The organism is Pseudomonas sp. TNT2022 ID642, from assembly GCF_028656995.1.
Taxonomy (GTDB): domain Bacteria; phylum Pseudomonadota; class Gammaproteobacteria; order Pseudomonadales; family Pseudomonadaceae; genus Aquipseudomonas.
In genome coordinates this window covers 1-52,549 of record NZ_JAMDGW010000044.1, presented here as the reverse complement: position 1 = coordinate 52,549, position 52,549 = coordinate 1, and the positions used below count along the sequence as shown (strand labels likewise).

Below are 52,549 nucleotides of genomic sequence, written 5' to 3'. Positions count from 1 at the left end.
GTAAGGGCGGAACCCTAAGCAGCCCTAACCGCAGCAACGGATATGTACACGATCCACACAAAAAACACGGCCTGCCCGATAACCGCCCAATAAAAATGCCCCGATCTCTCAACCGGGGCATTCAGCACAACATTACAAAACCATCAAACCATCAATGCGAAACCGCCCCACTAGCCCCCAACCCCGTCTGCGAACGCACAAACTGCGGGAAGAACAGCGCCCGCTCTTTATCCGCAGCCGCCGACTTATCAGTAATCGAGAAGAACCAGATCCCGACAAAAGCAATGATCATCGAGAACAACGCCGGATACTCGTAAGGGAAGATCGCCTTCTCATGATGCAGAATCTGCACCCAGATGGTCGGGCCAAGGATCATCAAGCCAACCGCACTCACCAGACCCAGCCAGCCGCCAATCATCGCCCCACGAGTGGTCAGCTTCTTCCAGTACATCGAAAGCAGCAGCACCGGGAAGTTACAGCTCGCCGCGATCGAGAACGCCAGGCCCACCATGAACGCAATGTTCTGGCTTTCGAACAGAATGCCCAAGCCAATCGCCAACACTGCCAAGGCAATGGTAGTGATCTTCGAGACACGAATCTCGTCCTTCTCGTTCGCCTTGCCCTTCTTGATCACACTCGCATACAGGTCGTGAGAAACCGCCGAAGCACCGGCTAGCGTCAGGCCTGCCACAACCGCCAGAATGGTCGCGAACGCCACCGCCGAGATAAAGCCGAGGAAGATACTGCCACCGACCGCGTTGGCCAAATGCACCGCCGCCATGTTGTTGCCGCCCAACAGCGCGCCAGCCGCATCTTTGAAGGCCGGGTTAGTGCTGACCAGCAGGATCGCGCCGAAGCCGATGATGAACGTCAGGATGTAGAAGTAGCCAATGAAGCCAGTTGCGTAGAGCACGCTCTTGCGAGCTTCTTTTGCGTCACTCACGGTGAAGAAGCGCATCAGAATGTGTGGCAGGCCAGCCGTACCGAACATCAGCGCCAGACCCAGCGAGAAGGCCGAAATCGGATCCTTGACCAGACCGCCCGGGCTCATGATCGCTTCGCCTTTGGCGTGAACCTTGATCGCCTCGGAGAACAGCGTGTTGAAGTCGAAGCCTACGTGCTTCATCACCATCAGCGCCATGAACGAGGCACCGGACAGCAACAGCACAGCCTTGATGATCTGTACCCAAGTGGTCGCCAGCATGCCGCCGAACAGCACGTACATGCACATCAGCACACCGACCAGAATCACCGCGACGTGGTAGTCCAGACCGAACAACAACTGGATCAACTTGCCGGCACCAACCATTTGCGCGATCAGATAGAACGCCACCACCACCAGCGAACCGCAGGCAGACAGGGTGCGGATCTGGGTTTGCCCGAGGCGGTAGGACGCCACGTCGGCAAAGGTGTATTTACCCAGGTTACGCAGACGCTCGGCGATCAGGAACAGAATGATCGGCCAGCCCACCAGGAAGCCGATCGAGTAGATCAGGCCATCGTAGCCGGAGGTGAATACCAGCGCGGAAATCCCCAGGAAGGACGCCGCCGACATGTAGTCACCGGCAATCGCCAGACCGTTCTGGAAACCGGTGATCTTGCCGCCCGCCGCATAGTAGTCGGCCGCCGAGTTGTTTTTCTTCGAGGCCCAGTAGGTGATGTAGAGCGTCGCACCAACGAAGGCGACGAACATCAGGATCGCCGGAATGTTCAGCGGCTGTTTGGCCACCTCCCCCGTCAACGCGTCAGCCGCCCAGACACTCGGCGCGAAAGCCGCAACACTCAATAAAGCCAGTAGACGCCGGATCATTGCTGAGCCTCCTTGAGAATCGCATTGTTCAGGTCGTCGAACTCGCCATTGGCGCGGCGCACGTAGATAGCGGTGAGGATGAATGCCGAAAGAATGAGTCCGACACCGATTGGAATTCCCCAGGTAATCGAGGACTCAGGACTGAGTTTCGCGCCCAGAATATGCGGCCCGTAAGCGATCAACAGGATGAAGCCAGAGTAAAGCCCGAGCATGATCGCCGAGAGTATCCAGGCGAACTTTTCCCTTTTTCGCACCAGCTCCTTGAATCGGGGACTGTTTTGAATCGAGAGGTAAATGCTGTCGTTCATTGTTTTTATCCTCGCAGCACAGATTATTGTTGGAACATAGCTAATGTATGCGGCTGCGAGCGCGGTAACAGACGACCTTAGTAGTAGAACGCCATGACGTATTTGCCATTCTTGAGCACACACAAAAAACTGTGGGAGCTGGCTTGCCAGCGATGGCGTCGTGTCAGCCAACTATTAGTCAACTGAGAGAACGCTATCGCGGGCAAGCCCGCTCCCACAGGGTTCGTGGTGAACGATGCTATTTCGGGTTATTTGGTCCAGTCGGCCACGCGATCCGGGTGTTTGGCGACCCAATCCTTGGCCGCCGCGTCAGGCTTGGCACCGTCCTGAATCGCCAGCATGACTTCGCCGATTTCGTCTTTCGACGCCCACTGGAAGTTCTTCAGGAACTTGGCCACTTCCGGTGCTTTGGTCGCGAGTTCTTTGCTGCCGATGCTGTTTACGGTTTCAGCTGCGCCGTACACGCCTTTCGGGTCATCGAGGAAGCGCAGTTTCCACTTGGCGAACATCCAGTGCGGCACCCAACCGGTGACCGCGATGGACTCGTTTTTCTTCTCGGCACGGGTCAGCTCGGCAATCATGCCGGCGCCGGAACTGGCTTTGAGGCTGTATTTGTCGAGGCCGTAATCCTTGATCGCCTGATCAGTCTTGAGCATGACGCCTGAACCGGCGTCGATGCCGACGATGCGGTTTTTGAAGGTGTCATCGGTTTTCAGGTCTTCGATCGACTTGGCTTTCACATACTCCGGCACGATCAGGCCGATTTTCGCATCCTTGAAGTTCGGGCCGTAATCGACGACCTGATCCTTGTTCTTCGTCCAGTATTCACCGTGGGTCACTGGCAGCCAGGCCGAGAGCATGGCGTCGAGTTTGCCGGTGGCCACGCCCTGCCACATGATCCCGGTGGCGACGGCTTGCAGTTTCACGTCGTAGCCGAGTTTCTGCTTGATCACTTCGGCCGCCACGTGAGTGGTCGCCACGCTGTCGGACCAGCCATCAACGTAACCGATGTTCAGGGTCTTGGTTTCCGCACTGGCCAGTGTCGCACTCATCGCCAGCGCCAGAGCGGCACCTGCGCCTAAAAGTCGTCGCATCTTCATCGTTACTTCCCCGAAATGCTGCGCCCGACGGATGGCGGGCGACGTCAACGTATTGTTATGGTGCACAGCGCCCCCATCACGCCTGACCGCAAACTCGCTGGAACATCAGTGGAGTGCTGACGCTTCGATCATCAACCTGACGACGCTCGCGACCTGCTCTGCCAGCGACCTCAAGACAACGAGAAACGACATCACAAGGCCATTAATCGCGACTCTATAAATGACGCCAAATAATCCGCCCGAACTTTGCATGTCAAAATCATGCGGGCCACCAACCCTCTATAAATGCAGGTAACATGCGTCGCTTTGCAGCCACTCGGCCTGACCATGTCCGCGACTTCCCGCTTTCCCCTTCTGCCTTACCTCTTCGCCTGCCTGCTGGGGCTGTTTGCCCTCGCCGGCTTCTGGTATGGCCTTGGCCAACCGGTGATTCTGCCGGACGCTGCGACCCCGACGCATAAATTGCAGTGCGCCTCCTACACCCCGTTCGATAAAGACCAGTCACCGTTCGACGTGCCATTCAAACTGCGCCCGGAGCGCATGGACGCCGACCTCGCATTGCTGGCGACACGCTTTGAATGCATTCGTACCTATTCGATGACGGGCCTTGAGGCACTGCCGGATCTGGCGCGTAAACACGGCTTGAAATTGATGATCGGCGCTTGGGTCAACAGCAACCCGGTGGACACCGAGAAAGAAGTCGACCTGCTGATCGCCTCGGCCAACGCCAACCCGGACGTGGTCAGCGCGGTGATCGTCGGCAACGAAGCCTTGCTGCGCAAGGAAGTCACTGGCACGCAACTGGTCCGGTTGATCAATAAGGTCAAGAGCCAGGTCAAGCAACCGGTCACTTACGCCGACGTCTGGGAGTTCTGGCTCAAGCATCCTGAAGTCGCGCCAGCGGTGGACTTTCTGACTATTCATTTGCTGCCGTACTGGGAAGATGATCCGTCGAACATCGACGTCGCCCTGCAGCATGTGGCGGATGTGCGCCAGGTGTTCGGTAATAAATTCGCGCCGAAAGACGTGATGATCGGCGAAACCGGCTGGCCAAGCGAAGGCCGCCAGCGCGAGACCGCCCTGCCGAGCCGGGTCAACGAGGCCAAGTTCATTCGTGGTTTTGTCGCGATGGCCGAGAAAGAAGGCTGGCATTACAACCTGATCGAAGCGTTTGACCAGCCGTGGAAGCGCGGCAGTGAAGGCGCGGTTGGCGGTTACTGGGGCTTGTTCGATGCCGACCGTCAGGACAAAGGTGTGCTGGCCGGACCGGTGACCAATGTGCCGTACTGGAAGGAATGGCTGGCGGTCGGTGGTTTGATTTTTCTTGGCACGCTGATCCTTGGCGGTCGCGTTCGTACCACGCGCTCGGCGCTGGTGTTGCCGTTGCTGGGCGCCCTCGCCGCTTGCTCGATTGGCGCTTGGGGTGATCTGGCGCGGGTGACCACACGGTTTGCCAGCGAATGGCTGTGGGTCGGCTTGCTGACCGCGTTGAACCTGTTGGTCTTGGCGCATGCGGCGCTGACGCTGAGTGCTCGCACTGGCTGGCGTCAACGTGCGTTCAATCTGCTGGAACGTCGCGCCGGCTGGCTGGTCGCGGCGGCAGGTTTTGCCGCTGCGGTAATGATGCTGGAGATGGTCTTCGATCCGCGTTATCGCAGCTTTGCGAGCATGGCGTTCGTGCTGCCGGCGCTGGTTTATCTGTGCCGTCCGGTGAGCGTGCCGCGTCGTGAAATTGCCTTGCTGACCTTCATTGTCGGCGCGGGGATTGCGCCGCAGCTGTATCAGGAAGGTTTGCAGAATCAGCAGGCGTGGGGGTGGGCGTTGGTGAGTGTGTTGATGGTGGGTGCTTTGTGGCGCTGCCTGCGTGTTCGCAAGGACTGATCAAAAGCAAGATCAAAAGATCGCAGCCTTCGGCAGCTCCTACAAGGTGTACACCATCTCAATGTAGGAGCTGCCGCAGGCTGCGATCTTTTCCATCAGGCAGTACGGGACTCGCGGACCAACCGCAACCCGGCAATCACCAACGCAAACACCGCCAACGTGGTGTTGTACAACGCGAGTGCCGGCGCCCCGACCGCCAGCGCCAGCACCGCCAGCCACCACCCTGCCCGCCCCGGCAAGACAAAACCGATCAGCGCTGCGCCCAGTGCCGTCCAGCCCAGCACCTTGAAGTGAATCATCAATCCAAGGCTGGAACGCACCTGACATTCCCAACGGCTGGCCTCATCGACGCAGATGCCGACCCACTTGCCGTCCTCCATAAAGCCATAACGCGCGCCATAACTGGCGGCCAGCCACAACGGCAATAGAACGAGCAGCACAATCACGGGCAAGCGGCGGGACATGAAGCACTCCAATCTTGAGAAATCGGCGGCCAGCTTAATCTGCCGTCATGCATACGCAAGCGCTAACAACACTTAACTGTTCATTCAGGGCGTGCAAAGTGTATCGTCCAGCTACTATTACTCCGAATTCTGCCTGTTTGGTGCCGCAGCATGGCACTTTGGCGCACACCCGGTGGTCATAGCCTGCGAACTTCATTCGGCACCTTCCTCTAAGGGATCTAGTCATGCTCCGTTCCTTGCGCTTCGCCGCGCTGTTCAGCGGCCTTATTCTGAGTGCGTCCGCACTGGCGGTGGATATCGACGCCGCCAGTTATGGCTACCCCCTGACCAACCCGTTCGAGGCGACCATCGCCACGACTCCGCCGGACTTGCGCCCGGAATTGCCGCTGGACGACGACATCAATCAGACGGACCGCAGCGTGACCCTGCGCCCGGAACGCGAGTTCATTCTGCCGGACAACTTCTGGGCGGTGAAAAAGCTCACCTACCGTATCGCCACCCAGGACAAACCGGCACCGCTGATTTTCCTGATTGCCGGCACCGGCGCGCGTTATGACAGCACGCTCAACGAATACCTGAAAAAACTCTACTACAAGGCCGGCTACCACGTCGTCCAGCTGTCGTCGCCGACCAGTTTCGACTTCATCAGCGCCGCCTCACGCTTCGCCACGCCAGGCGTGACCAAGGAAGACGCTGAGGACATGTACCGGGTGATGCAGGCCGTGCGCGCGCAGAATCCAAAGCTGCCAGTCACCGAGTATTACCTGACCGGCTACAGCCTCGGCGCCCTCGATGCCGCCTTCGTTGCGCATCTGGACGAAACGCGCCGCAGCTTCAACTTCAAGAAAGTCCTGCTGCTGAACCCGCCGGTCAACCTCTACACCTCGGTGACCAACCTCGACAAACTGGTGCAGACCGAAGTCAAAGGCATTAACAACAGCACCACATTCTATGAACTGGTGCTGGCCAAGTTGACCCGCTACTTCCAGCAGAAAGGCTACATCGACCTCAACGATGCGCTGCTCTACGACTTCCAGCAGTCCAAGCAACATCTGACCAACGAACAGATGGCGATGCTGATCGGCACCTCGTTCCGCTTCTCGGCAGCCGATATTGCATTCACCTCGGACCTGATCAACCGTCGCGGCCTGATCACCCCGCCGAAATTCCCGATCACCGAAGGCACCAGCCTCACGCCGTTCCTCAAGCGTGCGTTGCAGTGCGACTTCGACTGCTACCTGACCGAACAGGTCATTCCGATGTGGCGTGCGCGCACCGACGGCGGCAGCCTGCTGCAACTGATCGATCAGGTGAGCCTGTATGCGCTCAAGGATTACCTGCACGACAGCCCGAAAATCGCCGTCATGCATAACGCCGATGACGTGATCCTCGGTCCGGGCGACCTCGGTTTCCTGCGCAAGACCTTCGGTGATCGACTGACCGTTTATCCACTGGGCGGCCATTGCGGCAACCTTAACTACCGCGTCAACAGCGACGCCATGCTGGAGTTCTTCCGTGGCTAAACATCTCCTGCTGATTGCAGCGCTACTCTGCGCAGGCGTGGCCCAGGCCGACAACAGTAAAGCCAACGCGCCCGTGGTGGTCGACAGCGACGGCTTCAAAGAGCCGCTGTCCAAACTCAAATTCAACCCGGGGCTGGATCAGCGTGAATTCGAGCGTTCGACGCTCAACGCGCTGAACGTCTACGACCCGCTGGAGTCGTGGAACCGCCGGGTTTATCACTTCAACTATCGCTTCGACCAATGGGTGTTCCTGCCGGTGGTCGACGGCTATCGCTACATCACCCCGAGCTTCGTGCGCACCGGCGTAAGCAACTTCTTCAACAACCTCGGTGACGTGCCGAATCTGGTCAACAGCCTTTTGCAGTTCAAAGGCCAGCGTTCGATGGAAACCACCGCGCGCCTGCTGCTCAACACCACCATCGGCATCGCCGGCCTGTGGGATCCGGCCACCGCCATGGGCCTGCCGCGCCAGAGCGAAGACTTCGGTCAGACCCTGGGCTTCTACGGTGTACCGGGCGGCGCCTACTTCGTACTGCCGATCCTCGGCCCGTCGAACATCCGTGACACTGCAGGCCTGGCTGTCGATTACACCGCTGAATCGGCGATCAACTTCCTCAACGTCTCCGAAGTCAGCTCCAACCACCCGGAAATCTGGGCGCTGCGCGCGGTCGACAAGCGCTATCAGACCAGCTTCCGCTACGGTCAGATGAACTCACCGTTCGAGTACGAGAAAGTGCGGTACGTGTATACCGAAGCGCGCAAGTTGCAGGTCGCCGAGTAATTTCGGCAGGCACAAAAAAAGGGCCATTCGATGCGAGTCGAATGGCCCTTTTTCATGCAGCAACACGAGTCCAATGTGGGAGCGAGCCTGCTCGCGAATGCGGTGCATCAGACTCGAAACAGGTGACTGACTCGACGCTTTCGCGAGCAGGCTCGCTCCCACAGGGTTACTGCGTTCAGCCTTTGATGGCTTTCCAGATTTTGCCGACGACAGAAACCACCGCCAACACCACCGCACCAGCAATAATCCCCGCGACACCATTGAGCAACATCGGCACCGCAAACCCGACACTGCCGGCCGCCGCGCCAACGCCCTCAATCCAGTCATGCACCACCGGCACACCGTGGGTGAGGATGCCGCCGCCGACCAGGAACATCGCCGCCGTACCGACCACCGACAGGGTTTTCATCATGTACGGCGCGGCGCTGAGGATCGCGCTGCCGATTTTCTTGGCCATCTGCCCAGGCTTTTGCGTTAGCCACAGACCGAGATCGTCGAGTTTGACGATACCCGCTACCAATCCATAAACGCCGACAGTCATGACGATGGCGATACCGGACATCACAATCACTTGCTGAGTCAGCGAGGCAGTTGCGACGGTGCCCAGAGTGATCGCGATAATCTCTGCCGAAAGGATAAAGTCAGTGCGAATCGCGCCTTTGATCTTGTCCTTCTCGTATGCCACCAGATCGGTCGCCGGATCAGCAACTGCCTCAGTCAGTTGCGCATGTTCGGCCTCGTCTTCAGCCTTGCTGTGCAGAAATTTGTGCGCAAGCTTCTCGAAACCTTCGAAACACAGGTACGCGCCGCCGACCATCAACAACGGCGTCACCAGCCACGGCACGAATGCACTGATCGCCAGCGCCGATGGCACGAGGATCAGTTTGTTGACGAAAGAACCCTTGGCCACCGCCCAGACCACCGGGATTTCCCGCTCGGCACGCACGCCGGAGACCTGCTGGGCATTGAGCGCCAGGTCGTCGCCGAGCACGCCGGCGGTCTTCTTGGCGGCCATTTTGCTCATCAACGCCACGTCGTCCAGCACGGTGGCAATATCGTCGACCAGCACCAGCAAACTGCTTCCTGCCATGAATCCTGTTTCCTTTTATGTATGAATGGTGCGAAGCATAACGCGACCTTAGACCACGCGGGGCATTCTTGAGCGCTGCGCGAGGCCGGTGCTACCATGCGCAACCGCCAGAACAGGCAAGGAACCACCGGGTTTATGAGCACAATCCGCGAGCGCAACAAAGAACTGATCCTGCGTGCCGCCAGTGAGGAGTTTGCCGACAAGGGCTTCGCTGCGACCAAAACCAGCGACATCGCTGCCAAGGCGGGATTGCCCAAGCCCAACGTCTACTACTACTTCAAGTCCAAGGAAAACCTCTACCGCGAGGTATTGGAAAGCATCATCGTGCCGATTTTGCAGGCCTCGACCCCGTTCAATCCGGACGGCGTACCGAGCGAAGTGCTGAGCGGCTACATCCGCTCGAAGATCCGCATCTCCCGCGACCTGCCCTTCGCCTCGAAAGTATTCGCCAGCGAAATCATGCACGGCGCCCCGCACCTGAGCGCCGACCTGGTCGAGCAGCTCAATGGCCAGGCCAAACACAACATCGACTGCATCCAGAGCTGGATCGACCGCGGCCAGATCGCCCCGATCGACCCCAACCACCTGATGTTCAGCATCTGGGCCGCGACTCAGACCTACGCCGACTTCGACTGGCAGATTTCTGCGGTCACCGGGAAAGACAAGCTGGATGAGGCGGATTATGAGGCCGCGGCGCAGACGATTATCCGGTTGGTATTGAAGGGGTGTGAGCCGGACTGATAGACCGCGGTGACTGCTTCGCGAGCAGGCTCGCTCCCACATTGGATCTGTGGCGTTCACAAATCCCCTGTGGGAGCGAGCCTGCTCGCGAATGACGGCAACACAGAATAACGCTCAAACCCAAATCGCATCCCACAGCGGATAGTCGCCAAGCTTCTTAACCAAACCAGCCCGCAACGGGTTAGCCACGACATACCGAGCCAACTTCACCAGATCATCCTCTCTGCGCAATGCACGATCATGAAAGCCTGATTGCCAAAGACTGGTCTGTCGACCCGTCGAGAGATTCACGGCTTTGGTGCTGAGGGATTTTGTACGCTGCATCAACTCGCCGAGCGAACCGCGTTTCAATTCAATCAGCCAATGAAAATGATCTGGCATGACTACCCAGGCCAACGTACTGGCAATGCCCACTTCCTCTGCGACGTGAAATTGGCTGGCGACCAATCGACCCAGTGCAAAGTCGCTGAAAACAGGCTGCCTTCCCGCCGTATTGGTTGTCAGCAGGTAGATGCGGTTGTGTTCGGAGTAACGACCAATGCGCAAACGATTTGAAGCAGATAGATTCAGCATTCCTTCGCCTTTTCATGTCTTGATCATGAAAAGGCTAGTTCTGTGAATGTGGGAGCAAGTGTCAGGTTTTTAGCAAGATGTGTTTTTGAGATCGTATTCGCGAGCAGGCTCGCTCCCACAGGGGGCTTGGGGTATTCAGACATTTTGTGTCCGAGCACAAATCCAATGTGGGAGCGAGCCTGCTCGCGAAGGCGGTTAATCAGACGCTACAGATCAAGCCGCCACCCCCGCATCCGCCCGCAACTCCAGCGCCTCCACCGCTTTAATCGCCACCTGCTCATCAATATCCGACAAATCCCCGCTGATCCCGATCGCGCCCAGCACATTCCCCGCCTGATCCCGAATCAACACACCACCCGGTGCCGGCACGACGCTGCCCTGCCCCATGCTGTTGAGTGCGGCAATAAACGCCGGGCGTTGTTGTGCGTCCAGTGCCAGCAGGCGCGAGCCTTTACCCAGAGCAATCGCGCCCCAGGCTTTGCCGATGGCGATGTTCGGGCGCAGCAGGCTGGCGCCGTCTTCGCGTTGCAGGGTGATCAAGTGGCCGCCGGTATCGAGTACCGCGATGGTCAGGGGGGCGGCGGAGATTTCCCGCCCTGCATTGATGGCCTGGTTGACCAGGTTGACTGCGACTTCCAAGGTTAAAGCGCTCATGGTGCCGTCCTCATTTTGTTATAGGGAAAGTCGTGGGGCTGCGGTTTTCTGCCGCAGCCCGATACAACAAATAGAACACAATGAGTTATTTTTTTGTATACAATAATTCTCGAAAAGCGCCACATGCGACGAAAAGCCACACTCAGACAGGCTTCCGACGAATGAAACAGGCGCTTGAGAAAATGGATTGACCTGCGCCGTCCGCCGTGAATAAACTCTGCGCAAAGCCACTTGTATACAATTACAAAACGTAAAGAGGCACAAAACCATGAGCAAAATGAGAGCAATCGAAGCCGCCGTTCTGGTGATGCGCCGTGAAGGGGTTGATACCGCTTTTGGCATCCCGGGCGCTGCCATCAACCCGCTGTACTCCGCCTTGCAGAAAGTCGGTGGCATCGATCACGTCCTTGCTCGCCACGTTGAAGGCGCCTCGCACATGGCCGAGGGCTACACCCGCACCAAGGCCGGCAACATCGGCGTGTGCATCGGCACTTCCGGCCCTGCCGGTACCGACATGGTCACCGGGCTCTACAGCGCCTCGGCCGACTCGATTCCAATCCTCTGCATTACCGGCCAGGCACCCCGCGCCCGTATGCACAAGGAAGACTTCCAGGCTGTCGACATCACCAGCATCGTCAAGCCAGTCACCAAGTGGGCGACCACTGTTCTGGAGCCGGGCCAAGTACCTTACGCGTTCCAGAAAGCGTTCTTTGAAATGCGCTCCGGCCGTCCAGGTCCGGTGCTGATCGACCTGCCGTTCGACGTGCAGATGGCCGAAATCGAATTCGACATCGACGCTTACCAGCCGCTGCCATTGGCCAAGCCGACTGCGACCCGCGTTCAGGTTGAAAAAGCTTTGGCTTTGCTCGATCAGGCTGAGCGCCCACTGCTGGTGGCCGGCGGCGGCATCATCAACGCCGACGCCAGCGATCTGCTGGTTGAGTTCGCTGAACTGACCGGCATCCCGGTGATTCCGACCCTGATGGGCTGGGGCACCATCCCTGACGATCACCCGTTGATGGTCGGTATGGTCGGTCTGCAGACGTCGCACCGTTACGGCAACGCCACCATGCTGAAATCCGACGTGGTGTTGGGGATCGGTAACCGTTGGGCCAACCGTCACACCGGTTCGGTTGACGTTTACACCGAAGGCCGCAAGTTCATTCACGTCGACATCGAAGGCACGCAGATCGGTCGTGTGTTCACGCCGGATCTGGGCATCGTTTCCGACGCCGCTGCTGCGCTGACCGTGTTCATCGAAGTCGCTCGTGAATGGCAAGCCGCCGGCAAGCTGAAAAATCGCAGTGCCTGGCTGCAAGACTGCCAGCAGCGTAAAGCCAGCCTGCATCGCAAGACCCACTTCGACAACGTGCCGGTGAAACCACAGCGCGTTTACGAAGAAATGAACCAGGTGTTCGGCAAGGACACCTGCTACGTCAGCACCATTGGTCTGTCGCAGATTGCCGGCGCGCAGTTCCTGCACGTCTACAAGCCGCGTCACTGGATCAACTGCGGCCAGGCAGGCCCGTTGGGCTGGACCATTCCGGCAGCGCTGGGCGTGGTGAAGGCCGATCCGAGCCGGAAAGTCGTGGCCCTGTCGGGGGACTATGACTTCCAGTTCATGATCGAAGAACTGGCGGTCGGCGCTCAGTTCAAACTGCCGTACATCCACGTCGTGGTGAACAACTCGTACCTGGGTCTGATCCGTCAGGCGCAGCGCGGGTTCGAAATGGACTACTGCGTGCAGCTGTCCTTCGATAACCTGAACGCGCCGGAACTCAACGGTTACGGTGTTGACCACGTCGCAGTGGCTGAAGGCCTCGGCTGTAAGGCGCTGCGTGTGTTCGAACCGTCGGAAATCGCCCCTGCCCTGCGCAAGGCCGAACAGATGATCGAAGAGTTCAAGGTGCCGGTGATCGTCGAGATCATTCTGGAGCGTGTGACCAACATCTCCATGGGTACCGAGATCAACGCCGTCAACGAATTCGAAGACCTGGCGCTGGTCGGCAACGATGCGCCAACGGCGATTTCGCTGCTCGACTGATCCGCCATGGCCTGATGCCCCTGTAGGAGCTGCCGCAGACTGCGATCTTTTGATCTTTGTTGTTAACAGATCAAGATCAAAAGATCGCAGCCTTCGGCAGCTCCTACACAGGGCCATCAACATTAATTTGCAACGGGAGACCACCATGCCGCGTTTCGCAGCCAACCTGTCCATGCTGTTCACCGAACAGGATTTCCTTGCCCGTTTCGACGCCGCCGCCAAGGCCGGTTTCAGCGGTGTCGAGTACCTGTTCCCGTACGACTTCAGCTCCGCCGAAATCAAGGCAAAGCTCGACGCCAACGGTCTGACCCAAGTGCTGTTCAACCTGCCGGCCGGTGACTGGGCCAAGGGCGAGCGAGGTATCGCGTGCCTGCCGGATCGGATCGAAGAGTTCCGCGCCGGTGTCGATCTGGCGATTGCCTACGCGCAAGTGCTGGGCAACACCCAGGTCAACTGCCTGGCCGGTATTCGTCCGCAAGGCGTTGACGATGCCACCGTAGAAAAGACCTTCGTCGCCAACCTGAAATACGCCGCCGACAAGCTGCAGGCAGCGGGCATCAAACTGGTGATGGAAGCGATCAACACCCGCGACATTCCAGGCTTCTACCTGAACAACACGGCGCAAGCCCTGTCGATTCGCGAGCAGGTCGGCAGCGCCAACCTGTTCCTGCAATACGACATCTATCACATGCAAATCATGGAAGGCGATCTGGCCCGCACCCTGCAATCGCACCTGGGCGAGATCAACCATGTGCAGCTCGCGGACAACCCGGGGCGTAACGAGCCGGGCACTGGCGAGATCAACTACCGCTACCTGTTCGAACACCTCGATCGCATCGGCTATCAGGGTTGGGTGGGTTGCGAATACAAGCCGCTGACCACCACTGAAGCAGGCCTCGGCTGGCTGAAAACCCACAACGCAATCTGAACGAACACATGACCCTGTAGGAGCTGCCGAAGGCTGCGATCTTTTGATCTTGACCTTCAAAAGCAGAATCAAAAGATCGTCCGAACGCGGCCCGAGCCTGCGGCAGCTCCTACGGCTGTTTATAAAAACAAGAGGATTTTCTCATGGCTAAAATCGGATTTATCGGCACCGGCATCATGGGCCACCCAATGGCTTCGAACCTGCAGAAAGCCGGTCACAGCCTGTTCCTGTCGGCGCACCACGACGCCGCCCCTGCCGACCTGGTCGCCGCTGGCGCCGTCGCCCTGGCCAATCCGCGCGAAGTCGCGCAGGAAGCAGAATTCATCATCGTCATGGTCCCGGATACCCCGCAGGTAGACGACGTACTGTTCCGCGCCGACGGCGTTGCCGCTGGCCTGAGCAAAGGCAAAATCGTTATCGACATGAGTTCGATCTCGCCGACGGCCACCAAGGCGTTCGCGGCGAAGATCAACGAGAAAGGCGCGCAGTACCTCGACGCACCGGTGTCCGGCGGTGAAGTCGGCGCCAAAGCTGCGACCCTGAGCATCATGATCGGTGGCGACGCCGATGCCTTCGAACGCGCACTGCCGCTGTTCCAGGCCATGGGCAAGAACATCACCCTGGTCGGTGGCAACGGCGACGGTCAGACCGCCAAAGTCGCCAACCAGATCATCGTTGCGCTGAACATTCAGGCCGTGGCTGAAGCCCTGCTGTTCGCTTCGAAAAACGGTGCTGATCCAGCCAAGGTGCGTGAAGCACTGATGGGCGGTTTCGCTTCCTCGAAGATCCTCGAAGTGCACGGCGAGCGCATGATCAAAGGCACCTTCGATCCAGGCTTCCGCATCAGCCTGCACCAAAAGGACCTGAACCTGGCCCTGCAAGGCGCCAAAGAGCTGAACATCAACCTGCCGAACACCGCCAACGCCCAGCAAGTGTTCAGCACCTGCGCAGCGATCGGTGGCAGCAACTGGGATCACTCGGCGCTGATCAAAGGTCTGGAGCACATGGCCAACTTCTCGATTCGCGACAAAAAATAATCTGCGCCTATGGCTCGCTCCCTATGGGAGCGGGCTTGCCCGCGATGGCATCGACTCGGTCAGCCTGAATGACCGCGGTGCCTGAATCGCTGGCAAGCCAGCTCCCACAAGGACCGGGTCGCTGCACCGTTGTCGCTCCACTCCAATAACAAGAATTCCGGGAGCCCGCCATGTCGGTCGATCCGCAACAACTGCTGCGCGAGCTGTTTGCCACAGCCATCGACGCGGCCCATCCGAACCAGGTCCTCGAAGCCCATTTGCCCGCCGATCGTACCGGTCGCGTCATCGTCATCGGTGCCGGCAAAGCCGCCGCCGCCATGGCGCAAGTGGTCGAGAATTGCTGGGAAGGTGAAGTGTCTGGCCTGGTAGTGACCCGTTACGGTCACGGCGCCCCGTGCGAAAAAATCGAAGTGGTCGAAGCCGCGCACCCGGTGCCGGACGCTGCTGGTCTGGCCGTGGCCAAACGCGTGCTCGAACTGGTCAGCAACCTGACTGAAGACGACCGCGTGATCTTCCTGCTCTCCGGTGGCGGCTCGGCCCTGCTGGCGTTGCCGGCCGAAGGCATCACCCTCGCTGACAAGCAGTCGATCAACAAAGCCCTGCTGAAATCCGGCGCGACCATCGGCGAGATGAACTGCGTGCGCAAGCACCTCTCGGCGATCAAGGGCGGCCGCCTCGGCAAAGCCTGCTGGCCTGCCACTGTTTATACCTACGCGATTTCCGACGTCCCGGGCGACCTCGCCACGGTCATCGCTTCCGGCCCGACCGTGGCCGACCCAAGCACGTCCGCCGAAGCCTTGGCGATCATCAAACGCTACGGCATCGAGATCCCGGTTTCGGTGCGCAACTGGCTGCAAAGCCCTGAGTCGGAAACCGTCAAACCCGGTGATCCGAGTCTTGAGCGCAGCCACTTCCAATTGATCGCCCGTCCTCAGCAATCCCTGGACGCTGCGGCGGTGAAATGCCGTCAGGCCGGGTTCAGCACGCTGATCCTCGGCGACCTCGAAGGCGAGTCGCGCGAAGTGGCGAAAGTCCATGCCGGCATCGCCCGCCAGATCATCAATCACGGCCAGCCATTGGCAGCGCCGTGCGTGATTCTCTCCGGTGGCGAAACCACCGTGACCGTGCGCGGCAATGGCCGTGGCGGGCGCAACGCCGAATTCCTGCTCAGCCTCACCGACAGCCTCAAAGGCCAGCCCGGCGTCTACGCCCTGGCCGGCGACACCGACGGCATCGACGGCTCGGAAGACAACGCCGGCGCAATCATGACCCCGGACAGCTACGCCCGCGCCGCCGCCCTCGGTCTGAGCGCCAGCGACGAGCTGGATAACAACAACGGTTACGGCTATTTCGCGGCGCTCGATGCACTGATCGTCACCGAGCCGACCCGCACCAACGTCAACGACTTCCGCGCCATTCTGATCCTTGAGAACTGCAAATCATGACGCCTGATAAAAAGGTCAAAATCCTCGCTACCCTCGGGCCTGCTGTCGATGGCATCGAAGACATCCGCGAACTGGTCGAGGCCGGGGTGAATATCTTCCGCCTGAACTTCAGCCACGGCGATCACGCCGACCACGCCAAGCGCTATCAGTGGATCCGCGAAGTCGAGCGCCAGCTCAACTATCCGCTGGGCATTCTGATGGACTTGCAGGGGCCGAAACTGCGCGTCGGCAAGTTCGCTGACGGCAAGGTGCAGTTGCATCGTGGTCAGGCGTTCCGTCTTGATCTGGACGCAACACCGGGCGATGAGCGCCGAGTGAATCTGCCGCATCCGGAAATCATCGAAGCGCTGGAAGCGGGCATGGACCTGCTGCTCGACGACGGCAAACTGCGTCTGCGTGTGGTCACCAAATACGCCGACGCGATCGACACCACCGTGCTCAACGGCGGCGAGTTGTCGGACCGCAAAGGCGTCAACGTGCCACAAGCGGTGCTCGACCTCAGCCCGCTGACCGCCAAGGATCGTCGCGATTTGAGCTTCGGTCTGGAACTCGGCGTGGATTGGGTCGCGCTGTCGTTTGTGCAGCGTCCGCAAGACATCGTCGAAGCCCGCGCGCTGATCGGCGACAAAGCCTTTCTGATGGCAAAAATCGAGAAGCCGTCGGCGGTTGAACAACTGCGTGAAATCGCTGAGCTGAGCGACGCGATCATGGTCGCTCGCGGTGACCTCGGCGTTGAAGTGCCGGCGGAAAGCGTGCCGCAGATTCAGAAAAACATCATTACTACGTGCCGCGAACTGGGCAAACCGGTGGTGGTGGCGACACAGATGCTTGAATCGATGCGCTTCTCCCCTGCCCCGACCCGCGCTGAGGTAACGGACGTTGCCAACGCCGTGGCCGAAGGCGCTGACGCGGTGATGCTGTCGGCGGAAACCGCGTCCGGCGAATACCCGCTGGAAGCTGTTCAGATGATGAGCAAGATCATTCGTCAGGTTGAGAACGGTCCGGATTATCAGACGCAGCTCGATGTCAGTCGGCCGAAAGCCGAGGCAACCGTTTCCGATGCGATCAGTTGCGCGATCCGACGCATCAGCAACGTGCTGCCGGTGGCGGTGCTGGTCAATTACAGCGAGTCGGGTACGTCGAGCTTGCGTGCGGCGCGGGAACGGCCGAAAGCGCCGATCCTCAACCTGACGCCGAACCTGCAAACCGCACGCCGCTTGAGCGTGGCGTGGGGGATTCACTCGGTGGTCAATGATCGTCTGCGTCAGGTCGATGAGGTTTGCTCAACCGCGCTGGAAATCGCCCAGGCACAAGGCATGGCCGAGCGTGGTGACACACTGCTGATCACTGCCGGCGTGCCGTTCGGGCAGCCGGGATCGACTAACTCGCTGCGGATCGAAACATTGATTTAAGCCCCCCACCATGATCGTTCCCACGCTCTGCGTGGGAATGCGGCCCGGGACGCTCTGCGTCCCAAGAGCAGACGCAGAGCGTCCTTTGAGGCATTCCCACGCAGAGCGTGGGAACGATCAGTATCGAATGACCTGCCATGCCTGCCAATCATTTCAACACCCACTGCCCCGACTGGGCCGAGGCTTTGCTCAACGGTTTCAGTCAGATATTCCTCCAGCGCCATCCGCTGTGCGGCCTGCTGTGCCTGTTGGCGATCCTGCTGACAGCACCGGTGCTGTTCGCCGGAGCGCTGCTCGGTGCCGTTGCCGGCCTGCTTACTGCACAGCGGCGCAACTACGCCAAGGCTGATCGCCAGGCCGGACTGTTCAGCTACAACGGCATCTTGCTCGGCCTGTTGCTGAGCCTTTATTTCCCGTGGTCGCCGATGCTGCCGCCGCTGATTCTTGCTGCCGGCGGCTTGAGCGCGATGGTCACGCAGCAATGGCTCAAACATGTCTACAGCAGCCGATCGATTCCGGCCTACACCTCGCCGTTCGTGGCCATGAGCTGGGTCTTGCTGCTGTTCGCCGAGCCGTCGGCGCCGATGGCGCACATCGAGATGAACACGCTGAACCTGCTCGCCGCTGAACTGCGCGGTTTGGGCCAAGTGATGTTCCTCGGTCACCCACTGGCCGGCGCATTGATCGCCATCGGTTTGCTGATCGCTGATCGCCGGGCGTTTTGCTGGGCGCTGCTGGCGTCGGCGATCGGCCTCGGCTCCAGTCTGCTGCACCACGAAACCAGCGCTGCACTGTTAGGCCTCGGCAGCTACAACGCCGTGCTCGCCGCCCTCGCCTTTTCCGCCCAACGCCAACAACCGTGGCTGCCGCTGCTCGGTATCGTCCTCGCGCTGCTGGTCACGCCGCTGTTTGCGGCGGTCGGCCTCGCGACGTTGACCGCGCCGTTTATCCTCGCCTGCTGGCTGATCCGCGCCGGGATTCAGATGCTCGGCAAAGCCAGCGTCGAGCGTGCGCCTTGCGCTCATGGGGAGAATCAACCTAGGCTGCGCTGATCTTCGATTCAGGCGTTTTCCATGGACAGCAGCAACAGTTGGCGCGAACGGCTTTACGTGATGATTTTCCAGAGCGACACCCGCGCCGGGCGTCGCTTCGACGGCATCCTGCTGTTGATCATCCTCGCCAGTCTGGTGATCGTGATGCTCGACAGCATCGACAGCATTCACCAGAACTATGCGAACGTGCTGGCCTACATCGAGTGGGGCTTCACGATCATCTTTCTCGGCGAGTACATCCTGCGCCTGTACTGTTCGCCCAAGCCGTTGCGCTACGCCTTCAGCTTTTACGGGCTGGTGGATTTGCTGGCGATCGTGCCGGGCATCCTCGCCCTGTATTACAGCGATGCGCAGTACCTGCTGATTATCCGGATCATTCGGATGTTGCGGATTTTCCGTGTGCTCAAGCTCAGCCCGTACCTCAAGCAAGCCAATTACCTGATGTCGGCGCTGCGTGGCAGCAAGCAGAAGATCGTCGTGTTTCTGGTCAGCGTCTGCACCCTGGTGACGGTGTTCGGCACGCTGATGTACGTGATCGAAGGCCCGGAACACGGTTTCACCAGCATCCCCAAAGGCATCTATTGGGCGATCGTCACGCTGACCACGGTGGGCTTCGGCGACATCGTGCCGAAGACCCCGCTGGGTCAGGTAATTTCGTCACTGGTGATGATCACCGGTTACTCGATCATCGCCGTGCCGACGGGGATTTTCACCGCCGAACTGGCCAACGCCATGCGCGGCGAACAGCTGCAACACGACTGCCCGGTGTGCAAGAAAAACAGCCATGAACACGGCGCAGCGTTTTGCTCGCGGTGTGGCAATGCACTGTTCAAGAAACTGGAATAAGCAAAGAGCTTTTTAATCTTTAAACGACTATGCGCGCCCCGTTATAGTCAGTGGCAATTGAACATCACCCCCTGCTCCTACATAGATAAAACAAGGAATGCGCAGTGAAAAAACTCTTTGGCGCCTCACTTCTCGCCGCCGGCCTGGCCCTGGCCAACATCGCTCAGGCAGCCCCGACGCTGCTTAACGTTTCCTACGACGTGATGCGCGATTTCTACAAGGACTACAACACTGCGTTCCAGAAACACTGGCAAGCCGAGCACAACGAAAACATCACCGTGCAGATGTCCTTCGGCGGTTCGAGCAAGCAAGCGCGCTCGGTGATCGACGGCCTGCCGGCTGACGTTATCACCATGAACATGGCCACCGACATCAACGCCCTCGCCGACAACGGCAAACTGGTGCCGGAGAACTGGGTCACGCGTCTGCCGAACAACAGCGCGCCGTTCACCTCGGCCACGGTGTTTATCGTGCGCAAAGGCAACCCGAAAGCCCTGAAAGACTGGCCGGATCTGCTCAAGGACGGCGTGCAGGTGATCGTGCCTAACCCGAAAACTTCGGGTAACGGTCGCTACACCTACCTGTCGGCCTGGGGTTATGTGCTGAAGAACGGTGGCGATGAGAACAAGGCCAAAGACTTCGTCGGCAAACTGTTCAAGCAAGCGCCAGTGCTGGATACCGGTGGCCGCGCCGCCACCACGACCTTCATGACCAACCAGATCGGTGACGTGCTGGTGACCTTCGAAAACGAAGCGGAAATGATTGCCCGCGAGTTTGGTCGTGATCAGTTTGAAGTGATCTACCCAAGTGTCTCCGCCGAAGCTGAGCCACCGGTGTCGGTGGTCGACAAAGTCGTCGACAAGAAAGGTTCGCGTGCAGTGGCGGATGAGTACCTGAAGTACCTGTGGTCGCCGCAAGGTCAGGAGATTGCCGCAGCAAACTATCTGCGTCCGCGTGATCCGGCGGTGCTGGCGAAGTACACCGATCGTTTCCCGAAAGTTGATTTCTTGTCGGTTGAGAAGACCTTTGGTGACTGGCGTACGGTGCAGAAGACGCACTTTAATGATGGTGGGGTTTTTGATCAGATTTATAGCGGGCAGTAAGGTTTAAGCAGGCGTGAAAAAGGCGATCCACTGAGGTCGCCTTTTTTGTGGCCGCTTTACCCTCACCCCAGCCCTCTCCCGGAGGGAGAGGGGGCCGACCGAGGTGTCTGGCGAGTTACATCGACCTGAAAGACCTTATCGATTATGGATTCGGCATCGCAGTTTCAGCTCGGCGTATTCCTTCAGCATCCCCCAATCAGTCCCCTCTCCCTCCGGGAGAGGGCTAGGGTGAGGGTGCTTCTACATCGGCGGCGTCACCCCATCCTTCCCCGCAGAAATCGATTGCGCCGTCAACGTGCCATCCGCACCCTGCGTGACGAACGTAACAATCTTCACCCCAACCTTCAGCAAGCTCCGATCCCCCGGCACCAAATTCACAATCGGCACATCCTCCGGTACCAGAATCTTCTGCTGCCCGCCCTTGTAGTTCACCGTCAGCACCCGCCCGTTGCTCACCACCAGATCGCCGACGCTGCCATTGGTCATGCTGCTGCCCTTGGCCAGATCGAACGGTCGATGCCCGTCACCGCTGCCCGCCAGCTCCGGCGGAAACACATGCACCTCCAGCGCCTTGAGCGTGCCATCCTCCTGCGGCATGGCCGCCGAGCCAATGTAACTGCCGGGTTTGATGTCTTCGATATTGGCCAGGGTGACGGCGCGAATTTTGGTGTCGCCGGTCAACTGAATCACTACGCTCTCGCCGCTGTTAACGTGGACTTTCAAGGTGTCGGCGCTGACCCCGGTGATCTCTCCGCGTACGCTAATGCGCATGCCAGGAGCGTCAGCGGCCTGCACGCTCATCGCGGCGAGCAGGCTGATCAGGGCAATCGTTGCTATGCGGTGAAGCCTCTGACGAAACATTGCAATCCTCCAGTCATCAAGATTGAACAAGCCAATGCAAACATAAGCACGCTATCGAACAGGATGTAAGTGAATGTATCATCGACCCCCGACGGTCGGACGCAAGGTCCGCCGATGGATGACACGCCGCTAGCACCCGGCCATTCCGCAACGGAATAACTGATATCAATCGCCGGCGCCTTCTGCCCTTGCGGATTAACCCTTAGCCTCATCGCATTCCATTTCGCTGGATCGAGAAACCTTATGACCGCCACAACCCACACAATGACCCGAGGCATGGTGCTGCTGTTCGCCTTCTGCTGCGGCGCCATCGTTGCCAACATCTACTACGCACAGCCGATCATCGGCCTGATCGCGCCGGACATCGGTCTCTCCGACACCATGGCCAGTTTCATCGTCTCGCTGACGCAGATCGGTTATGCGCTGGGCCTGTTTTTCCTCGTGCCACTGGGCGATCTGCTGGAGAACCGCCGGTTGATGATCATCACCACGGTGGTGGCGATTGCCAGCCTGTTGGCGGCGGCGTTTACCGATCAGCCGAATGTCTTTCTGCTGATCTCGTTGCTGGTCGGTTTTAGCTCGGTGTCGGTACAGATCCTGATTCCACTGGCGGCGCATCTGGCACCGGAAGAATCCCGCGGTCGGGTGGTCGGCGGGATCATGGGTGGCTTGCTGCTGGGCATTCTGCTCGCACGGCCGGTGTCGAGCGTGGTTGCCGACCACTTGGGCTGGCGGGCGATGTTCATGATTGCCGCTGCATTGATGGCGGCGATCAGTGTGGTATTGGCGCTGACCGTTCCCAAGCGCAAGCCGGATCACAGCGCCACGTATGGTCAGTTGATCGGTTCACTGTGGACGCTGCTGCGCCAGCAACCAGTACTGCGCCAACGGGCGTTTTACCAGGGCTGCATGTTCGCCACGTTCAGCCTGTTCTGGACTGCTGTGCCGCTGGAACTGGCGCGCAACCATGGCCTGTCGCAAAGCGAGATCGCGATCTTCGCCCTGGTCGGCGCCATCGGTGCCATCGCCGCGCCGATCAGCGGACGTCTGGCCGACGCTGGTCACACCCGCATCGCCTCGCTGCTGGCCATGCTGTTCGCCAGCCTGAGCTTCCTGCCCGCCTTCATCCACCCGGCCTACAGCGTCATCGGCCTGGCTGTGACCGGCGTGGTGCTCGACTTCTGCGTGCAGATGAACATGGTCCTCGGTCAGCGTGCGGTGTACTCACTGGACGCGAAAAGCCGTGGCCGTCTGAACGCGCTGTACATGACCAGCATCTTTATCGGCGGCGCCTTCGGTTCGTCGGTGGCCAGTGCGGTGTATGAACATGGCGGCTGGTTGTGGATCGTGATTGTCGGCAGTGCGTTTCCGTTGTTGGCGTTGTTGCGGTTTTTGAGTATTTCGCAAAAACCTGTTCTGGCGAGCGCCTGAGTTTCAACAGCCTGGTCGGAGCTGGCCTTCTACAAGGCGAAACGCTCAATGACGAACCAGTGTGTCCATCACCGCATCAGCGTGAAACGAAGAGCGGCTTTTGACATTGCGTTCACGCACGTAGCGGTCCCCCAAGGCCTAGTGCCAGGCTCGGTAAGGGTGTTCGCCCCGGAATTGGCCCTTGGTGCAGCAAAGGCTGTGACCTACGACTGGACGTTGCCAAAGCAGAAAGTGTGAACGGTATTCCTGTCAGAAAGAATGATCAACACTAAGACAGGAGTTTTGCTGGGCTATATTGGCCAATATTAAAAATCAATAAAAAATCTCTAAAAACGCCACGAACAAAAACCGAAAAATCATCTAACAACACGACCTCACTTTATGAAATCCAAATAGTCTCCCTCATCTTCCAGTCGCGAACGGAAATGTTCATTCTTGAAATCTGGAATAGGAACCAGCTCTCCACTGATGAGCTTTACAAGCCTTCTTCCAGTCGAATTAAAAAAACCAATTGTCACTAAATCGACCTCTTCCGGAAGCTCCTGAAGATGCGAATCAAAACTCTCTTCCGGTACAACATAAGCAATTGCCCAATCACCAACACCAAACGCATAAGTATATAAGGAAACGCCACTTTCCGCCGCAGCCCGGACTGCGAACGTATGCATTGGCAACCAAGCTTCTTCGATAACAACCCCTGTTTCCTGATCACAGAAACAAGATAGCGCATCAGCAAGGCCATCACTTAAGTCGCAACCCGCTGACGCAACTTTATAATAAGAGACATACCTCCCCTCTGTAACCCGAGCGGAAGGACGAGTCAAAGCCTCAAGCATCGTAGAATGTTCAGGATGATTTAAACCGCATTTTTTCAAGAAGTGGTACGCACCAAGAAACCCACCAAGTTTTCCGGCAATAACCAACCGATCTCCGGCAGAAGCCACTTTTCTTCCAATATGATGATCTCTATCGACCGTCCCTATACAGGCGCCAACCACCTGGGTTTCCGCTCCCTCCTTGGTATCCCCTCCAACAAAAGACACTCCATGCTCTTGGCATGCTTCAGCACAACCTTTAACGATTTCCTCGACACTTTCGGATTCCATTTCTCCAGGAACAACCAAGGACAACATGAAGGCTTTCGCATCGGCTCCGGACGCAACAAGATCACTTACATTTGCCACAACTGCCAATCTTCCCCAAACCTTATAATCTGACCATAGGTTTTTTACAGAAACGGGAGATGGAGCACGATCAATTTTGAAAGCAATGTTTTTTTCCAGGCCGAGATCAATAATACTTGCATCGTGACCAAACCCATTGACAAAATCTTCAGAGCAAAAAAGCTTTGGAAGCAAAAGCTTCAGAAAACCCTTTTCTCCCACTTCATTCATCGTACTCAAGACGCGCACCTCCATTAGTTCGAACTGACACCCATACCAGGTCGTTCTGGAGTGACCTTAGCCTCTTCCGGGGCAATGGATTCGATCTGCGAAACAGCTTTACTAAACCGGGCCACCTGCAGCCCCTGTTCTTTCACTATGCGAACATATTCATCAATGGTACTTTGCTGCCGTTTCAGATTACTCTCCAAGTCAGAAATTTTTTTCTCTTGTTCCTTATTTTCTGTTTTCAACTCCTCGGCCCGACCTTTATAGTCAACTATCTTATCATTCAATGTATTGTAATAATTAACCGCTGGCAAAGCTGTAATTACCGCAAAAAAGAGAGGAATTACCGTCAGCGCCGCAAATATAAAGTAATTAACTCTGGACATAGCCTTTTTTGCAACAGCATTAATCTTACTAAGACTACTGTAGGTTCGACGAGTTAGCTGGCTCTTTAAATCAATAACACCGGGCTGATGCGGCGCAGAAGAAGCAGGATTAAGAACTCTCAAAAACTCAATAGTTGCTACGCGATCACCCTGCTTCAATGGAAAATCTGCCGAGGACAAGTTATGCACCATAACAATGACCTTGCCTTTGTATCCAGGGTCGAAAGGTGGTTGCGCTGGCAATATCAACCCACCATAAATACACTTCATCCGCAGGCTGACCTTAGCGGTTACATCCCCTGGCAAAAATAACCCCTCACTACAGAGAACATAACATATCCCATGAGCAGGGATAGTAAATGTTTGCAGCGGCTCCAGTTTTATTCCTGACAAAGGCTGATTCGAAAGTTCCGCCTCATCTCCGAGATAATATTCACTACCAACAGTCAGATCATAAGAACTTCCCCGAACATTCTTCTCATTAAATCCTGAAATCATCGGCTCTGGGAAAGCCGATACCAACCTTGAAATCTCGGCGCCACTCAATACCATTTTATCTTATTAGCTCCATTACATCCGCAAGACACTGACGAACATCAGAAACGGTCATTCCTGAGTATCGAACGCAATTATCAATAACGATATCTCTATTCTTAACCACCACTGCATCATCTTTCCGCCCCCACCACCGTGAGAAAGTAATAGTACCAGGAATCACGTCAACCACTTTATGCAATATTCTAGAATCTACGAAGTACTCAACACCTTCAGAGATGGCAACTTCTTTTACAAAACGCAAAGACACATCTCTTGCACAGCTCATTTCACTCCGACCAATCCGCTCATTGAAGCGATATGAATAAGCGACAAACTCCGCACCACTCTCAAGTTTGAATATTTGTTGATTCATCCCCCCAAAAACCACGAAAGACCTGAAGGATGCACAGTGAGAGTGAACATCTTCCATTCGGGCGCATTCCGAGGTTGGCCAGCGGTGCATGCGGAAACAACCACCATCAACGCTATTAGCAAGGATGATTTTTTCAAATCCGAGTTGATGCCTATAAGAATGGCGTGCAACTTCCTCAAGGCGCTCTTGATCAGCCACAATTTCAGATAGAAGCCGATGCAAAACAAGCTTGCTTAAGCCCTCTGTATTCATAGTTTATTGGCGATCCTGCACCGAATGCTTGAGAACGAGCAGAAAAATAACATGAACAAGGACTTTTCTGAGAAACACTACTTGTATTTTATCCCCAGCCCCGGCGGCACGCCGTGGATGTTGGTGTCTTCCCACGGGCCGTTGGGGCTGACGGAGCGGCTCCAGCCGTTGTTCCAGCGGTAGTAGGTGCGCTGGCGGTAGAAGGTGTTGGTCTGGTCGTCGAGGACGTAGACGCCGAGTTTCTGGTCCCAGTGGCTGTTGCCGCCCGGTGGCGGGGCGAAGCTGGCTGAGGTGCGCGGGACCGGTTTGGCCGGTTTCGCCGGGATGCTCTTGCCTGGGGTCGGCGAAGTCGACGGGGTCGGGCTTGGCTGTGACGGCGGGATCGGTGGCAGGTTGGTCGTCGGTTCCGGTCGTTGCACCGCACATGCACTCAAGCCCAGGGCCAGTGTGAGGACTGTGATTCGGGCGATGGTGTGCATGGCGGTGCTTTCCTGTTGTGTCCGGCTATTTGTCCGGGCTGTCGATGGTCAGTTTTTGTAGCGCAGTGGTGCTGCTGGCCAGAGGGCCGCTGCGACCGACCCACTCGCCGGCAGTCGGTTGGCCGGCGCGGGAGATGCGCGCAACCAGTTGGACTTCAGGGAAGTTCGACAGTTTCAACTGCGGCATCATTGCGTCAGCATCGCCCAGTTCGACGGTCACCGGCAGATCGGCCACGGTCAGGCGTTTGGCCGCCAGCGGTGCCGGTGGACCGGAGGTGGCGCGGGCGAAAATGAACACGCTGTCGCCCGGTTGCACTTTGCTTCTGAGTTCGCTGGCCAGATCGACGCTGACTTTCAACAGCGCGGCTTTCGCGGCTACCGGTGCCTGAGCAACCTTGCCACCGCTGGCTTCCAGACGTTCGGCGGCGCGTTTGATCCCGCCTTGCAGCGCGGCGCGGGAGCTATCCTCAGGCGGCAGTTGCGCCAGCAGACGGTTCCAGTAATCGATGGCTTCCTGATAACGCTCGCCTTCAAAGGCAGCGATACCGAGCAAACCAAGGCTGGTGACTTCTTTCGGATCAGCCTTCAGTGCTTCGTCAGTCAGCGCCTGAATTTTCGTCGACCACTTCTTGCCGTCAGCAAAATACTGCGCCTGCGCCCACTGACCGAGCAGCTCCGGCTGACGACCGGCCAGGTTGGCGGCGCGTTCGAACATCTTCGCCGCGTCCGCTGGACGCTCTTGCGCCATGTAGGTACGACCGAGGAAATACAGGCCTTCGGCAGAATCCGGTTGCGCCGCAACAGCACGTTCCAGACGCTGGGTCATTTCTTCCATCGACTGCGGTGCCTGGGCAAATTCGCGGGTCAGCTCGACTTTGTCGGCAGCGCCGAAGTGCATATACAGACCCAGGCCCAACACCGGCACAAGCACAGCGGCCAACAGCGGCAAGGGTTTACCCAGTCGGGAAACCCGTGGCGCGCTGACGCCTTCGGTATCCGCCAGCAACTCACGGGCAGCCTCGGCACGACCGCTGTCCATTTGCGCCGCGTCGAGCACGCCTTCAGCCTGCTGCGATTGCAGCTCGGCAACACGCTCCTGATACAGCGCAACGTTCAGGGCAGTGCGATCCTCTTCACGCTGGGCGCGACGCTCACGCAAAACCGGGATCAGCAGAAAACTCAGGGCGACCAGAAGCAACAGCCCTGCGGCAAGCCAGAAATCAATCATTCTTGGTTTTTATCCAACAGTTGGTCGAGGCGCTGACGCTCTTCGATGGACAGCGCTTGCGGGGTCTCGGCGCGCTGGCCGCGACGACGGCGGACAATCACCGCGATCACCACAACACCACCGAGCAGCAGACCGGCCGGGCCGAACCACAGCAGTGCGGTCTTGGCATTGAGCGCCGGTTTGTAGCGGACGAAATCACCGTAGCGATCGACCATGAAGTCGATGATCTGCTGGTTGTCCTTGCCCTCGCCGAGCATGCGGAAAATCTCTTTGCGCAGGTCAGCGGCAATCGGTGCGTTGGAGTCAGCAATGTCCTGGTTCTGGCACTTGGGGCAGCGCAGCTCCTTGGTCAGTTCACGGAAACGCTCGCGATCACCTTCTTTGGCGAACTCGTAAGTATCGATGGCCGCATGGGCCACACCGACCAGACTAAAGCCCAATACGGCAGCGGCTAAAAAGCGCTTCATGGCTTGGCCTCATCGACCAGCGCCTGATACTTGGCCGCCAGTTTTTCGCGCCAGACTTGTTCGTCAATCACGCCGACATACTTGTCGCGGATGATGCCCTTGGCGTCGATGAAAAAGGTTTCCGGCGCGCCGTAGACGCCGAGGTTCAGGCCCAGCGAACCTTCGTCGTCGCGTATGTCCAGCGCATACGGATTGTGGAATTCAGCCAGCCACTTCAAGGCATCGGCGTTGGTGTCCTTGTAGTTGATGCCGTAGATCACCACACCACGCTCGGCGAGTTTGTTCAGCACCGGATGCTCGACCCGGCAGGAAATGCACCAGGTGCCCCAGACATTGACCAGTGCCGGTTTGCCGAGAATGTCAGCCTTGGTCAGGTTCTTGTCGCCCTGCACGTTTGGCAGGGAAAACTCCGGGAACGGCTTGTTGATCATCGCCGACGGCAACTCCGCCGGATCGAGGTACAGACCGCGATAAAGAAACACCGCCACCAGCAGGAAAATCGCCAGTGGCACCAGCATCAACCAACGTCTCATGCCGCCGCTCCCGTCATACCCAGTGCTTCACGCACCTTGGCTTTCACTTTGACCCGATAACGTCGATCCAGCGCCGCCAGCAAGCCACCGAACCCGGTGAGCAAACCGCCGAACCAGATCCAGCGCACGAACGGTTTGACGTGCACCCGCACCGCCCACGCGCCGTTGTCCAGCGGTTCACCGAGGGCGACGTAAAGGTCACGGGTGAAGCCGGCGTCGATCCCGGCTTCGGTCATCACCGAGTTCTGCACGGTGTACAGACGTTTTTCCGGGTGCAGCACGCTGATTTCCTTGCCGTCCCGAATGACCCGAATGGTGCCTTTGTCGGAGGTGAAGTTCGGCCCTTCGAAGTGCTTGGCGCCTTCGAAGACGAAGTGATAACCGGCCAGGTCCATCGACTCGCCCGGCGCCAGACGCAGGTCGCGTTCGGCACTGTTCTGACTCGACAACACCACGCCCAGCGCACACACGGCGATGCCGAGGTGGGCGATCTGCATGCCCCAATAGCTGCGGGTCAGGGTTGGAAGGCCTTTGATCAAACCTTTGTGGCGAGTCTTGTCGACGATGTCGCGCACACCCGCGAGCAACACCCACGCGGCTAGCAGGAAGGTCGCGATCACTGCCCAGTTGAAATCGCCGTAAGCGACGCCGGCCACCACGGCCAGCGCGACGCTGCCGAGCAGCACTGGCGTGAGCATGCCGGCCAGCCATTTCACTGGAGTGTCCTTCCAACGCACGATCACACCGACCGCCATGACCATCATCAGCAGCGCCATCAACGGAATGAACAGCGCGTTGAAGTACGGCGGGCCGACCGACATCTTCGCGCCGCTGAGGGCATCGAGAATCAGTGGATAGAGCGTGCCGAGCAGGATCATCGACGCCGCCACCACCAGCACCAGGTTGTTGCCCAGCAGCAGGGTTTCCCGCGACCACAGGTTGAAACCGACCTGACTTTTGACCACTGGCGCGCGCAGGGCGAACAGCGTCAGCGAGCCGCCAACCACGAACAACAGGAAGATCAGGATAAATACGCCGCGTTCCGGATCGGAGGCAAACGCATGCACCGAAGTCAGCACGCCGGAACGCACAAGGAACGTGCCGAGCAGGCTCAGCGAGAACGCGGCAATCGCCAGCAACACCGTCCAGCTTTTGAACACGCCACGTTTTTCCGTGACCGCCAGCGAGTGAATCAGCGCGGTGCCGACCAGCCATGGCATGAACGAGGCGTTTTCCACCGGGTCCCAGAACCACCAGCCACCCCAGCCGAGCTCGTAATAAGCCCACCACGAACCGAGGGTGATGCCGATGCCGAGGAAGGCCCAGGCAACGATGGTCCACGGACGCGACCAGCGTGCCCACGCCGCATCGAGACGACCGCCCATCAACGCCGCGATGGCAAAGGCGAACGCCACCGAAAAGCCGACGTAACCCATGTACAACATCGGCGGGTGCACGATCAGGCCGATGTCTTGCAACAGTGGATTGAGGTCAGCGCCATTGCTCGGCATTTGCGGCAGGATGCGTTTGAACGGGTTGGACGTCAGGATCAGGAACAGCAGGAAGCCGGTGCTGATCATGCCCATAACCGCCAGAACGCGGGCGAGCATGACTTGCGGCAACTGCCGGGAGAATACCGACACGGCGAAGGTCCAGCCGCCGAGAATCAGCGCCCACAGTAGCAACGACCCTTCGTGGGCGCCCCACACCGCGCTGAATTTGTAATACCACGGCAACGCGGTATTGGAGTTGTTCGCCACATACGCGACGGAGAAGTCATCGGTCATGAACGCGTAGGTCAGAATGCCGAACGCGAACAGCAGAAAAGCAAACTGCCCCCATGCGGCGGGCTGGGCCAGACTCATCCAGAAACGGTCGCCGCGCCAGGCACCGACCAATGGCACCACGGCCTGCACCAGCGCAAAACACAGCGCCAGAATCATCGCCAGATGACCGAGTTCAGGAATAAAAATCGCCGAGGTCATCGATCAACCCTCCTTCGCAGGCGTTGGGGCGGATTGACCGCTGTCTTTCAAGGCTTTGGTCACTTCCGGCGGCATGTACTTCTCGTCGTGCTTGGCCAGCACTTCATCGGCCACCACCACGCCCTCGGCATTGAGCTTGCCGAGGGCGACGATGCCCTGCCCTTCGCGGAACAAGTCCGGGAGAATGCCGCGATAGGCGATGGTCACGGACTTGTTGAAGTCGGTGACGACGAATCTGACGTCCAGCGAATCCTTCGAGCGCTGCAGCGAACCGGCCTCAACCATGCCGCCGGCGCGGATGCGCGTGTCTTGCGGTGCTTCGCCGTTGGCGATCTGCGTCGGGGTGTAGAACAGATTGATGTTCTGCTGCAGGGCGCTGAGGGCCAGGCCGACGGCAGCGCCGACCCCGACCAGAATGGCCAGAATGATGATCAGACGTTTCTTGCGCAGCGGATTCACTTGCCGTTCTCCCGGCGCAGACGACGCGCCTCTTGTTGCAGATAGCGCTTGCGGGCCGCAATCGGCGCCACCACGTTGAGGATCAGCACCGCCAGACAGATGCCGTAAGCCGACCAGACATACAGGCCATGATGGCCCATGGCGAGGAAGTCGCCGAATGAAGCAAAACTCATCGAGCGGCCTCCAGACTGTGCTGCACTTCTTCTTTCACCCAACTGGCGCGGGCCTCACGCTTGAGCACTTCGAGGCGCATGCGCAGCAACAGCACGGCGCCGAAGAAGCAATAGAAACCCAGCACGGTCAGCAACAGCGGCAGCCACATCTCGGCGGGCATTGCCGGTTTTTCGGTGAGGGTGAAAGTTGCGCCCTGGTGCAGGGTGTTCCACCACTCCACCGAGTATTTGATGATCGGGATGTTGATCACGCCGACGATGGCCAGCACCGCGCAGGCCTTGGCGGCGCTGTCGCGGTTGCTGATGGCATTGCCCAGCGCGATCACGCCGAAATACAGGAACAGCAGAATCAGCATCGAGGTCAGGCGCGCGTCCCAGACCCACCACGAGCCCCACGTCGGTTTGCCCCAGATCGCCCCGGTGACCAGCGCCACGGCGGTCATCCACGCGCCGATCGGTGCGGCACATTGCAGGGCGACGTCGGCCAGTTTCATCTTCCACACCAGCCCGACCACACCGCACACCGCCAGCATCACGTAGATCGACTGAGCGAGCATCGCGGCGGGTACGTGGATATAGATGATGCGAAAGCTGTTGCCTTGCTGATAATCCGGCGGCGCGAAGGCCAGGCCCCAGACGACGCCGACGCCAATCAGCAGCAACGCTGCAATGCTCAACCACGGCAGGAACTTGCTGCTGATGCCGTAGAACCACTTGGGCGAGCCGAGCTTGTGAAACCAGGTCCAGTTCATACTGTTTCCATCACGGGTGCCGCTCATCGGTGTGAGCAGTCTCAGGGTCTTTGCTGGTTAAATTTTAACCAGACCTCATTATTCGCCGACGCTGATCTTCAGGCCAGCCGCTATTGCAAAGGGTGTCAGGGTGATCGCCAGGGCGGTCAGGCTACCCAGCCACAGCAGATACCCGGTCGCCGGCATGCCTTGGAGGGCTGCCTGCAAGGCGCCACTGCCAAGGATCAACACCGGGATGTACAACGGCAGAATCAGCAGCGCCAGCAACAGGCCGCCACGCTTCAAACCGACCGTCAGTGCCGCGCCCACCGCGCCGAGCAAGCTCAGCACCGGTGTTCCCAGCAGCAACGAAAGCAGCAAAACCGGCAGACAGGCGGCAGGCAAACCGAGCATCAACGCCAGCAGCGGTGAGAGCAGAACCAGTGCCAGACCGGAGAAGAGCCAGTGTGCCAGCACCTTGGCCAAGACCAGAAGTGGCAGCGGGTGCGACGAAAGGACCCACTGTTCCAGGGATCCGTCTTCGAAATCACTGCGGAACAGCCCGTCCAGCGAGAGCAGGACCGACAACAGCGCCGCCACCCAGACTAACCCGGGGGACAGGTTTTGCAACACTTGAGTTTCCGGGCCGACGGCCAGCGGGAACAAAGCGATGACGATGGCGAAGAAAATCAGCGGATTGGCCAGTTCCGCCGGGCGGCGAAACAGCAGTCGGGATTCACGGGCAACCAGCAGGCCAAACACACTCATACTGCCCAGTTCCCCAGATCGATATCACGATAACCGGCCGGCATCCGGCTCAGCGTGTGGTGCGTGGTCAACACCACCAGACCACCGCGCTCGCAGTGCCCGGCCAGATGTTCTTCGAGCTGCGCCACGCCTTGCTTGTCCAGCGCGGTGAACGGCTCATCGAGAATCCACAACGGCGGGCTTTCCAGATACAGGCGTGCCAACGCCACGCGGCGTTGTTGACCGGCAGACAGGCTGTGGCAGGGAACATCTTCGAAACCGCGCAATCCTACAGCTGCCAGCGCTTGCCAGATGGCCTCGCGTTCGGCGGGATGATGCAGGGCGCAGAGCCACGACAGATTCTCTTCCGGGGTCAGCAAATCCTTGATCCCGGCGGCGTGGCCGATCCACAGCAGGTTACGTGCGAGTTCGCTGCGTTGTTCGGTCAGCGGCTGGCCATTGAGCAGGACTTGTCCGGCGGTCGGCTGCATCAGCCCGGACAACAGACGCAAAAGGCTGGTCTTGCCGCTGCCGTTGGGTCCGCTGATCTGCACCATATCGCCACTGGCGAGTCTCAATTCGAGATTTTCGAAGAGCAGCCGCAGATCACGTTCACACGCGAGGGCAACGGTTTGCAGGACAGGACTGGTCAAGGGATCACGGGCCTTATACGGTTCAAGTCGGCTCTGGCGCGGCCGTTAAAGAGATGCAGCATAGATGCATTGACGGCTCGATCTAGAGAGCTGGGTCAAACAATTGCTATGTTTTTTATTCGAAGCGCAAGACGGGCGGCATTATACATGTCGTGCCTTACTCTCAAGAGTGCATTTTCCTCAGGTTGTGTCCGCGTATGACAGGCGAAATGAACATCCTCCCGCTCCCGCCCACCACCCCGGCGACCGTTCGCCCGCAGGTCGGTGAGCTGCTCAAGCTGCTGACCCCGGTCGAAGGCCTGATCGGCGCCGGGCAAAGCGCCAAAGCCGAGGTGTTGTCGCTCAAGCAGGCGGATCAGACCTTTCAGTTATTGCTCAAGGTGACCGTCGACGGCGGACGCCAGACCACTGTGCAAGCGACCAGCAATCTGCCGTTACCCCAAGGCACCAGTCTGGCGATCACTCAGCCCTCGGCGGGCAATCTGGCGATTACCGTGCAGCAGGCGATTGCCAGCAGCGTCGCCACCCTCACCCGCATCGACACCGCGCAATTGCCGGTCGGTACGCTGCTGCAAGGCAAAGTGCTGACCTCGCAGGCGCTGCCGCAGACGCCGGGGCAAACCGCGGTGTTCCGCTCGTTGGTGAGCCTGCTCAACACCGCACAGAGCGGTAGCACACTGACCATCGACAGCCCGCAGCCGCTGCGCATCGGCACTTTGCTGTCGGCGTTGGTCGAAGATGCACAAACCCTCAAGTTTCTGCCGATGAGCAGCCGCCAGGAACAACTGGCCGTCAGTCAGCAACTGCTCGGCCAGCAAAGTCGTCAGGCTTCCCTGACAGGGTTGCTGAATGCTTTGCAGAATCTGCCGAGCGATACCGGTCAGACATCGCAGGATTTGCGCGCAGTGGTCGACAAACTCCTTGCCAGCCTGCCGGACGTGCAACAACTGAGCACCGCCAAAGGCGTCGCACTGGCGCTGGCCAACAGCGGCGCGTTCCTCGAGGCCAAGCTGCTGACCGGCCAGAACCCGACGCTGGCCCCAGACATGAAAGCCGACCTGCTCAAGCTGATCGCACAACTGACCCCAGGCCTGCCGAGCAGCACCAGTTTCAACGCGATCATCGCCGCCAACACCTTGGCGCAAGCGCTGCCGAGTTTCGTCCGTAACGCCCTCGGCATGCTCGGCCAGGTCAGCGCCAAACCTGTGCCGAGCAGCTTCCCGCTGCCCGACCGCCTGCTGCAAAGTCTGGACGGCGAAGGCGATCTGGAACAGTTGTTGCGCCTCGCCGCCGCTGCGGTATCGCGCCTGCAAAGTCATCAACTATCAAGTCTGGAGCAGACCGGCGTTACCGACGATGGGCGCCTGCTCAGCACCTGGCAACTGGAAATCCCCATGCGCAATCTGCAGGACATCGTGCCGTTGCAGGTCAAGTTCCAGCGTGAAGAAGCGCCGGAGCGCGAACCGCAACCAAACGAACGCCGCGATGAGCGCGAGCCCAAGCAACAACTGTGGCGCGTCGATCTGGCGTTCGACATGGAACCGCTCGGGCCGATGCAGATTCAGGCGCAACTGATCGCCGGCAGCCTGTCCAGCCAACTGTGGGCCGAACGGCCGTACACCGCAGACCTGATCGAAAACAACCTGTTCGCCCTGCGCCAGCGCCTGCTTGATCGCGGGCTCAACGTCGGCGACATCGACTGCCACCTCGGCACCCCGCCGCAAGGCAACCAAACCCGCCTCGAACACCGCTGGGTCGACGAAACCGCATGAACGATTCCACTGCCCCACGCCAGGCCATCGCCCTCAAATACGACGGCAACCACGCCCCGACCCTCACCGCCAAGGGTGATGACGAACTGGCCGAAGAAATCCTGCGTATTGCTCGCGACTGTGAAGTGCCGATCTATGAGAACGCTGAACTGGTGCGCTTGCTGGCGCGTATGGAATTGGGCGACAGCATTCCCGAAGAGCTGTATCGCACCATCGCCGAGATCATTGCGTTTGCGTGGAACCTGAAGGGGAAATTTCCCGAGGGGCAGGATCCGGATGCGCCGATGGTCGAGAAAGATGTGACCCTGCGCGGCGATGATTATTAAGCCTTAAAAGCAAAAGATCGCAGCCTTCGGCAGCTCCTACATCGGGATTAGCGTTTCCCCTGTAGGAGCTGCCGAAGGCTGCGATCTTTTGATCTTGCTTGCCGCTAAAGCTCGAAGCTACTAGCTGCTTTTGTGAAGCTTGCGCATCAACTCTGCCTCAGCCTGGGTCAACCCGCAGGACTGAGTCAGTTCATCGACGCTGGCGCCCATGCCCACCAGTTTCGCCGCTTGGGCGAACGACAGGCTCGACGGATCGCGTTGTTCCAACTGAACGATTTTGTCCGGCAACGGACCGACTACCGCGCGCAGCTCGTGCAGGGCTTCGCCCATACGCACGTTGCCGTTCTGGTAATCGTCGACACGCTTGGCCAGGTCCTTGATGCGCTGATCACGCAGCGCATCGCCCTGAGCCTGTTGCGCAGCGATTACGCGCTGCGCCTTGATGTACGACACAAACATTGCCAGCGTGCCTGCCCAGAAGAGGAACAGGACAATGACCGCGACCTCGAGAATCAATCAGATATTCTCCAGGTCCGACCATTCTTCTTCGCTCATCATCTTGTCCAGCTCGACCAGGATCAGCAACTCGTTGTTCTTGTTGCACACGCCCTGGATGAACTTGGCCGACTCTTCGTTGCCGACGTTCGGCGCCGTCTCGATTTCCGACTGACGCAGGTAAACCACTTCGGCCACGCTGTCGACCATGATGCCGACGACTTGCTTGTCGGCTTCGATGATGACGATACGGGTGTTGTCGCTGATCTCGCCGCTGTTCAGGCCGAAGCGCTGACGGGTGTCGATCACGGTGACCACGTTACCGCGCAGGTTGATGATGCCCAGCACGTAGCTTGGCGCGCCCGGCACCGGAGCGATCTCGGTGTAGCGCAGCACTTCCTGAACGCGCATCACGTTGATGCCGTAGGTTTCGTTGTCCAGTTTGAAGGTCACCCATTGCAGGATCGGATCTTCAGAACCTTTTGCATTCGTCGCCTGACTACTCATACCCTGACCCCTCGAAAAAACCGCTCTGAGCGGTGTGTGTTCTGTGTGGCGGCATTCAACAATGCCGTCGCCTGATTGTTATGTCGGCTGCTATGTCGGTTTATGTAGCGGCTTGTGGCCGCTCAGGTGCTTTGCCCCACCGCTGGCGATCAACTCGGCCAGTGCGGAAACGTCAAGCAATGCACACATGTGCTCAATCACGGTGCCGGCGAGCCATGGCCGCTGACCCCGGTGACTTCTCCATTTGATTTCATTCGGGTCCAGACGCAACGAGCGACTGACCTGATGCACCGCCAGGCCCCACTCGTAACCTTGTACCGAAATCACGTACTGCAGGCCCTGACGGAAGTCATCGCGATAGCGATCCGGCATGACCCAGCGCGCGGTGTCCAACACTTTCAGGTTGCCGGCCTGGCTCGGCAGGATCCCGAGGAACCATTCCGGCTGACCGAACAGCGGCGTCAGCTCGTGGCCGGCCAGCGAATAAATCGAGCCGAGGCACACCAGCGGCACGGCCAGCGTCAGGCCGGCGACGTCGAACAGCAGGCATTCGAACGCTTCCGAAGCCCAGGCCGGACGACCATCGGTTTCCACCGGTGGTGGCGTGTTGTTCGGCGGCAGATGCACTTCCACCAGCGGCGGAACCAGCGTTTGCTCTACGGGCGCGGGTGCAACCGGGGCTGGAACCGGAGCCGGTTCGACCACGGCCGGTTCCGGCGCGGTTTTCAGCAATTGGGTTTGCAGCAGCGGAGCGAGCGTCGAGACCGATGCACGAACCGGCGCTGCTTCCTCGATCAAAGCCACCGGCGCTTTGGCAACCGCTGCAACGGCAGGCGCGGCAACCGGCGCAGCAGGCCTGGCCGCTTTCTGTGCGTCACGCGCCTGCTCTTCCAGCACCGCGGCCTGAAACTCGTCCAGCGCCTCGCTGCTTTCTTCGACAACTTCGACTGGCGTCGGCAACGCGTCAGGAATTTCCTGGAGCAAACTGTCCAGATACGACTGCAAGGCCAACTGCGGCTTCGACGTCAACTTCAAAGGCCGGTTCATGCACAGTCCCCTGTAGGAGCTGCCGCAGGCTGCGATCTTTTGATCTTTTCAGAAGCGCCAAAAAGCCGGATCAAAAGATCGCAGCCTGCGGCAGCTCCTACAGAGGTCAAAATCATTCAAGCCACCTGCGGAACAAGTTGTTGCGCCAACAGGTGCTTGAGCAGCGCACGATACGCCAGCACGCCACGGCTCTTGCCGTCGAATTGCGAAGGCGTGACACCGGCACGACTGGCATCGCGTAGACGAGTATCGACCGGGATATAACCCTGCCAGATCTCTTCTGGGAATTTGTCGCGCAGCACACGCAAGGTATGCATGGATGCTTGCGTACGGCGATCGAACAGGGTCGGCACGATGCTGAACGGCAGCGCCTGTTTGCGCGAGCGGTTGATCATCGCCAGGGTGTTGACCATGCGCTCCAGACCTTTGACGGCCAGATGCTCGGTCTGCACCGGGATCACCAGTTGCTGGCTCGCTGCAAGGGCGTTGACCATCAGTACGCCGAGCAACGGCGGGCTGTCGATCACCGCGTAATCGAAATCCTGCCACAGCTGCGCCAGACTCTTGGCGATCACCAGACCCAAGCCACTCTGCCCCGGCGACTGACGCTCAAGGGTTGCCAGCGCGGTGCTCGACGGCAACAGGGAAATGCGTTCATCGCTGGTCGACAACAGCAACTGCCCCGGCAGTCCTTGCGGCACGCTGCCCTTGTGCAGAAACAGGTCGTAATTGCTGTGTTCCAGGCTGTCGGGGTCGTAGCCGAAATAGCTGGTCATCGAGCCGTGCGGGTCGAGATCGACCACAACCACGCGCTTGCCCGCCTCCGCCAGCAATCCGGCTAAAGCGATGGAAGATGTGGTTTTACCGACACCACCCTTTTGATTGGCGACTGCCCAGACTCTCATTCGGTTCGTTCCTCCCGGCCGATATGCTCGACCGAGACATAGCTCAGCGTGTTAATGCGGGTGACGGAGAATTGACGGCACTCTCGCGTCCCGGCGTCTTGACCGGGGTCGGTGCAGTTTGTGTGCCAGCACGCTTCAACGCGGCATCCGGTTGTGCATTGGCGGTTCCGGTGCCCGTGAGGCTGCGGCGCACGTCGAGATTGCGCGACACCACCAGCACCACACGACGGTTCTTCGCACGGCCTTCGGCGGTGGCGTTATTGGCGACCGGCTGGAACTCACCGTAACCCACCGAAGCCAGGCGGCCAGGATTGACACCCTGCATCGCCAGCATGCGCACGATGCTCGCTGAACGCGCCGAAGACAGCTCCCAGTTGGTCGGGTACTGCGCGGTGCGGATCGGCTGATCATCGGTGAAACCTTCGACGTGGATCGGGTTATCGAACGGTTTGAGGATCGCCGCGACCTTGTCGATGATGTTGAACGCGATATCGCTCGGCATGGCGTCACCGCTGCCGAACAACAGGCTGGAGTTGAGTTCGATCTCGACCCACAGCTCATTGCCGCGCACGGTCATCTGGTTGGAGCTGATCAAGTCACCGAAGGCGGCGCTGATGTCATCGGCGATGCTTTTCAGCGGATCGCTGGCACCGGCGATACCGGCATCGATCTGTTCGGCGTCCTTGACCAGCGGTTTGGCCGGGGTCACGGTTTTCGGTCGTTCGTCACCGATCGGGATCGGCTTGAGCGCGCGGTCGGAGTCCTTGAAGACCCCGACCAGCGCTTCTGAAATCTCTTTGTACTTGCCTTCGTTTATCGACGAAATCGAGTACATGACCACGAAGAACGCGAACAGCAACGTGATGAAGTCAGCGTAGGAAACCAGCCAGCGTTCGTGGTTTACATGCTCTTCCTGGTGGCGACGACGAGCCATGAGGTTATTCCCTTAATCCATGAAGCCTTGCAGCTTCAACTCAATGGAGCGAGGGTTTTCACCTTCGGCGATCGACAAAATGCCTTCCAACAACATTTCGCGATAACGCGACTGCCGCAACGCGATTGACTTCAATTTGGCTGCCACCGGCAGCAGGATCAGGTTGGCACTGGCCACGCCATAGATGGTCGCGACGAAAGCCACAGCAATGCCGCTGCCCAACTGGGTCGGATCAGCAAGATTGCCCATCACGTGGATCAGGCCCATCACCGCACCGATGATGCCGATGGTCGGCGCGTAACCGCCCATGCTTTCGAAGACTTTCGCCGCTTCGATATCGCGGGCTTCCTGGGTGTAGAAATCCACTTCAAGGATGCTGCGAATCGCTTCCGGCTCGGCACCGTCGACCAACAGTTGCAGGCCTTTGCGCGAGTAGTTGTCAGGTTCGGCATCGGCTACGCCTTCCAGACCCAACAAGCCTTCCTTGCGTGCGGTGAGGCTCCAGTTGACCACGCGATCAATGCCGCCGGCCAAGTCCACACGCGGCGGGAAGAAGATCCACGCCAGAATCTGCATGGCGCGTTTGAACGCGCTCATCGGCGATTGCAGCAGTGCGGCACCGATGGTACCGCCCAGTACGATCAATGCCGCCGGGCCGTTGGCCAGCGCACCGAGGTGACCACCTTCAAGGTAGTTACCACCGATGATGGCGACGAACGCCATGATGATCCCGATAAGGCTTAGAACATCCATCAGATACAGGCCTCGACAATGTGTTTGCCGATGTCGTCAAGGCTGTATACCGCGTCGGCGAGGTCGGCTTTGACAATGGCCATCGGCATGCCGTAGATCACGCAACTGGCTTCGTCCTGCGCCCACACGGCGCTACCGCCCTGTTTGAGCAGACGCGCGCCTTCACGGCCGTCGGCGCCCATGCCGGTCAACACCACCGCCAGAACTTTGTCGCCGTAGGATTTCGCCGCCGAACCGAAGGTGATGTCCACGCACGGCTTGTAATTCAGACGCTCGTCGCCCGGGAGGATTTTCACCGCGCCACGGCCGTCGATCATCATTTGCTTGCCACCCGGCGCGAGCAACGCCAGGCCCGGACGCAGGATGTCGCCATCCTCGGCTTCCTTGACGCTGATGCGGCACAGCTTGTCGAGACGCTCGGCAAACGCCTTGGTGAACGCTGCCGGCATGTGCTGGATCAGCACGATCGGCGCCGGAAAGTTCGCTGGCAACTGAGTCAGCACGCGCTGCAAGGCAACCGGGCCGCCCGTCGAGGTGCCGATGGCAACCAGTTTGTAGGCTTTACGTTTCGGTGCCGGCGACGAAGCGCTGGCGGCCGGGGCGCGAGTGGGTGCCGGTGCCGGGGCCGGACGTGCCGGAACGCTGCTGCTGTGACTGCTGCTGTGGCTGCCGAAACTCGACGGCGCCGGAGCAGGCGTCGGTGCTGGCGCAGCCACTGGCGCAGGCGCGCTATAAGCACTGAAACGACGATTACTGCGCGAGATGCTATGCACCTTCTCGCACAGCAGTTGCTTGACCTTCTCCGGATTGCGGGAGATGTCTTCGAAATTCTTCGGCAGGAAATCCACCGCACCGGCGTCCAGCGCATCCAGGGTGACCCGGGCGCCTTCGTGCGTCAGCGAGGAGAACATCAACACCGGGGTCGGGCAGCGCTGCATGATGTGCCGCACTGCCGTGATGCCGTCCATCATCGGCATCTCGTAGTCCATGGTGATCACGTCCGGCTTGAGTGCCAGCGCCTGATCGATCGCCTCTTTACCGTTGGTGGCGGTGCCGACCACCTGAATGCTCGGATCCGCTGAAAGAATTTCCGAGACGCGGCGGCGGAAAAAACCCGAATCGTCCACCACCAGGACTTTGACTGCCATAAACACTCCATTAGGTGCAGCGGGACGTTGTCGCCCCGCCGCCCCGGATTCAAATACGCCGTGCGGCGTAACGCTTGAGCATGCTTGGAACATCGAGAATCAGCGCGATGCGGCCGTCACCCGTGATGGTGGCGCCGGACATGCCCGGAGTGCCCTGCAGCATTTTGCCCAATGGCTTGATGACCACTTCTTCCTGACCGACCAGTTGATCGACGACGAAGCCGATCCGCTGCGTGCCCACCGAAAGGATCACCACGTGGCCTTCACGCTGCTCTTCGTGAGCGGCGGAGCTGACCAGCCAGCGCTTGAGGTAGAACAATGGCAGCGCCTTGTCCCGCACGATCACCACTTCCTGACCGTCGACGACGTTGGTGGTCGACAGGTCGAGGTGGAAGATTTCGTTGACGTTGACCAGCGGGAACGCAAACGCCTGATTGCCGAGCATCACCATCAGGGTTGGCATGATCGCGAGGGTCAGCGGCACCTTGATGACGATCTTCGAGCCCTGGCCCTTGGTCGAGTAGATGTTGATCGAACCGTTGAGCTGGGAAATCTTGGTCTTCACCACGTCCATGCCGACACCGCGGCCGGACACGTCGGAGATCTCGGTCTTGGTCGAGAAACCCGGGGCGAAAATCAGGTTGTAGCACTCGGTATCGCTGAGGCGATCGGCCGCGTCCTTGTCCATCACACCGCGTTTTACCGCGATGGCACGCAGGACATTCGGGTCCATGCCTTTGCCGTCATCGGAAATCGACAGCAGGATATGGTCGCCCTCTTGCTCGGCCGCCAGAACAACACGACCGCCACGGGCCTTGCCCGACGCCTCGCGTTCCTCCGGCGACTCGATGCCGTGGTCGACGGCGTTGCGCACCAAGTGGACCAGCGGGTCGGCCAGGGCCTCGACAAGGTTTTTGTCGAGGTCGGTTTCTTCACCCACCAGTTCCAGGTTGATCTCTTTCTTCAGCTGACGCGCGAGGTCGCGAACCAGACGCGGGAAGCGCCCGAAGACCTTCTTGATCGGCTGCATCCGCGTCTTCATTACCGCGGTCTGCAAGTCAGCGGTGACCACGTCGAGGTTCGACACGGCCTTTTGCATGGCTTCATCGCCGCTGTTCAGGCCCAGGCGCACCAGACGGTTACGCACCAGCACCAGCTCGCCGACCATGTTCATGATTTCGTCGAGACGTGCCGTGTCGACGCGCACGGTGGTTTCGGCTTCGCTCGCCGGTTTTTCCGGTGGCGGTGTCGCCGGCGCACGGGCCGGAGCCGGTGCAGCAGCGGCAGCCGGTTTTGGCGCTTCGGCTTTTGGCTCAGGCTTGGCGGCAGGCTTCGGCGCTGCAGCAACGGCCGGTGCCTTGGCGGCAGGTGTGGCGACGGTCGAAGCACTGCCAGCAGCGGCGGTGCCGACTTCGGAGAACTTGCCTTTGCCATGCAATTCGTCGAGCAGCGATTCGAACTCGTGATCGCTGATCAGATCGCTGCCAGCCGCGGCGGCCACGGGAGCAGCCGGCGCCGGTGCCGAGGCAATCGCTGACTCCAGCGCATCCACGGCAAAGTTGCCCTTGCCATGCAACTGATCAAGCAGGGCTTCGAATTCGTCGTCGGTGATGTCAGAGCTGTCACCCTTCGCCGGTGCCGCTGGGGCTGCCGCCGCTGGTGCAACCGCGTCCACCGCGAACTGGCCCTTGCCGTGCAACTGATCGAGCAACGACTCGAACTCGGCATCGGTGATTTCATCGCTCGCGGCTTCAGCGGCCGTTTGTGCAGGTGCAGCAGCGGCCGGGGCCTCGGCTTCGGCCTTGACGGCGTTCAGCGAATCCAGCAGCTGTTCGAATTCGTTATCGGTGATGTCGCCCGACGCGTCGCCTTCGACGACCAGCTCTTCGATCATCTCGGCCACTGGCGAAGCCGGGGCTTCGTCCGCCGATTGCGGTTCGGCCAGACGCGCCAGGGCGGCCAGCAGTTCCGGGGTAGCAGCGGTGATCGGTGCACGTTCGCGGACTTCGCTGAACATGCTGTTCACTGCGTCCAGTGCTTCGAGGACAACGTCCATCAGTTCTGCATCAACGCGACGCTCACCCTTGCGCAGGATGTCGAACACGTTTTCGGCGATGTGACAGCACTCCACCAGCTCATTGAGCTGAAGGAAGCCGGCGCCCCCTTTTACAGTGTGGAAACCGCGAAAAATTGCGTTGAGCAGATCTGCGTCATCCGGACGGCTTTCCAGCTCGACCAGTTGTTCGGACAGTTGCTCAAGAATCTCGCCGGCCTCAACCAGGAAATCCTGAAGGATCTCTTCATCGGCGCCGAAGCTCATTAATGGGGTGCTCCTACAGGTCTAAAAACCCAAAAAACCTAAAATTCCAAAACTCTAGAACCCGAGGCTGGATAACAAATCGTCCACATCGTCCTGACCGGACACAACGTCTTCTCGTTTATCGGCATGAATCTGCGGACCTTCACCCTGCGAGAGATGTTTTTGTGGATCTTTTTCTGCAAGCATCGCGGCGCGGTCATGTTCGATGCCCGCAAAGCGGTCGACCTGACTGGCCATGAGCACGAGTTTGAGCAAATTGCTTTCGACTTCGGTGACCAGTTGGGTCACACGCTTGATCACCTGACCGGTCAGGTCCTGGTAATCCTGGGCCAGCAGGATGTCGTTGAGATTGCTCGACACCGCACGGTTGTCCGTGCTGCTGCGTGACAGAAAACCGTCGACCCGGCGCGCCAGTTCACGGAACTCTTCAGCCCCGACCTCGCGACGCATGAAGCGACCCCAATCGGCGCTCAAAGTCTGGGCTTCGTCAGCCAGACCATTGACCACCGGTGTGGCGCTTTCCACCAGATCCATGGTGCGGTTGGCCGCGGCCTCTGTCAGCTTGACCACATAGCCCAGGCGTTCGGTGGCGTCGGTGATTTGCGACACTTCCTCGGCCTGCGGCATGTTCGGGTCGATCTGGAAGTTGACGATCGCACTGTGCAGTTCACGTGTGAGCTTGCCCACTTCCTGGTACAGGCCACGGTCACGGGTCTGATTGAGCTCATGGATCAGTTGCACAGCGTCACCGAACCTGCCTTTTTCAAGGCTTTCGACCAGTTCGACCGCGTGTTTTTTCAGGGTCGACTCGAAATCGCCCTGTGAAGATTCGTTATGCTCCATAGCTCCCCCGCGCGTTCATCAGCCGATGCGTTCGAAAATCTTCTCGATTTTGTCTTTCAACGCCTGAGCCGTGAAAGGTTTGACTACGTAGCCGTTCACACCGGCCTGAGCGGCCTCGATGATCTGCTCGCGCTTGGCTTCTGCAGTCACCATCAGCACTGGCAGGTGCTTGAGTTTTTCATCGGCACGCACGTGACGCAGCAGGTCGATACCGGTCATGCCCGGCATGTTCCAGTCCGTTACCAGAAAGTCGATGCTGCCGCTGTTGAGCACCGGAATGGCAGTCACGCCATCGTCAGCCTCGACGGTGTTGGTGAACCCAAGATCACGCAGCAGGTTCTTGATGATCCGCCGCATCGTTGAGAAGTCATCAACGATGAGGATTTTCATGTCTTTGTTCAATTCGACCTCCAAGCAGTCTTAAACGCGCCCAGCACCTGGACGCGCCACTTCAATCAATCGGCGCAGCACTCGAAGACTGTCTGGAGCACAACAGAGCAAGACCGGTGCCGTTCATCACCGCACCAGCCTCGTTCGCAGTGTCCCCACACTGCCTTCAGCGCGCTCGCCACTCCCCCAAACGCCCCCGCAAACGGGCCGCGCACTGGCTGTGTAACTGGCTGACCCGCGATTCACTGACGCCAAGGACTTCACCGATCTCCTTGAGGTTCAGCTCTTCGTCGTAGTACAGCGCCAACACCAGTCGCTCACGCTCCGGCAAATTGGCAATCGCGTCCGCCAGCGCCGCCTGGAAGCGTTCATCTTCCAGATCGCGTGACGGCTCCATATGAGCACTCGCGCCATCCTCGTGCAGCCCTTCGTGTTCGCCGTCCTGCAACAGGTCGTCGAAACTGAACAGGCGACTGCCCAAGGTGTCATTCAAAATCCCGTAGTAATCGTCGAGACTCAATTGGAGTTCGGCTGCAACCTCGTGATCTTTAGCGTCACGGCCGGTTTTAGCTTCAATTGAGCGAATTGCGTCGCTGACCATACGGGTATTGCGGTGAACCGAGCGTGGCGCCCAGTCCCCTTTGCGCACTTCGTCGAGCATCGCGCCGCGGATTCGTATGCCCGCGTACGTTTCGAAACTGGCGCCTTTGCTGGCGTCATATTTGGTCGAGACTTCGAGCAGGCCGATCATCCCGGCCTGGATCAGGTCTTCGACCTGCACACTCGCCGGCAAGCGTGCCAGCAAGTGGTAGGCAATGCGTTTGACCAGTGGCGCGTAACGCTCGATCAGCTCGTACTGCGCGTCACGTGCCGACTTCTTGTAGTAGTTCATACCGCTTGCGGTCATAGCACGGGCCCTGCCGTTTGCTGCACGAGGCGCTCGACGAAAAACTCAAGGTGGCCACGCGGGTTAGCGGGCAGCGGCCAGGTGTCGACCTTCTGCGCGATCGCCTTGAACGCCAGTGCGCACTTGGAACGCGGAAAGGCTTCGTACACCGCGCGCTGCTTCTGCACCGCTTTACGCACGCTTTCGTCGTAAGGCACGGCGCCGACGTATTGTAGAGCGACGTCGAGGAAGCGATCCGTGACCTTGGTCAACTTGGCGAACAGGTTGCGCCCTTCCTGCGGGCTCTGCGCCATGTTGGCGAGGACGCGGAAGCGGTTCATGCCGTAATCGCGGTTGAGCAATTTGATCAGCGCGTAAGCGTCGGTAATGGAAGTCGGCTCATCGCAGACCACCAGCAACACTTCTTGCGCGGCGCGTACAAAACTGACTACCGAGTCACCAATACCCGCAGCGGTGTCGATCACCAGTACGTCGAGATTGTCGCCGATGTCGCTGAACGCCTGAATCAGGCCGGCGTGTTGCGCCGGGCTCAGGTGGACCATGCTCTGCGTGCCGGACGCCGCCGGCACGATGCGAATGCCTCCGGGGCCTTGCAACAGCACGTCGCGCAATTCGCAACGGCCTTCGATGACGTCGGCCAGTGTGCGTTTAGGGGTCAGCCCCAACAATACGTCAACGTTCGCCAGACCGAGGTCGGCGTCCAGCAGCATGACCCGACGGCCAAGCTCTGCCAGCGCCAGCGACAAGTTCACTGACACGTTAGTCTTGCCGACGCCACCTTTGCCGCCGGTCACCGCGATCACCTGTACGGGATGCATGCTGCCCATGTTATTTCTTTACCTTGTCTTGCATAGACGGAGGCCACATTACTGGCTGCGCGTTCACAACCGGAACAATGCATGGCAGACCATCGATGTAGGTACAAAAACTGTTCATGAATACCTCAGCCTACCTGCTTGGTCGGGCTGTGATAGATATCAGCGAACATGTCAGCCATGGCTTCTTCGCTGGGTTCTTCCTGCATTTGCACGCTGACGGCGCGGCTGACCAGTTGATGACGGCGCGGCAGATGCAAATCATCCGGAATCCGTGGGCCATCGGTCAGGTACGCGACCGGCAATTCATGACTGATCGCCAGGCTCAACACTTCGCCAAGGCTGGCCGTTTCATCCAGTTTAGTCAGGATGCAGCCGGCAAGCCCGCAACGCTTGTAACTGTGATAAGCGGCGGTTAGAACCTGTTTCTGGCTGGTGGTTGCCAAGACCAGATAATTTTTTGAACGGATGCCACGCCCGGCCAGACTTTCGAGCTGCATGCGCAGCGCCGGATCGCTGGCTTGCAGGCCGGCAGTATCGATCAATACCACGCGTTTGCGTAGCAGTGGATCCAGTGCCTGCACCAGCGATTGGCCCGGATCGACGTGGGTCACTGGCACATTGAGAATCCGCCCCAGTGTCTTCAGTTGTTCCTGAGCGCCGATGCGGAAGCTGTCCATGCTCACCAGCGCGACATTCTGCGCGCCGTATTTCAGCACATAACGCGCGGCAAGCTTGGCGAGAGTCGTGGTCTTGCCCATGCCGGCAGGGCCGACCATGGCGATCACACCGCCCTCTTCCAGTGGCTCGACTTCCGGTACGGCAATCATCCGCGCCAGGTGCGCGAGCAACATGCGCCAGGCCTGACGGGGTTCTTCGATATCGGTGATCATCGCCAGCAGATCGCGCGACAACGGGCCGGACAGGCCGATACGTTGCAGACGACGATACAGATTGGCTTGCGCCGGACGGCTGCCTTGCAGCTGATTCCAGGCCAGGGTGCCGAGCTGAACTTCCATCAGCTCGCGCAGGCTGTTCAATTCGAAACGCATCGAATCCAGTGCACGCGGATCAACACCGCCGGAGGACTGCGCAGGCGCCGGGGCCGGACGCGCTGGAGCAGCGTAAGTCGGCTCGCTCAGCGGTTCAGCGGCAGTCAGCGGCAGGCCAGCGGTCAACGGCAGCCCGGCGAAGATCTGGCGATTGCTGTTGCCGTCGGCTTCGCCACGCAGGCTCAGTTCGGCCTGGGCGGTGACGATGCGCGACTGAGTCTTGCGCAGCTCGTCTTCGAGTTCCATGTTCGGAACCCGTGGCGCCAGCGCCGACAATTTGTAATCCAGTGCCGCCGTCAGCTCGACACCGCCGGCAATGCGGCGATTGCCAATGATGGCGGCATCAGCGCCCAGCTCATCACGAACCAGCTTCATGGCCTGACGCATATCGGCGGCAAAGAAACGCTTAACTTGCATAAACCACTACCTCAGCCGTTGGGCCCTACTGTCGCAACGATGGTCACTTGCTTGTTGTCCGGTATTTCCTGGTAGGCCAGCACATGCAGCCCAGGGACTGCGAGGCGGCCAAAGCGCGAGAGCATCGCGCGGATCGGGCCGGCCACCAAAAGGATCACCGGCTGACCTTGCATTTCCTGACGCTGCGCCGCTTCGATGAGCGAACGCTGCAGCTTCTCGGCCATGCTTGGCTCCAGCAGAACGCCCTCTTCCGAGCCTTGTCCTGCCTTCTGCAGACTATTGAGCAATATTTGTTCCAACCTTGGTTCCAAGGTGATCACAGGCAGCTCCGACTCAGTGCCTACAATGCTTTGGACGATGGCGCGCGATACGCCGACGCGCACCGCAGCCACCAGCGCGGCGGTATCTTGACTCTTCGCGGCGTTGTTGGCGATGGCTTCGGCAATGCTGCGGATATCGCGCACCGGCACATGTTCGGCAAGCAACGCTTGCAGCACTTTGAGCAACTGCGACAACGACACCACACCCGGCACCAGCTCTTCCGCCAGTTTCGGTGAGCTTTTGGCCAGCAATTGCATGAGTTGCTGCACTTCTTCGTGGCCGATCAGCTCACTGGAGTGCTTGTACAGAATCTGGTTCAAGTGCGTGGCGACCACGGTGCTGGCGTCGACCACGGTGTAACCAAGGGATTGTGCCTGGGCACGCTGGCTGATTTCGATCCACACCGCTTCCAGGCCGAAAGCCGGATCTTTGGCGTTGATACCGTTGAGCGTGCCGTAGACCTGGCCCGGGTTGATCGCCAGTTCGCGATCCGGATAGATCTCGGCCTCGGCGAGGATCACGCCCATCAGGGTCAGGCGATAGGCGCTTGGCGCCAGATCGAGGTTGTCGCGGATGTGCACGGTCGGCATCAGGAAGCCCAGATCCTGCGAGAGCTTCTTGCGCACGCCCTTGATCCGCGCCAGCAATTGCCCGCCCTGATTGCGGTCCACCAGCGGGATCAGGCGATAGCCGACTTCCAGACCGATCATGTCGATCGGCGTCACGTCGTCCCAGCCCAACTCCTTGGTTTCCATGGCACGGGCCGGCGACGGCAGCAGCTCCTGCTGACGCTTGACCTCTTCCAGCGCCACAACTTTGGCAACGTTCTGCTTTTTCCAGAACAGGTAGGCACCGCCAGCGGCCAGCGCAGCCATGGTCAGGAACGAGAAGTGCGGCATACCCGGCACCAGGCCCATGACCGCCATCATCCCTGCCGCCACCGCCAGCGCTTTCGGCGAGGCGAACATCTGGCGATTGATCTGCTTGCCCATGTCTTCCGAACCGGAAGCACGGGTCACCATGATCGCCGCGGCTGTAGATAACAACAGTGATGGCAATTGCGCCACTAAACCGTCACCGATGGTCAGCAACGCGTAAACCTTGCCGGCGTCGGCGAAGCTCATGTTGTGCTGGAAGATACCGACGGCCATACCGCCGATGAGGTTGATGAACAGAATCAGCAGGCCGGCGATGGCATCACCCCGGACGAACTTGCTGGCACCGTCCATCGAACCGTAGAACTCGGCCTCTTGGGCGACTTCCTGACGGCGTGCCTTGGCTTGATTCTGGTCGATCAGACCGGCGTTGAGGTCGGCGTCGATCGCCATTTGTTTGCCGGGCATCGCATCGAGGGTGAAACGCGCGCTCACCTCGGAAATCCGCCCGGCACCCTTGGTCACCACGACGAAGTTGATGATCATCAAAATCGCGAAGACCACGATACCCACCACGTAGTTACCGCCGATCACCACCTCACCGAAGGCCTGAATCACCTTACCGGCAGCGGCGTGGCCATCCTGACCGTGGAGCATCACCACCCGCGTCGAAGCCACGTTCAACGCCAGCCGCAGCAACGTCGCGACCAGCAGAATGGTCGGGAACACGGCGAAATCCAGCGGTCGCAGCGCATACACGCAGACCAGCAGGACGACGATCGACAGCGCGATGTTGAAGGTGAAGAACACGTCGAGCAGGAACGGCGGAATCGGCAACATCATCATTGCCAACATGACCAGCAGCAACAACGGCACGCCCAGATTGCCTCGACTGAGGTCGGCAACATTCGAGCGAGCTGTGTTGAATAACTGAGAGCGATCCACCGGTTTTCCCCGTTCCTTTAAAGCAAACTTTTGACGCCCAGAGCGGGCTCACGGCGGGTACTGCAAGAAGCTTTCCAACTTTTGCCCAAGCAGAAAAGATCGCAGCCTTCGGCAGCTCCTACAGGGATTTACGTCTCCAGTAGGAGCTGCCGAAGGCTGCGATCTTTGTTTTAAACGACGAGTTTAAAAGACACCTGCAGACACGGTCTCAAGGCTACAAATTCTTGTGCCATTGCCTACAGCTACGCCAGAATCCGCCGGCTTGTGCGCCTTGGGGTCGGGTTCTATTGTGGGTCGGTCGCTGACGAATCAGCGATCGGGTCTCGCAGCCCGTCGATCTCTGGACGCACAACATCCGCTTTGCTTATGGCGGCTGTACGTGGGAGACCTTCGGGTCTGCCGGTTCTAGAGTCCCGGTCTGCGACCCGCGTATAGCTGCCACCCTCATTCGTCTCGCAGCGAACGTTGGCAGCTCCAATGACTCTAGGAGCTTCACCATGATCAAACCAACACCCAACCCACCCGAAATCGATCTCGCCTCCCCCTACGAATCCCTCGATTCAAAAAAGCTCAACGACGCCGCCGACCGCGCCCTCGATCACTACCTCTGCCCACCCGGCTCCACCCCGCCGCCACGCAAAACCCGGCGGATGTACGCCGTCACCGCCGACTTCAAAAACGAGGAGCTGCTGGCCGATGCCTGCGAAACACTCGCCTCAGCCAGAACCATCGCCCATGACTTCGCCCATCTCATCCCCGCGTCGCAGCGCAGGACGCTGCTGGGTATCGCGCAACTGATCATGCTCGGCGAGCTGGCGGTGAATCGGGTGATGGATAATCTGGAGTTGCCGAACCAGACCTGATCAGAATTTGAGCAAACGCTCCCACGCCTGCGTGGGAGCGATCAGCTACTTAAAAACGAATTAACAACGAAGATTCGTCACCTCTCGCGCTCCCTCTTTCACAAGATCGAACTCGACTGAAGCGCCCAGTTTGATTTTCATCTTGTGTGCATGTTCTTGAGGAACGTTGAAGTAGTAATACTCATCCTCACGGGCAAGCTGCATTACTTTTTCTTCAACACTTACCTCGTGAATATTCTGGGGCCCCCTGCCCCCCACGGATTCGAAGGAAGGGGAGTTTCCATCATCCTCAGGGACAATCGTGCCCTTACCCGTGTTTTCGTCATAGCTCTTGAATATACCTTTCATTTTTTCTCCCTTGCGTCGCAGAAGTGTGCGCACCAAACGTGCGGCATCACCCAACAATCAAATCGCAAAGGCACCAGTTCCACACCTGTAAAACCTGACAGGTACAGGGAGCTTTCAGACGGGTGGCTAACTTCAGGAATTGCGATGGAACATCGGCAAATCGGCCGAGTTTGCGCCTTTTAAACTTGAACGTTTAAAAGACACCTTCAGACACGCCTTCGAGGCTACAAATCCTTGCGCCATTGCCTACAGCTACGCCAGAATCCGCCGGCTTGTGCGCCTTGGGGTCGGGTTCTATTGTGAGTCGGTCGCTGATTGTTCAGTGATCGGGTTTAGCAGCCCGGGTTATCTCTAGACGCACAAAGTCCGTAGCCGTTATGGCGGCTTTGCGTGGGGCACTTCGGTGCGCCGGGTTCTAGAGTCCTGGTCTGCTAACCCGCGTACAGCCGCCACCTCCCTCGTTAGCAGCGAACGGTGGCAGCTTCACTACTCTAGAGGCTTTACCGATGATCAAACCAACACCCAACCCACCCGAAACCGACCCCACCTCCCCCTACGAATCCCTCGATTCAAAAAAACTCCACGAAGCCGCCGACCGCGCCCTCGATCACTACCTCTGCCCACCCGGCTCCACCCCACCCCCACGCAAAACCCGTCGGATGTACGCCGTTAACGCCGACTTCAAAAACGAGGAGCTGCTGGCGGATGCCAGCGAAACACTCGCTTCAGCCAGAACCATCGCCCATGACTTCGCCCATCTCATACCCGCATCGCAGCGCAGGACGCTATTGGGGATCGCGCAATTGATCATGCTCGGCGAGCTGGCGGTGAATCGGGTGATGGATAATCTGGAGTTGCCGCAGTAGCAGGGATCTGCGACAAGCCTTGAGTGAGTTGTTTTGCTGCTGACATCTTCGCGGGCAAGCCCGCTCCCACAGGTTCGGCGGTGTAAACGCGGCCTGGTGATCGACCCCGATCCCTGTGGGAGCGAGCCTGCTCGCGAAGGCGTCTTCAAAGCCTCCCCATCGCTCAAGCAGGAAAAGCAAACAACCGCTCGTCGGATACCCCTGCGCACCTGTCAGATCTGA

At 59.0% G+C, this 52,549-nt stretch carries 53 protein-coding genes and 1 pseudogene; 17 read left to right on the top strand and 37 right to left on the bottom strand.

The window, feature by feature from the left end:
* Positions 1 to 151: 151 nt before the first annotated feature.
* From M5G26_RS29005 to M5G26_RS28995, 3 genes are all read right to left on the bottom strand, one after another.
* On the bottom strand, positions 152 to 1,810 hold the full coding sequence (locus M5G26_RS29005) for a cation acetate symporter (RefSeq protein ID WP_016987517.1): 1,659 nt from the start codon (positions 1,808 to 1,810) through the stop codon (positions 152 to 154).
* On the bottom strand, positions 1,807 to 2,118 hold the full coding sequence (locus tag M5G26_RS29000; RefSeq protein WP_007919908.1) for a DUF485 domain-containing protein: 312 nt from the start codon (positions 2,116 to 2,118) through the stop codon (positions 1,807 to 1,809). The genes M5G26_RS29005 and M5G26_RS29000 overlap by 4 nt, the downstream gene beginning before the upstream one ends.
* Before the next feature lie 248 nt (positions 2,119 to 2,366).
* Positions 2,367 to 3,218: a glycine betaine ABC transporter substrate-binding protein gene (locus M5G26_RS28995; protein ID WP_095119935.1), complete on the bottom strand. Its 852-nt coding sequence runs from the start codon at positions 3,216 to 3,218 to the stop codon at positions 2,367 to 2,369.
* Between the two features lie 285 nt (positions 3,219 to 3,503).
* Here M5G26_RS28995 and M5G26_RS28990 point away from each other — a divergent pair, with 285 nt between their 5' ends.
* Positions 3,504 to 5,099 carry a glycoside hydrolase family 17 protein gene (locus M5G26_RS28990; RefSeq protein WP_273917145.1) on the top strand — a complete coding sequence of 532 codons (1,596 nt, stop codon included), beginning with the start codon at positions 3,504 to 3,506 and terminating at the stop codon, positions 5,097 to 5,099.
* A 95-nt stretch (positions 5,100 to 5,194) separates the two neighbouring features.
* On the opposite strand, the gene M5G26_RS28985 is transcribed toward M5G26_RS28990, so the two are convergent.
* Entirely contained in the window at positions 5,195 to 5,563 is a 369-nt protein-coding gene (locus tag M5G26_RS28985) for a hypothetical protein (protein WP_273917144.1), read from the bottom strand.
* Between the two features lie 224 nt (positions 5,564 to 5,787).
* Here M5G26_RS28985 and M5G26_RS28980 point away from each other — a divergent pair, with 224 nt between their 5' ends.
* Positions 5,788 to 7,086 (top strand): serine/threonine protein kinase, encoded by a 1,299-nt coding sequence (locus tag M5G26_RS28980; RefSeq protein ID WP_134178435.1) that lies wholly within the window; start codon positions 5,788 to 5,790, stop codon positions 7,084 to 7,086.
* Entirely contained in the window at positions 7,079 to 7,867 is a 789-nt protein-coding gene (locus M5G26_RS28975) for an MlaA family lipoprotein (protein WP_122608270.1), read from the top strand. The genes M5G26_RS28980 and M5G26_RS28975 overlap by 8 nt, the downstream gene beginning before the upstream one ends.
* A 175-nt stretch (positions 7,868 to 8,042) precedes the next feature.
* On the opposite strand, the gene M5G26_RS28970 is transcribed toward M5G26_RS28975, so the two are convergent.
* Positions 8,043 to 8,957, bottom strand: a complete 915-nt coding sequence (locus M5G26_RS28970; RefSeq protein ID WP_273917143.1) for a DUF808 domain-containing protein — start codon at positions 8,955 to 8,957, stop codon at positions 8,043 to 8,045.
* Between the two features lie 135 nt (positions 8,958 to 9,092).
* On the opposite strand from M5G26_RS28970, the gene M5G26_RS28965 reads away from it, so the two are divergent.
* Positions 9,093 to 9,698, top strand: coding sequence for a TetR/AcrR family transcriptional regulator (locus M5G26_RS28965; RefSeq protein ID WP_007919931.1), 606 nt, complete (start codon positions 9,093 to 9,095; stop codon positions 9,696 to 9,698).
* Positions 9,699 to 9,812: 114 nt separating this feature from the next.
* Here the strand turns inward: M5G26_RS28965 and M5G26_RS28960 are convergent, their stop codons facing one another.
* Together M5G26_RS28960 and M5G26_RS28955 are read right to left on the bottom strand one after the other, a co-directional pair.
* Entirely contained in the window at positions 9,813 to 10,271 is a 459-nt protein-coding gene (locus M5G26_RS28960) for an REP-associated tyrosine transposase (protein ID WP_273917142.1), read from the bottom strand.
* A 213-nt stretch (positions 10,272 to 10,484) separates the two neighbouring features.
* Complete coding sequence (locus M5G26_RS28955; RefSeq protein WP_122600276.1) at positions 10,485 to 10,925, bottom strand: GlcG/HbpS family heme-binding protein; 441 nt, start codon at positions 10,923 to 10,925, stop codon at positions 10,485 to 10,487.
* A 268-nt stretch (positions 10,926 to 11,193) separates the two neighbouring features.
* Here M5G26_RS28955 and gcl point away from each other — a divergent pair, with 268 nt between their 5' ends.
* From gcl to M5G26_RS28915, 8 genes are all read left to right on the top strand, one after another.
* The gene (gene gcl / locus M5G26_RS28950) at positions 11,194 to 12,969 is read left to right on the top strand and encodes a glyoxylate carboligase (RefSeq protein WP_007919935.1); all 1,776 of its coding nucleotides are present in this window, start codon (positions 11,194 to 11,196) and stop codon (positions 12,967 to 12,969) included.
* 145 nt (positions 12,970 to 13,114) lie between these two features.
* Positions 13,115 to 13,897 (top strand): hydroxypyruvate isomerase, encoded by a 783-nt coding sequence (gene hyi / locus M5G26_RS28945; protein WP_273917140.1) that lies wholly within the window; start codon positions 13,115 to 13,117, stop codon positions 13,895 to 13,897.
* Between the two features lie 143 nt (positions 13,898 to 14,040).
* The gene (locus M5G26_RS28940) at positions 14,041 to 14,934 is read left to right on the top strand and encodes a 2-hydroxy-3-oxopropionate reductase (RefSeq protein WP_129391024.1); all 894 of its coding nucleotides are present in this window, start codon (positions 14,041 to 14,043) and stop codon (positions 14,932 to 14,934) included.
* 170 nt (positions 14,935 to 15,104) lie between these two features.
* Positions 15,105 to 16,379, top strand: a complete 1,275-nt coding sequence (locus M5G26_RS28935) for a glycerate kinase type-2 family protein (protein ID WP_273917139.1) — start codon at positions 15,105 to 15,107, stop codon at positions 16,377 to 16,379.
* Positions 16,376 to 17,791 carry a pyruvate kinase gene (gene pyk, locus M5G26_RS28930; RefSeq protein ID WP_007919940.1) on the top strand — a complete coding sequence of 472 codons (1,416 nt, stop codon included), beginning with the start codon at positions 16,376 to 16,378 and terminating at the stop codon, positions 17,789 to 17,791. Before M5G26_RS28935 ends, pyk begins: the two co-directional genes overlap by 4 nt.
* A 137-nt stretch (positions 17,792 to 17,928) precedes the next feature.
* Positions 17,929 to 18,843, top strand: a complete 915-nt coding sequence (locus M5G26_RS28925) for an urea transporter (protein WP_273917138.1) — start codon at positions 17,929 to 17,931, stop codon at positions 18,841 to 18,843.
* Positions 18,844 to 18,864: 21 nt separating this feature from the next.
* Positions 18,865 to 19,689, top strand: a complete 825-nt coding sequence (locus M5G26_RS28920; RefSeq protein WP_038363916.1) for an ion transporter — start codon at positions 18,865 to 18,867, stop codon at positions 19,687 to 19,689.
* 104 nt (positions 19,690 to 19,793) lie between these two features.
* Entirely contained in the window at positions 19,794 to 20,792 is a 999-nt protein-coding gene (locus tag M5G26_RS28915; protein WP_273917137.1) for a sulfate ABC transporter substrate-binding protein, read from the top strand.
* Positions 20,793 to 21,032: 240 nt separating this feature from the next.
* On the opposite strand, the gene M5G26_RS28910 is transcribed toward M5G26_RS28915, so the two are convergent.
* The gene (locus M5G26_RS28910; protein ID WP_273917136.1) at positions 21,033 to 21,653 is read right to left on the bottom strand and encodes a DUF5666 domain-containing protein; all 621 of its coding nucleotides are present in this window, start codon (positions 21,651 to 21,653) and stop codon (positions 21,033 to 21,035) included.
* Positions 21,654 to 21,896: 243 nt separating this feature from the next.
* Between M5G26_RS28910 and M5G26_RS28905 the strand changes: the two genes are divergently transcribed.
* Entirely contained in the window at positions 21,897 to 23,084 is a 1,188-nt protein-coding gene (locus tag M5G26_RS28905) for an MFS transporter (RefSeq protein ID WP_150692206.1), read from the top strand.
* A 45-nt stretch (positions 23,085 to 23,129) separates the two neighbouring features.
* On the opposite strand, the pseudogene M5G26_RS28900 reads toward M5G26_RS28905, so the two are convergent.
* From M5G26_RS28900 to ccmA, 14 genes and pseudogenes are all read right to left on the bottom strand, one after another.
* Positions 23,130 to 23,213, bottom strand: a pseudogene (locus M5G26_RS28900) (type II toxin-antitoxin system HicB family antitoxin); the annotation flags it as partial.
* A 245-nt stretch (positions 23,214 to 23,458) separates the two neighbouring features.
* The gene (locus M5G26_RS28895; RefSeq protein WP_224789286.1) at positions 23,459 to 24,478 is read right to left on the bottom strand and encodes an AIR synthase related protein; all 1,020 of its coding nucleotides are present in this window, start codon (positions 24,476 to 24,478) and stop codon (positions 23,459 to 23,461) included.
* A 23-nt stretch (positions 24,479 to 24,501) separates the two neighbouring features.
* Positions 24,502 to 25,407, bottom strand: a complete 906-nt coding sequence (locus tag M5G26_RS28890; RefSeq protein WP_191625107.1) for a dCTP deaminase domain-containing protein — start codon at positions 25,405 to 25,407, stop codon at positions 24,502 to 24,504.
* A gap of 7 nt (positions 25,408 to 25,414) precedes the next feature.
* Positions 25,415 to 26,023, bottom strand: a complete 609-nt coding sequence (locus M5G26_RS28885; protein WP_150692203.1) for a hypothetical protein — start codon at positions 26,021 to 26,023, stop codon at positions 25,415 to 25,417.
* A 77-nt stretch (positions 26,024 to 26,100) separates the two neighbouring features.
* Complete coding sequence (locus M5G26_RS28880; protein ID WP_150692202.1) at positions 26,101 to 26,502, bottom strand: hypothetical protein; 402 nt, start codon at positions 26,500 to 26,502, stop codon at positions 26,101 to 26,103.
* A 25-nt stretch (positions 26,503 to 26,527) separates the two neighbouring features.
* Complete coding sequence (gene ccmI / locus M5G26_RS28875; RefSeq protein ID WP_273917134.1) at positions 26,528 to 27,730, bottom strand: c-type cytochrome biogenesis protein CcmI; 1,203 nt, start codon at positions 27,728 to 27,730, stop codon at positions 26,528 to 26,530.
* Positions 27,727 to 28,197, bottom strand: coding sequence for a cytochrome c-type biogenesis protein (locus M5G26_RS28870; protein WP_150729782.1), 471 nt, complete (start codon positions 28,195 to 28,197; stop codon positions 27,727 to 27,729). Before M5G26_RS28870 ends, ccmI begins: the two co-directional genes overlap by 4 nt.
* Entirely contained in the window at positions 28,194 to 28,730 is a 537-nt protein-coding gene (locus tag M5G26_RS28865; protein ID WP_095119917.1) for a DsbE family thiol:disulfide interchange protein, read from the bottom strand. The genes M5G26_RS28870 and M5G26_RS28865 overlap by 4 nt, the downstream gene beginning before the upstream one ends.
* On the bottom strand, positions 28,727 to 30,715 hold the full coding sequence (locus M5G26_RS28860; RefSeq protein WP_273917133.1) for a heme lyase CcmF/NrfE family subunit: 1,989 nt from the start codon (positions 30,713 to 30,715) through the stop codon (positions 28,727 to 28,729). The genes M5G26_RS28865 and M5G26_RS28860 overlap by 4 nt, the downstream gene beginning before the upstream one ends.
* A 3-nt stretch (positions 30,716 to 30,718) precedes the next feature.
* Positions 30,719 to 31,174: a cytochrome c maturation protein CcmE gene (gene ccmE, locus M5G26_RS28855; protein ID WP_150692199.1), complete on the bottom strand. Its 456-nt coding sequence runs from the start codon at positions 31,172 to 31,174 to the stop codon at positions 30,719 to 30,721.
* Positions 31,171 to 31,347, bottom strand: a complete 177-nt coding sequence (gene ccmD / locus M5G26_RS28850; protein ID WP_003222944.1) for a heme exporter protein CcmD — start codon at positions 31,345 to 31,347, stop codon at positions 31,171 to 31,173. Before ccmD ends, ccmE begins: the two co-directional genes overlap by 4 nt.
* Positions 31,344 to 32,099, bottom strand: coding sequence for a heme ABC transporter permease (locus M5G26_RS28845; RefSeq protein ID WP_016987487.1), 756 nt, complete (start codon positions 32,097 to 32,099; stop codon positions 31,344 to 31,346). Before M5G26_RS28845 ends, ccmD begins: the two co-directional genes overlap by 4 nt.
* Before the next feature lie 78 nt (positions 32,100 to 32,177).
* Complete coding sequence (ccmB, locus tag M5G26_RS28840) at positions 32,178 to 32,846, bottom strand: heme exporter protein CcmB (RefSeq protein WP_007919970.1); 669 nt, start codon at positions 32,844 to 32,846, stop codon at positions 32,178 to 32,180.
* Complete coding sequence (gene ccmA / locus M5G26_RS28835) at positions 32,843 to 33,478, bottom strand: cytochrome c biogenesis heme-transporting ATPase CcmA (protein WP_108226830.1); 636 nt, start codon at positions 33,476 to 33,478, stop codon at positions 32,843 to 32,845. The genes ccmB and ccmA overlap by 4 nt, the downstream gene beginning before the upstream one ends.
* Before the next feature lie 197 nt (positions 33,479 to 33,675).
* Between ccmA and fliK the strand changes: the two genes are divergently transcribed.
* Both fliK and M5G26_RS28825 read left to right on the top strand, forming a co-directional pair.
* Positions 33,676 to 35,250, top strand: a complete 1,575-nt coding sequence (gene fliK, locus M5G26_RS28830; protein ID WP_273917132.1) for a flagellar hook-length control protein FliK — start codon at positions 33,676 to 33,678, stop codon at positions 35,248 to 35,250.
* Positions 35,247 to 35,576 carry an EscU/YscU/HrcU family type III secretion system export apparatus switch protein gene (locus M5G26_RS28825; RefSeq protein WP_095119913.1) on the top strand — a complete coding sequence of 110 codons (330 nt, stop codon included), beginning with the start codon at positions 35,247 to 35,249 and terminating at the stop codon, positions 35,574 to 35,576. The genes fliK and M5G26_RS28825 overlap by 4 nt, the downstream gene beginning before the upstream one ends.
* Before the next feature lie 120 nt (positions 35,577 to 35,696).
* Here M5G26_RS28825 and M5G26_RS28820 read toward each other — a convergent pair whose 3' ends face one another.
* The 14 genes from M5G26_RS28820 to flhA all read right to left on the bottom strand — a co-directional run bounded on the left by M5G26_RS28820 (position 35,697) and on the right by flhA (position 50,250).
* The gene (locus M5G26_RS28820) at positions 35,697 to 36,092 is read right to left on the bottom strand and encodes a DUF2802 domain-containing protein (protein WP_134178418.1); all 396 of its coding nucleotides are present in this window, start codon (positions 36,090 to 36,092) and stop codon (positions 35,697 to 35,699) included.
* On the bottom strand, positions 36,093 to 36,578 hold the full coding sequence (locus M5G26_RS28815; RefSeq protein ID WP_007919980.1) for a chemotaxis protein CheW: 486 nt from the start codon (positions 36,576 to 36,578) through the stop codon (positions 36,093 to 36,095).
* A gap of 90 nt (positions 36,579 to 36,668) precedes the next feature.
* The gene (locus tag M5G26_RS28810; RefSeq protein ID WP_273917131.1) at positions 36,669 to 37,625 is read right to left on the bottom strand and encodes a CheW domain-containing protein; all 957 of its coding nucleotides are present in this window, start codon (positions 37,623 to 37,625) and stop codon (positions 36,669 to 36,671) included.
* A 116-nt stretch (positions 37,626 to 37,741) separates the two neighbouring features.
* Positions 37,742 to 38,530 carry a ParA family protein gene (locus M5G26_RS28805; RefSeq protein ID WP_007919990.1) on the bottom strand — a complete coding sequence of 263 codons (789 nt, stop codon included), beginning with the start codon at positions 38,528 to 38,530 and terminating at the stop codon, positions 37,742 to 37,744.
* A gap of 43 nt (positions 38,531 to 38,573) precedes the next feature.
* Positions 38,574 to 39,464 (bottom strand): flagellar motor protein MotD, encoded by an 891-nt coding sequence (motD, locus tag M5G26_RS28800; protein WP_038363880.1) that lies wholly within the window; start codon positions 39,462 to 39,464, stop codon positions 38,574 to 38,576.
* Between the two features lie 12 nt (positions 39,465 to 39,476).
* Complete coding sequence (locus M5G26_RS28795) at positions 39,477 to 40,217, bottom strand: flagellar motor protein (RefSeq protein WP_008077689.1); 741 nt, start codon at positions 40,215 to 40,217, stop codon at positions 39,477 to 39,479.
* Positions 40,217 to 41,365 carry a protein-glutamate methylesterase/protein-glutamine glutaminase gene (locus M5G26_RS28790; RefSeq protein ID WP_273917130.1) on the bottom strand — a complete coding sequence of 383 codons (1,149 nt, stop codon included), beginning with the start codon at positions 41,363 to 41,365 and terminating at the stop codon, positions 40,217 to 40,219. Before M5G26_RS28790 ends, M5G26_RS28795 begins: the two co-directional genes overlap by 1 nt.
* Positions 41,366 to 41,414: 49 nt before the next feature.
* Positions 41,415 to 43,685, bottom strand: coding sequence for a chemotaxis protein CheA (locus tag M5G26_RS28785; RefSeq protein ID WP_273917129.1), 2,271 nt, complete (start codon positions 43,683 to 43,685; stop codon positions 41,415 to 41,417).
* A gap of 54 nt (positions 43,686 to 43,739) precedes the next feature.
* Positions 43,740 to 44,528, bottom strand: coding sequence for a protein phosphatase CheZ (locus M5G26_RS28780; RefSeq protein ID WP_034151516.1), 789 nt, complete (start codon positions 44,526 to 44,528; stop codon positions 43,740 to 43,742).
* Between the two features lie 18 nt (positions 44,529 to 44,546).
* Positions 44,547 to 44,918 (bottom strand): chemotaxis response regulator CheY, encoded by a 372-nt coding sequence (locus M5G26_RS28775; RefSeq protein ID WP_161986607.1) that lies wholly within the window; start codon positions 44,916 to 44,918, stop codon positions 44,547 to 44,549.
* A gap of 166 nt (positions 44,919 to 45,084) precedes the next feature.
* On the bottom strand, positions 45,085 to 45,825 hold the full coding sequence (fliA, locus tag M5G26_RS28770; RefSeq protein ID WP_093439777.1) for an RNA polymerase sigma factor FliA: 741 nt from the start codon (positions 45,823 to 45,825) through the stop codon (positions 45,085 to 45,087).
* Positions 45,822 to 46,652, bottom strand: coding sequence for a flagellar synthesis regulator FleN (gene fleN, locus M5G26_RS28765; RefSeq protein WP_003222917.1), 831 nt, complete (start codon positions 46,650 to 46,652; stop codon positions 45,822 to 45,824). The genes fliA and fleN overlap by 4 nt, the downstream gene beginning before the upstream one ends.
* A 116-nt stretch (positions 46,653 to 46,768) precedes the next feature.
* The gene (gene flhF / locus M5G26_RS28760; protein ID WP_008077677.1) at positions 46,769 to 48,109 is read right to left on the bottom strand and encodes a flagellar biosynthesis protein FlhF; all 1,341 of its coding nucleotides are present in this window, start codon (positions 48,107 to 48,109) and stop codon (positions 46,769 to 46,771) included.
* A gap of 11 nt (positions 48,110 to 48,120) precedes the next feature.
* Positions 48,121 to 50,250, bottom strand: a complete 2,130-nt coding sequence (flhA, locus tag M5G26_RS28755) for a flagellar biosynthesis protein FlhA (protein ID WP_134178413.1) — start codon at positions 50,248 to 50,250, stop codon at positions 48,121 to 48,123.
* 497 nt (positions 50,251 to 50,747) lie between these two features.
* Between flhA and M5G26_RS28750 the strand changes: the two genes are divergently transcribed.
* Positions 50,748 to 51,113: a DUF6124 family protein gene (locus M5G26_RS28750; RefSeq protein ID WP_273917128.1), complete on the top strand. Its 366-nt coding sequence runs from the start codon at positions 50,748 to 50,750 to the stop codon at positions 51,111 to 51,113.
* Positions 51,114 to 51,173: 60 nt separating this feature from the next.
* On the opposite strand, the gene M5G26_RS28745 is transcribed toward M5G26_RS28750, so the two are convergent.
* Entirely contained in the window at positions 51,174 to 51,461 is a 288-nt protein-coding gene (locus M5G26_RS28745; RefSeq protein WP_273917127.1) for a hypothetical protein, read from the bottom strand.
* A gap of 506 nt (positions 51,462 to 51,967) precedes the next feature.
* On the opposite strand from M5G26_RS28745, the gene M5G26_RS28740 reads away from it, so the two are divergent.
* The gene (locus tag M5G26_RS28740; RefSeq protein WP_273917126.1) at positions 51,968 to 52,327 is read left to right on the top strand and encodes a DUF6124 family protein; all 360 of its coding nucleotides are present in this window, start codon (positions 51,968 to 51,970) and stop codon (positions 52,325 to 52,327) included.
* Positions 52,328 to 52,549 lie beyond the last annotated feature (222 nt).

What these genes read in the sequence shown, in the direction of transcription:
- M5G26_RS29005 (WP_016987517.1), bottom strand. Translation starts at nt 1,810, where the DNA reads ATGATCCGGCGTCTACTGGCTTTATTGAGTGTTGCGGCTTTCGCGCCG.
- M5G26_RS29000 (WP_007919908.1), bottom strand. Translation starts at nt 2,118, where the DNA reads ATGAACGACAGCATTTACCTCTCGATTCAAAACAGTCCCCGATTCAAG.
- M5G26_RS28995 (WP_095119935.1), bottom strand. Translation starts at nt 3,218, where the DNA reads ATGAAGATGCGACGACTTTTAGGCGCAGGTGCCGCTCTGGCGCTGGCG.
- M5G26_RS28990 (WP_273917145.1), top strand. Translation starts at nt 3,504, where the DNA reads ATGCAGGTAACATGCGTCGCTTTGCAGCCACTCGGCCTGACCATGTCC.
- M5G26_RS28985 (WP_273917144.1), bottom strand. Translation starts at nt 5,563, where the DNA reads ATGTCCCGCCGCTTGCCCGTGATTGTGCTGCTCGTTCTATTGCCGTTG.
- M5G26_RS28980 (WP_134178435.1), top strand. Translation starts at nt 5,788, where the DNA reads ATGCTCCGTTCCTTGCGCTTCGCCGCGCTGTTCAGCGGCCTTATTCTG.
- M5G26_RS28970 (WP_273917143.1), bottom strand. Translation starts at nt 8,957, where the DNA reads ATGGCAGGAAGCAGTTTGCTGGTGCTGGTCGACGATATTGCCACCGTG.
- M5G26_RS28965 (WP_007919931.1), top strand. Translation starts at nt 9,093, where the DNA reads ATGAGCACAATCCGCGAGCGCAACAAAGAACTGATCCTGCGTGCCGCC.
- M5G26_RS28960 (WP_273917142.1), bottom strand. Translation starts at nt 10,271, where the DNA reads ATGCTGAATCTATCTGCTTCAAATCGTTTGCGCATTGGTCGTTACTCC.
- M5G26_RS28955 (WP_122600276.1), bottom strand. Translation starts at nt 10,925, where the DNA reads ATGAGCGCTTTAACCTTGGAAGTCGCAGTCAACCTGGTCAACCAGGCC.
- gcl (WP_007919935.1), top strand. Translation starts at nt 11,194, where the DNA reads ATGAGCAAAATGAGAGCAATCGAAGCCGCCGTTCTGGTGATGCGCCGT.
- hyi (WP_273917140.1), top strand. Translation starts at nt 13,115, where the DNA reads ATGCCGCGTTTCGCAGCCAACCTGTCCATGCTGTTCACCGAACAGGAT.
- M5G26_RS28940 (WP_129391024.1), top strand. Translation starts at nt 14,041, where the DNA reads ATGGCTAAAATCGGATTTATCGGCACCGGCATCATGGGCCACCCAATG.
- M5G26_RS28935 (WP_273917139.1), top strand. Translation starts at nt 15,105, where the DNA reads ATGTCGGTCGATCCGCAACAACTGCTGCGCGAGCTGTTTGCCACAGCC.
- pyk (WP_007919940.1), top strand. Translation starts at nt 16,376, where the DNA reads ATGACGCCTGATAAAAAGGTCAAAATCCTCGCTACCCTCGGGCCTGCT.
- M5G26_RS28925 (WP_273917138.1), top strand. Translation starts at nt 17,929, where the DNA reads ATGCCTGCCAATCATTTCAACACCCACTGCCCCGACTGGGCCGAGGCT.
- M5G26_RS28920 (WP_038363916.1), top strand. Translation starts at nt 18,865, where the DNA reads ATGGACAGCAGCAACAGTTGGCGCGAACGGCTTTACGTGATGATTTTC.
- M5G26_RS28910 (WP_273917136.1), bottom strand. Translation starts at nt 21,653, where the DNA reads ATGTTTCGTCAGAGGCTTCACCGCATAGCAACGATTGCCCTGATCAGC.
- M5G26_RS28905 (WP_150692206.1), top strand. Translation starts at nt 21,897, where the DNA reads ATGACCGCCACAACCCACACAATGACCCGAGGCATGGTGCTGCTGTTC.
- M5G26_RS28895 (WP_224789286.1), bottom strand. Translation starts at nt 24,478, where the DNA reads ATGAATGAAGTGGGAGAAAAGGGTTTTCTGAAGCTTTTGCTTCCAAAG.
- M5G26_RS28885 (WP_150692203.1), bottom strand. Translation starts at nt 26,023, where the DNA reads ATGAATACAGAGGGCTTAAGCAAGCTTGTTTTGCATCGGCTTCTATCT.
- M5G26_RS28880 (WP_150692202.1), bottom strand. Translation starts at nt 26,502, where the DNA reads ATGCACACCATCGCCCGAATCACAGTCCTCACACTGGCCCTGGGCTTG.
- ccmI (WP_273917134.1), bottom strand. Translation starts at nt 27,730, where the DNA reads ATGATTGATTTCTGGCTTGCCGCAGGGCTGTTGCTTCTGGTCGCCCTG.
- M5G26_RS28870 (WP_150729782.1), bottom strand. Translation starts at nt 28,197, where the DNA reads ATGAAGCGCTTTTTAGCCGCTGCCGTATTGGGCTTTAGTCTGGTCGGT.
- M5G26_RS28865 (WP_095119917.1), bottom strand. Translation starts at nt 28,730, where the DNA reads ATGAGACGTTGGTTGATGCTGGTGCCACTGGCGATTTTCCTGCTGGTG.
- M5G26_RS28860 (WP_273917133.1), bottom strand. Translation starts at nt 30,715, where the DNA reads ATGACCTCGGCGATTTTTATTCCTGAACTCGGTCATCTGGCGATGATT.
- ccmD (WP_003222944.1), bottom strand. Translation starts at nt 31,347, where the DNA reads ATGAGTTTTGCTTCATTCGGCGACTTCCTCGCCATGGGCCATCATGGC.
- M5G26_RS28845 (WP_016987487.1), bottom strand. Translation starts at nt 32,099, where the DNA reads ATGAACTGGACCTGGTTTCACAAGCTCGGCTCGCCCAAGTGGTTCTAC.
- ccmB (WP_007919970.1), bottom strand. Translation starts at nt 32,846, where the DNA reads ATGAGTGTGTTTGGCCTGCTGGTTGCCCGTGAATCCCGACTGCTGTTT.
- fliK (WP_273917132.1), top strand. Translation starts at nt 33,676, where the DNA reads ATGACAGGCGAAATGAACATCCTCCCGCTCCCGCCCACCACCCCGGCG.
- M5G26_RS28825 (WP_095119913.1), top strand. Translation starts at nt 35,247, where the DNA reads ATGAACGATTCCACTGCCCCACGCCAGGCCATCGCCCTCAAATACGAC.
- M5G26_RS28815 (WP_007919980.1), bottom strand. Translation starts at nt 36,578, where the DNA reads ATGAGTAGTCAGGCGACGAATGCAAAAGGTTCTGAAGATCCGATCCTG.
- M5G26_RS28810 (WP_273917131.1), bottom strand. Translation starts at nt 37,625, where the DNA reads ATGAACCGGCCTTTGAAGTTGACGTCGAAGCCGCAGTTGGCCTTGCAG.
- M5G26_RS28805 (WP_007919990.1), bottom strand. Translation starts at nt 38,530, where the DNA reads ATGAGAGTCTGGGCAGTCGCCAATCAAAAGGGTGGTGTCGGTAAAACC.
- motD (WP_038363880.1), bottom strand. Translation starts at nt 39,464, where the DNA reads ATGGCTCGTCGTCGCCACCAGGAAGAGCATGTAAACCACGAACGCTGG.
- M5G26_RS28795 (WP_008077689.1), bottom strand. Translation starts at nt 40,217, where the DNA reads ATGGATGTTCTAAGCCTTATCGGGATCATCATGGCGTTCGTCGCCATC.
- M5G26_RS28790 (WP_273917130.1), bottom strand. Translation starts at nt 41,365, where the DNA reads ATGGCAGTCAAAGTCCTGGTGGTGGACGATTCGGGTTTTTTCCGCCGC.
- M5G26_RS28785 (WP_273917129.1), bottom strand. Translation starts at nt 43,685, where the DNA reads ATGAGCTTCGGCGCCGATGAAGAGATCCTTCAGGATTTCCTGGTTGAG.
- M5G26_RS28780 (WP_034151516.1), bottom strand. Translation starts at nt 44,528, where the DNA reads ATGGAGCATAACGAATCTTCACAGGGCGATTTCGAGTCGACCCTGAAA.
- M5G26_RS28775 (WP_161986607.1), bottom strand. Translation starts at nt 44,918, where the DNA reads ATGAAAATCCTCATCGTTGATGACTTCTCAACGATGCGGCGGATCATC.
- fliA (WP_093439777.1), bottom strand. Translation starts at nt 45,825, where the DNA reads ATGACCGCAAGCGGTATGAACTACTACAAGAAGTCGGCACGTGACGCG.
- fleN (WP_003222917.1), bottom strand. Translation starts at nt 46,652, where the DNA reads ATGGGCAGCATGCATCCCGTACAGGTGATCGCGGTGACCGGCGGCAAA.
- flhF (WP_008077677.1), bottom strand. Translation starts at nt 48,109, where the DNA reads ATGCAAGTTAAGCGTTTCTTTGCCGCCGATATGCGTCAGGCCATGAAG.
- M5G26_RS28750 (WP_273917128.1), top strand. Translation starts at nt 50,748, where the DNA reads ATGATCAAACCAACACCCAACCCACCCGAAATCGATCTCGCCTCCCCC.
- M5G26_RS28745 (WP_273917127.1), bottom strand. Translation starts at nt 51,461, where the DNA reads ATGAAAGGTATATTCAAGAGCTATGACGAAAACACGGGTAAGGGCACG.
- M5G26_RS28740 (WP_273917126.1), top strand. Translation starts at nt 51,968, where the DNA reads ATGATCAAACCAACACCCAACCCACCCGAAACCGACCCCACCTCCCCC.